The sequence below is a fragment of the Citrobacter sp. KTE30 genome (assembly GCF_000398825.1).
Lineage (GTDB): Bacteria > Pseudomonadota > Gammaproteobacteria > Enterobacterales > Enterobacteriaceae > Citrobacter > Citrobacter freundii.
In genome coordinates, this window is the sequence record NZ_KB976056.1 from 1 (window position 1) to 52,972 (window position 52,972).

General features: G+C 51.4%; 75 protein-coding genes and 2 pseudogenes (1 of these 77 cut by a window edge). 16 read left to right on the forward strand and 61 right to left on the reverse strand.

Annotation, left to right across the window (positions count from 1 at the left end; all coding sequences use genetic code 11):
* Positions 1–408 precede the first annotated feature (408 nt).
* Positions 409–963 (forward strand): gamma carbonic anhydrase family protein, encoded by a 555-nt coding sequence (locus WC1_RS03435; protein WP_016151079.1) that lies wholly within the window; start codon positions 409–411, stop codon positions 961–963.
* Here WC1_RS03435 and WC1_RS03430 read toward each other — a convergent pair.
* Genes WC1_RS03430 through dprA form a run of 6 tightly spaced genes read right to left on the reverse strand, consistent with a single transcriptional unit; the run spans position 939 to position 4,731 of the window.
* Positions 939–1,196 carry a DUF1488 family protein gene (locus tag WC1_RS03430; protein ID WP_003842161.1) on the reverse strand — a complete coding sequence of 86 codons (258 nt, stop codon included), beginning with the start codon at positions 1,194–1,196 and terminating at the stop codon, positions 939–941. The two genes, WC1_RS03435 and WC1_RS03430, sit on opposite strands and share 25 nt — an antisense overlap.
* Entirely contained in the window at positions 1,193–2,014 is an 822-nt protein-coding gene (gene aroE / locus WC1_RS03425; protein ID WP_003842160.1) for a shikimate dehydrogenase, read from the reverse strand. Before aroE ends, WC1_RS03430 begins: the two co-directional genes overlap by 4 nt.
* Position 2,015: 1 nt before the next feature.
* Positions 2,016–2,588: an L-threonylcarbamoyladenylate synthase type 1 TsaC gene (gene tsaC / locus WC1_RS03420; protein ID WP_016151080.1), complete on the reverse strand. Its 573-nt coding sequence runs from the start codon at positions 2,586–2,588 to the stop codon at positions 2,016–2,018.
* 4 nt (positions 2,589–2,592) lie between these two features.
* Complete coding sequence (locus WC1_RS03415) at positions 2,593–3,135, reverse strand: DNA topoisomerase family protein (RefSeq protein WP_016151081.1); 543 nt, start codon at positions 3,133–3,135, stop codon at positions 2,593–2,595.
* 26 nt (positions 3,136–3,161) lie between these two features.
* Positions 3,162–3,635 carry a DUF494 family protein Smg gene (gene smg / locus WC1_RS03410; protein WP_003031162.1) on the reverse strand — a complete coding sequence of 158 codons (474 nt, stop codon included), beginning with the start codon at positions 3,633–3,635 and terminating at the stop codon, positions 3,162–3,164.
* Positions 3,607–4,731 carry a DNA-protecting protein DprA gene (dprA, locus tag WC1_RS03405; RefSeq protein ID WP_016151082.1) on the reverse strand — a complete coding sequence of 375 codons (1,125 nt, stop codon included), beginning with the start codon at positions 4,729–4,731 and terminating at the stop codon, positions 3,607–3,609. Before dprA ends, smg begins: the two co-directional genes overlap by 29 nt.
* Positions 4,732–4,860: 129 nt before the next feature.
* Here dprA and def point away from each other — a divergent pair, with 129 nt between their 5' ends.
* The 5 genes from def (at position 4,861) to mscL (ending at position 9,626) form a co-directional block, all read left to right on the forward strand.
* Complete coding sequence (def, locus tag WC1_RS03400; RefSeq protein ID WP_003031159.1) at positions 4,861–5,370, forward strand: peptide deformylase; 510 nt, start codon at positions 4,861–4,863, stop codon at positions 5,368–5,370.
* A 14-nt stretch (positions 5,371–5,384) separates the two neighbouring features.
* Positions 5,385–6,332, forward strand: coding sequence for a methionyl-tRNA formyltransferase (gene fmt / locus WC1_RS03395; protein ID WP_003845229.1), 948 nt, complete (start codon positions 5,385–5,387; stop codon positions 6,330–6,332).
* 51 nt (positions 6,333–6,383) lie between these two features.
* Positions 6,384–7,673 (forward strand): 16S rRNA (cytosine(967)-C(5))-methyltransferase RsmB, encoded by a 1,290-nt coding sequence (gene rsmB, locus WC1_RS03390; protein ID WP_016151083.1) that lies wholly within the window; start codon positions 6,384–6,386, stop codon positions 7,671–7,673.
* Between the two features lie 21 nt (positions 7,674–7,694).
* On the forward strand, positions 7,695–9,071 hold the full coding sequence (trkA, locus tag WC1_RS03385) for a Trk system potassium transporter TrkA (RefSeq protein ID WP_003031153.1): 1,377 nt from the start codon (positions 7,695–7,697) through the stop codon (positions 9,069–9,071).
* A 141-nt stretch (positions 9,072–9,212) separates the two neighbouring features.
* Positions 9,213–9,626, forward strand: coding sequence for a large-conductance mechanosensitive channel protein MscL (gene mscL, locus WC1_RS03380; RefSeq protein ID WP_003842149.1), 414 nt, complete (start codon positions 9,213–9,215; stop codon positions 9,624–9,626).
* Here the strand turns inward: mscL and arfA are convergent.
* The 31 genes from arfA to rpsJ form a co-directional block, all read right to left on the reverse strand.
* Positions 9,623–9,841 carry an alternative ribosome-rescue factor ArfA gene (gene arfA, locus WC1_RS03375; RefSeq protein WP_003828276.1) on the reverse strand — a complete coding sequence of 73 codons (219 nt, stop codon included), beginning with the start codon at positions 9,839–9,841 and terminating at the stop codon, positions 9,623–9,625. The two genes, mscL and arfA, sit on opposite strands and share 4 nt — an antisense overlap.
* Before the next feature lie 57 nt (positions 9,842–9,898).
* Positions 9,899–10,324, reverse strand: coding sequence for a Zn(2+)-responsive transcriptional regulator (gene zntR, locus WC1_RS03370; RefSeq protein WP_003845234.1), 426 nt, complete (start codon positions 10,322–10,324; stop codon positions 9,899–9,901).
* 10 nt (positions 10,325–10,334) lie between these two features.
* Positions 10,335–10,703 (reverse strand): DnaJ family domain-containing protein, encoded by a 369-nt coding sequence (locus WC1_RS03365; RefSeq protein WP_016151084.1) that lies wholly within the window; start codon positions 10,701–10,703, stop codon positions 10,335–10,337.
* A 107-nt stretch (positions 10,704–10,810) separates the two neighbouring features.
* Positions 10,811–11,194 carry a 50S ribosomal protein L17 gene (gene rplQ / locus WC1_RS03360; RefSeq protein WP_001216370.1) on the reverse strand — a complete coding sequence of 128 codons (384 nt, stop codon included), beginning with the start codon at positions 11,192–11,194 and terminating at the stop codon, positions 10,811–10,813.
* 40 nt (positions 11,195–11,234) lie between these two features.
* Positions 11,235–12,224 (reverse strand): DNA-directed RNA polymerase subunit alpha, encoded by a 990-nt coding sequence (gene rpoA, locus WC1_RS03355; protein WP_003031139.1) that lies wholly within the window; start codon positions 12,222–12,224, stop codon positions 11,235–11,237.
* A gap of 25 nt (positions 12,225–12,249) precedes the next feature.
* Positions 12,250–12,870 carry a 30S ribosomal protein S4 gene (gene rpsD / locus WC1_RS03350; protein ID WP_003031138.1) on the reverse strand — a complete coding sequence of 207 codons (621 nt, stop codon included), beginning with the start codon at positions 12,868–12,870 and terminating at the stop codon, positions 12,250–12,252.
* Positions 12,871–12,903: 33 nt separating this feature from the next.
* Positions 12,904–13,293 (reverse strand): 30S ribosomal protein S11, encoded by a 390-nt coding sequence (gene rpsK / locus WC1_RS03345; RefSeq protein WP_003031137.1) that lies wholly within the window; start codon positions 13,291–13,293, stop codon positions 12,904–12,906.
* 16 nt (positions 13,294–13,309) lie between these two features.
* On the reverse strand, positions 13,310–13,666 hold the full coding sequence (gene rpsM / locus WC1_RS03340; protein ID WP_003031135.1) for a 30S ribosomal protein S13: 357 nt from the start codon (positions 13,664–13,666) through the stop codon (positions 13,310–13,312).
* A gap of 146 nt (positions 13,667–13,812) precedes the next feature.
* Positions 13,813–13,929 (reverse strand): 50S ribosomal protein L36, encoded by a 117-nt coding sequence (gene rpmJ, locus WC1_RS03335; protein WP_000868187.1) that lies wholly within the window; start codon positions 13,927–13,929, stop codon positions 13,813–13,815.
* A 30-nt stretch (positions 13,930–13,959) separates the two neighbouring features.
* Positions 13,960–15,291, reverse strand: a complete 1,332-nt coding sequence (gene secY / locus WC1_RS03330; protein ID WP_001118864.1) for a preprotein translocase subunit SecY — start codon at positions 15,289–15,291, stop codon at positions 13,960–13,962.
* Between the two features lie 7 nt (positions 15,292–15,298).
* The gene (rplO, locus tag WC1_RS03325; protein ID WP_003031132.1) at positions 15,299–15,733 is read right to left on the reverse strand and encodes a 50S ribosomal protein L15; all 435 of its coding nucleotides are present in this window, start codon (positions 15,731–15,733) and stop codon (positions 15,299–15,301) included.
* Positions 15,734–15,736: 3 nt separating this feature from the next.
* A complete protein-coding gene (gene rpmD / locus WC1_RS03320) occupies positions 15,737–15,916 on the reverse strand; it encodes a 50S ribosomal protein L30 (protein WP_001140434.1) in 180 nt (59 codons plus the stop codon).
* Between the two features lie 3 nt (positions 15,917–15,919).
* The gene (gene rpsE / locus WC1_RS03315; RefSeq protein WP_003031131.1) at positions 15,920–16,423 is read right to left on the reverse strand and encodes a 30S ribosomal protein S5; all 504 of its coding nucleotides are present in this window, start codon (positions 16,421–16,423) and stop codon (positions 15,920–15,922) included.
* A gap of 14 nt (positions 16,424–16,437) precedes the next feature.
* Positions 16,438–16,791 carry a 50S ribosomal protein L18 gene (gene rplR / locus WC1_RS03310; RefSeq protein WP_000358960.1) on the reverse strand — a complete coding sequence of 118 codons (354 nt, stop codon included), beginning with the start codon at positions 16,789–16,791 and terminating at the stop codon, positions 16,438–16,440.
* A 9-nt stretch (positions 16,792–16,800) separates the two neighbouring features.
* On the reverse strand, positions 16,801–17,334 hold the full coding sequence (rplF, locus tag WC1_RS03305) for a 50S ribosomal protein L6 (protein WP_003031129.1): 534 nt from the start codon (positions 17,332–17,334) through the stop codon (positions 16,801–16,803).
* Between the two features lie 12 nt (positions 17,335–17,346).
* Entirely contained in the window at positions 17,347–17,739 is a 393-nt protein-coding gene (rpsH, locus tag WC1_RS03300; protein WP_003031127.1) for a 30S ribosomal protein S8, read from the reverse strand.
* Between the two features lie 30 nt (positions 17,740–17,769).
* The gene (gene rpsN / locus WC1_RS03295; RefSeq protein WP_003031125.1) at positions 17,770–18,075 is read right to left on the reverse strand and encodes a 30S ribosomal protein S14; all 306 of its coding nucleotides are present in this window, start codon (positions 18,073–18,075) and stop codon (positions 17,770–17,772) included.
* Positions 18,076–18,089: 14 nt separating this feature from the next.
* Entirely contained in the window at positions 18,090–18,629 is a 540-nt protein-coding gene (gene rplE, locus WC1_RS03290) for a 50S ribosomal protein L5 (RefSeq protein WP_003031123.1), read from the reverse strand.
* 14 nt (positions 18,630–18,643) lie between these two features.
* Entirely contained in the window at positions 18,644–18,958 is a 315-nt protein-coding gene (gene rplX, locus WC1_RS03285; RefSeq protein WP_003031122.1) for a 50S ribosomal protein L24, read from the reverse strand.
* A gap of 10 nt (positions 18,959–18,968) precedes the next feature.
* A complete protein-coding gene (gene rplN, locus WC1_RS03280) occupies positions 18,969–19,340 on the reverse strand; it encodes a 50S ribosomal protein L14 (protein WP_000613954.1) in 372 nt (123 codons plus the stop codon).
* Positions 19,341–19,503: 163 nt separating this feature from the next.
* Positions 19,504–19,758, reverse strand: coding sequence for a 30S ribosomal protein S17 (gene rpsQ / locus WC1_RS03275; protein WP_003031120.1), 255 nt, complete (start codon positions 19,756–19,758; stop codon positions 19,504–19,506).
* Positions 19,758–19,949 carry a 50S ribosomal protein L29 gene (gene rpmC, locus WC1_RS03270; RefSeq protein WP_000644742.1) on the reverse strand — a complete coding sequence of 64 codons (192 nt, stop codon included), beginning with the start codon at positions 19,947–19,949 and terminating at the stop codon, positions 19,758–19,760. Before rpmC ends, rpsQ begins: the two co-directional genes overlap by 1 nt.
* A complete protein-coding gene (gene rplP, locus WC1_RS03265) occupies positions 19,949–20,359 on the reverse strand; it encodes a 50S ribosomal protein L16 (RefSeq protein ID WP_000941208.1) in 411 nt (136 codons plus the stop codon). The genes rpmC and rplP overlap by 1 nt, the downstream gene beginning before the upstream one ends.
* Positions 20,360–20,371: 12 nt before the next feature.
* The gene (rpsC, locus tag WC1_RS03260) at positions 20,372–21,073 is read right to left on the reverse strand and encodes a 30S ribosomal protein S3 (RefSeq protein ID WP_000529945.1); all 702 of its coding nucleotides are present in this window, start codon (positions 21,071–21,073) and stop codon (positions 20,372–20,374) included.
* Positions 21,074–21,090: 17 nt separating this feature from the next.
* Positions 21,091–21,423 carry a 50S ribosomal protein L22 gene (gene rplV / locus WC1_RS03255; protein WP_000448832.1) on the reverse strand — a complete coding sequence of 111 codons (333 nt, stop codon included), beginning with the start codon at positions 21,421–21,423 and terminating at the stop codon, positions 21,091–21,093.
* Positions 21,424–21,437: 14 nt separating this feature from the next.
* Complete coding sequence (gene rpsS, locus WC1_RS03250) at positions 21,438–21,716, reverse strand: 30S ribosomal protein S19 (protein ID WP_001138115.1); 279 nt, start codon at positions 21,714–21,716, stop codon at positions 21,438–21,440.
* 16 nt (positions 21,717–21,732) lie between these two features.
* A complete protein-coding gene (gene rplB, locus WC1_RS03245; protein ID WP_000301869.1) occupies positions 21,733–22,554 on the reverse strand; it encodes a 50S ribosomal protein L2 in 822 nt (273 codons plus the stop codon).
* Between the two features lie 17 nt (positions 22,555–22,571).
* A complete protein-coding gene (rplW, locus tag WC1_RS03240; protein ID WP_000617546.1) occupies positions 22,572–22,874 on the reverse strand; it encodes a 50S ribosomal protein L23 in 303 nt (100 codons plus the stop codon).
* Positions 22,871–23,476: a 50S ribosomal protein L4 gene (gene rplD / locus WC1_RS03235; protein ID WP_003031119.1), complete on the reverse strand. Its 606-nt coding sequence runs from the start codon at positions 23,474–23,476 to the stop codon at positions 22,871–22,873. Before rplD ends, rplW begins: the two co-directional genes overlap by 4 nt.
* 10 nt (positions 23,477–23,486) lie before the next feature.
* Positions 23,487–24,116 carry a 50S ribosomal protein L3 gene (rplC, locus tag WC1_RS03230; protein WP_003031117.1) on the reverse strand — a complete coding sequence of 210 codons (630 nt, stop codon included), beginning with the start codon at positions 24,114–24,116 and terminating at the stop codon, positions 23,487–23,489.
* 32 nt (positions 24,117–24,148) lie between these two features.
* Positions 24,149–24,460 (reverse strand): 30S ribosomal protein S10, encoded by a 312-nt coding sequence (gene rpsJ, locus WC1_RS03225; RefSeq protein WP_001181005.1) that lies wholly within the window; start codon positions 24,458–24,460, stop codon positions 24,149–24,151.
* A gap of 379 nt (positions 24,461–24,839) precedes the next feature.
* Between rpsJ and WC1_RS03220 the strand changes: the two genes are divergently transcribed.
* Complete coding sequence (locus WC1_RS03220; RefSeq protein ID WP_003845247.1) at positions 24,840–25,307, forward strand: prepilin peptidase; 468 nt, start codon at positions 24,840–24,842, stop codon at positions 25,305–25,307.
* Here WC1_RS03220 and bfr read toward each other — a convergent pair.
* The 11 genes from bfr to fkpA all read right to left on the reverse strand — a co-directional run bounded on the left by bfr (position 25,304) and on the right by fkpA (position 33,511).
* Positions 25,304–25,780, reverse strand: coding sequence for a bacterioferritin (gene bfr / locus WC1_RS03215; protein WP_003031113.1), 477 nt, complete (start codon positions 25,778–25,780; stop codon positions 25,304–25,306). The genes WC1_RS03220 and bfr overlap by 4 nt on opposite strands.
* Positions 25,781–25,851: 71 nt before the next feature.
* A complete protein-coding gene (gene bfd, locus WC1_RS03210) occupies positions 25,852–26,046 on the reverse strand; it encodes a bacterioferritin-associated ferredoxin (RefSeq protein ID WP_003031111.1) in 195 nt (64 codons plus the stop codon).
* 185 nt (positions 26,047–26,231) lie between these two features.
* Complete coding sequence (gene tuf / locus WC1_RS03205) at positions 26,232–27,416, reverse strand: elongation factor Tu (RefSeq protein WP_003031109.1); 1,185 nt, start codon at positions 27,414–27,416, stop codon at positions 26,232–26,234.
* A 69-nt stretch (positions 27,417–27,485) separates the two neighbouring features.
* The gene (fusA, locus tag WC1_RS03200; protein WP_003023659.1) at positions 27,486–29,600 is read right to left on the reverse strand and encodes an elongation factor G; all 2,115 of its coding nucleotides are present in this window, start codon (positions 29,598–29,600) and stop codon (positions 27,486–27,488) included.
* Positions 29,601–29,696: 96 nt separating this feature from the next.
* The gene (gene rpsG / locus WC1_RS03195) at positions 29,697–30,167 is read right to left on the reverse strand and encodes a 30S ribosomal protein S7 (protein WP_003023657.1); all 471 of its coding nucleotides are present in this window, start codon (positions 30,165–30,167) and stop codon (positions 29,697–29,699) included.
* Between the two features lie 95 nt (positions 30,168–30,262).
* Entirely contained in the window at positions 30,263–30,637 is a 375-nt protein-coding gene (rpsL, locus tag WC1_RS03190; protein WP_003023654.1) for a 30S ribosomal protein S12, read from the reverse strand.
* Positions 30,638–30,762: 125 nt separating this feature from the next.
* Positions 30,763–31,050 (reverse strand): sulfurtransferase complex subunit TusB, encoded by a 288-nt coding sequence (gene tusB / locus WC1_RS03185; protein WP_003023651.1) that lies wholly within the window; start codon positions 31,048–31,050, stop codon positions 30,763–30,765.
* Positions 31,051–31,057: 7 nt separating this feature from the next.
* Positions 31,058–31,417, reverse strand: coding sequence for a sulfurtransferase complex subunit TusC (tusC, locus tag WC1_RS03180; RefSeq protein WP_003837966.1), 360 nt, complete (start codon positions 31,415–31,417; stop codon positions 31,058–31,060).
* Positions 31,417–31,803 (reverse strand): sulfurtransferase complex subunit TusD, encoded by a 387-nt coding sequence (gene tusD, locus WC1_RS03175; protein WP_003023646.1) that lies wholly within the window; start codon positions 31,801–31,803, stop codon positions 31,417–31,419. The genes tusC and tusD overlap by 1 nt, the downstream gene beginning before the upstream one ends.
* The gene (locus WC1_RS03170) at positions 31,803–32,525 is read right to left on the reverse strand and encodes a helix-turn-helix transcriptional regulator (protein WP_003023643.1); all 723 of its coding nucleotides are present in this window, start codon (positions 32,523–32,525) and stop codon (positions 31,803–31,805) included. Before WC1_RS03170 ends, tusD begins: the two co-directional genes overlap by 1 nt.
* Positions 32,526–32,692: 167 nt before the next feature.
* Positions 32,693–33,511 (reverse strand): FKBP-type peptidyl-prolyl cis-trans isomerase, encoded by an 819-nt coding sequence (gene fkpA / locus WC1_RS03165; protein WP_003023641.1) that lies wholly within the window; start codon positions 33,509–33,511, stop codon positions 32,693–32,695.
* Positions 33,512–33,743: 232 nt separating this feature from the next.
* Between fkpA and WC1_RS03160 the strand changes: the two genes are divergently transcribed.
* The gene (locus tag WC1_RS03160; RefSeq protein ID WP_003023639.1) at positions 33,744–33,962 is read left to right on the forward strand and encodes a protein SlyX; all 219 of its coding nucleotides are present in this window, start codon (positions 33,744–33,746) and stop codon (positions 33,960–33,962) included.
* Positions 33,963–34,160: 198 nt separating this feature from the next.
* Here the strand turns inward: WC1_RS03160 and slyD are convergent, their stop codons facing one another.
* From slyD to kefG, 4 genes are all read right to left on the reverse strand, one after another.
* Positions 34,161–34,766, reverse strand: a complete 606-nt coding sequence (slyD, locus tag WC1_RS03155; RefSeq protein WP_003023634.1) for a peptidylprolyl isomerase — start codon at positions 34,764–34,766, stop codon at positions 34,161–34,163.
* 94 nt (positions 34,767–34,860) lie between these two features.
* Positions 34,861–35,061, reverse strand: a complete 201-nt coding sequence (locus WC1_RS03150; protein ID WP_003023632.1) for a YheV family putative zinc ribbon protein — start codon at positions 35,059–35,061, stop codon at positions 34,861–34,863.
* Between the two features lie 9 nt (positions 35,062–35,070).
* A complete protein-coding gene (kefB, locus tag WC1_RS03145; protein WP_003023630.1) occupies positions 35,071–36,876 on the reverse strand; it encodes a glutathione-regulated potassium-efflux system protein KefB in 1,806 nt (601 codons plus the stop codon).
* Positions 36,876–37,427: a glutathione-regulated potassium-efflux system ancillary protein KefG gene (gene kefG / locus WC1_RS03140; protein WP_003023629.1), complete on the reverse strand. Its 552-nt coding sequence runs from the start codon at positions 37,425–37,427 to the stop codon at positions 36,876–36,878. Before kefG ends, kefB begins: the two co-directional genes overlap by 1 nt.
* A 132-nt stretch (positions 37,428–37,559) precedes the next feature.
* On the opposite strand from kefG, the gene WC1_RS03135 reads away from it, so the two are divergent.
* Positions 37,560–39,461: an ABC transporter ATP-binding protein gene (locus tag WC1_RS03135; protein WP_003847948.1), complete on the forward strand. Its 1,902-nt coding sequence runs from the start codon at positions 37,560–37,562 to the stop codon at positions 39,459–39,461.
* Between the two features lie 109 nt (positions 39,462–39,570).
* On the opposite strand, the gene WC1_RS03130 is transcribed toward WC1_RS03135, so the two are convergent.
* Both WC1_RS03130 and prs read right to left on the reverse strand, forming a co-directional pair.
* Complete coding sequence (locus WC1_RS03130; protein ID WP_016151085.1) at positions 39,571–41,061, reverse strand: nicotinate phosphoribosyltransferase; 1,491 nt, start codon at positions 41,059–41,061, stop codon at positions 39,571–39,573.
* 14 nt (positions 41,062–41,075) lie between these two features.
* Positions 41,076–41,936, reverse strand: a complete 861-nt coding sequence (gene prs, locus WC1_RS03125) for a ribose-phosphate diphosphokinase (RefSeq protein ID WP_016151086.1) — start codon at positions 41,934–41,936, stop codon at positions 41,076–41,078.
* Positions 41,937–42,127: 191 nt separating this feature from the next.
* Between prs and WC1_RS03120 the strand changes: the two genes are divergently transcribed.
* From WC1_RS03120 to WC1_RS03105, 4 genes and pseudogenes are all read left to right on the forward strand, one after another.
* The gene (locus WC1_RS03120; RefSeq protein WP_003847950.1) at positions 42,128–42,847 is read left to right on the forward strand and encodes an NUDIX hydrolase; all 720 of its coding nucleotides are present in this window, start codon (positions 42,128–42,130) and stop codon (positions 42,845–42,847) included.
* Positions 42,848–42,882: 35 nt separating this feature from the next.
* Positions 42,883–43,951: pseudogene (locus tag WC1_RS03115) on the forward strand (hydrolase).
* Positions 43,948–44,166, forward strand: coding sequence for a YheU family protein (locus tag WC1_RS03110; protein ID WP_003023615.1), 219 nt, complete (start codon positions 43,948–43,950; stop codon positions 44,164–44,166). Before WC1_RS03115 ends, WC1_RS03110 begins: the two are co-directional and overlap by 4 nt.
* 53 nt (positions 44,167–44,219) lie before the next feature.
* Complete coding sequence (locus WC1_RS03105; RefSeq protein WP_016151088.1) at positions 44,220–45,089, forward strand: phosphoribulokinase; 870 nt, start codon at positions 44,220–44,222, stop codon at positions 45,087–45,089.
* Between the two features lie 98 nt (positions 45,090–45,187).
* On the opposite strand, the gene WC1_RS03100 is transcribed toward WC1_RS03105, so the two are convergent.
* Complete coding sequence (locus WC1_RS03100) at positions 45,188–45,592, reverse strand: OsmC family protein (RefSeq protein WP_003023611.1); 405 nt, start codon at positions 45,590–45,592, stop codon at positions 45,188–45,190.
* A gap of 306 nt (positions 45,593–45,898) precedes the next feature.
* Here WC1_RS03100 and crp point away from each other — a divergent pair, with 306 nt between their 5' ends.
* Both crp and WC1_RS03090 read left to right on the forward strand, forming a co-directional pair.
* Positions 45,899–46,531, forward strand: coding sequence for a cAMP-activated global transcriptional regulator CRP (gene crp / locus WC1_RS03095; protein ID WP_000242758.1), 633 nt, complete (start codon positions 45,899–45,901; stop codon positions 46,529–46,531).
* A 51-nt stretch (positions 46,532–46,582) separates the two neighbouring features.
* A complete protein-coding gene (locus WC1_RS03090) occupies positions 46,583–48,670 on the forward strand; it encodes a YccS/YhfK family putative transporter (RefSeq protein ID WP_016151089.1) in 2,088 nt (695 codons plus the stop codon).
* Here the strand turns inward: WC1_RS03090 and WC1_RS25140 are convergent.
* The 6 genes and pseudogenes from WC1_RS25140 to ppiA form a co-directional block, all read right to left on the reverse strand.
* Positions 48,663–48,761, reverse strand: a pseudogene (locus WC1_RS25140) (hypothetical protein); the annotation flags it as partial. The gene WC1_RS03090 and the pseudogene WC1_RS25140 sit on opposite strands and share 8 nt — an antisense overlap.
* A 4-nt stretch (positions 48,762–48,765) precedes the next feature.
* Positions 48,766–49,983: a bifunctional acetylornithine/succinyldiaminopimelate transaminase gene (locus tag WC1_RS03085; RefSeq protein ID WP_003847953.1), complete on the reverse strand. Its 1,218-nt coding sequence runs from the start codon at positions 49,981–49,983 to the stop codon at positions 48,766–48,768.
* A gap of 85 nt (positions 49,984–50,068) precedes the next feature.
* Positions 50,069–50,632: an aminodeoxychorismate synthase component 2 gene (gene pabA, locus WC1_RS03080; RefSeq protein ID WP_003837945.1), complete on the reverse strand. Its 564-nt coding sequence runs from the start codon at positions 50,630–50,632 to the stop codon at positions 50,069–50,071.
* Between the two features lie 31 nt (positions 50,633–50,663).
* Positions 50,664–51,266 (reverse strand): putative adenosine monophosphate-protein transferase Fic, encoded by a 603-nt coding sequence (locus tag WC1_RS03075; RefSeq protein WP_003023599.1) that lies wholly within the window; start codon positions 51,264–51,266, stop codon positions 50,664–50,666.
* A complete protein-coding gene (locus WC1_RS24155) occupies positions 51,256–51,423 on the reverse strand; it encodes a YhfG family protein (RefSeq protein ID WP_003023597.1) in 168 nt (55 codons plus the stop codon). Before WC1_RS24155 ends, WC1_RS03075 begins: the two co-directional genes overlap by 11 nt.
* A gap of 106 nt (positions 51,424–51,529) precedes the next feature.
* On the reverse strand, positions 51,530–52,102 hold the full coding sequence (gene ppiA / locus WC1_RS03070; protein WP_003023595.1) for a peptidylprolyl isomerase A: 573 nt from the start codon (positions 52,100–52,102) through the stop codon (positions 51,530–51,532).
* A 264-nt stretch (positions 52,103–52,366) separates the two neighbouring features.
* Here ppiA and tsgA point away from each other — a divergent pair, with 264 nt between their 5' ends.
* On the forward strand, positions 52,367–52,972 hold the 5' portion of the coding sequence (gene tsgA, locus WC1_RS03065; protein WP_003023593.1) for an MFS transporter TsgA. It continues 576 nt past the right edge of the window; 606 of the gene's 1,182 nt are visible here — the first part of the coding sequence; the start codon lies at positions 52,367–52,369; its stop codon lies off the right edge, out of view.

Below are 52,972 nucleotides of genomic sequence, written 5' to 3' on the forward strand. Positions count from 1 at the left end.
TTCATTTTTCGTCTTGCGACGTTAAGAATCCGTATCTTCGAGTGCCCACACAGATTGTCTGATAAATTGTTAAAGAGCAGTTGCGACGCGCTTTAGCGCTCTGTCGCGAGGTGGCGTATATTACGCTTTCCTCTTTCAGAGTCAACCCTCATTTTCAGGTTTTTCTCTTCAACCGAACCGGCTGTTTGCGTGAAGTGATTCACATCCGCCGTGTCGATGGAGGCGCATTATAGGGATCCCATTTTTTAGCACAAGTATTTTTTGGATCTTTTTTTCTGAATGCTTGTTTTTCACTCCTTTCGCTACATTCCTGCGCAATTTGACTGATTTTTGATAGCTAAACCACTTGCACAGTCTCAATAATCCAACCAAAGTCTTCATTACTGCTCTATTTTCGTTGAGGTAAACATGTCTGATGTATTGCGTCCTTATAAGGATCTTTTCCCACAGATCGGAAATCGCGTGATGATCGACGCCAGTAGTGTCGTCATTGGTGATGCTCGTTTAGCTGATGATGTCGGAATTTGGCCACTGGTTGCCATTCGTGGCGACGTTAACTATGTACAAATTGGTGCCCGTACAAACATCCAGGACGGCAGCGTTCTCCATGTCACGCATAAATCCACGTCTAATCCGCAGGGTAATCCACTGATCGTGGGTGAGGACGTTACGGTTGGTCATAAAGTCATGCTACACGGCTGTATCATTGGCAACCGTGTATTAGTCGGCATGGGATCGATTCTGCTGGATGGCGTAGTCGTAGAAGACGACGTTATGATTGGGGCTGGTAGCCTGGTTCCACAAAACAAGCGCCTGGAAAGCGGATATCTGTACCTGGGAAGCCCGGTTAAGCAAATCCGTCCATTAAGCGATGAAGAGAAAGCAGGCTTACAATATTCAGCTAACAACTATGTTAAGTGGAAAGACGAGTATTTAAGTCAGAGTAACCACACCCAACCTTGAGCATCTTCCTGCTGGGCCTGGATCAATGCTTCAGCTTCTTCTTCCAGATCCCAGCGATGCTGTTGAAATATTTCCAACCACTGCTCAGGCGTGTCGCCGCCAAAGCGGGACGCCATAATCTCTCCAGATATGGCACATGTTAACTGCATACCATGAACCATCGCTGGAAACACAACGGCGTTAACATCCGTGCACCATTCTTCCCGTTCGGGAAACTGGATCGCCTGATTCATGCCGACAATTCCTGTTGCATGCTTTTTATGACAGGCTCCACCTGTGGCAAAACGCCATGCCAAAGTAAAACTGCATGCGCAGCCTGCCCCACCAGCATCCCCAGGCCATCGGCATAATGTTTCGCCCCATGCGAAACACACCAGGAAAGAAACGGTGTGTTCCCTTTCTGATAAAACATGTCATAACAATAGACCGAAGGGTGGATAAGAGATGCTGGAATAGCTGGTATCTCACCGCTCATTCCGCTGGATGTGGCATTGATGATCAAATCAAAACTGCAATTTTCAAGATCGTCCATTCCCACCGCCTGCACGCTGCCGGTGTGGGAGAAGATTTGTGCCAGTTCTTCAGCGCGCGAAGCGGTACGGTTAACAATAGTCACCGCACAATCCATAGAAAGAAGAGGTAATAAAACTCCACGGGATGCACCACCCGCACCAATCAGCAGAACTCGCGATCCGGGATGAATGAAAGATAAACGCTCAAGATCGCTTAATAAGCCGATACCATCCGTGTTGTCTCCCAGTAAACGCCCATCCTCCAGCCGTTTAAGGGTGTTGACCGCTCCAGCAAGCGATGCCCGCTCCGTTAGTTCATCAGCACGTGCAAACGCCTCTTCTTTAAAAGGCACAGTGACATTTGCCCCCTTCCCGCCCTCAGCAAAAAAAGCGTTCAGCGTATTCACAAAATCATTGATGGGCGCCAGTACACGCCCATAGGAATGATCAATCTTCAACTGCTCTGCAAATTGCTGATGAATAAAGGGCGATTTACTGTGCGCTATCGGATTACCAAAAACAGCATAGGCTTCTTTCATATTACCCCTGTCGAAACTGTTCACCCGTCAGAGCATCACGGATCTCCGAAGGATTCAAACGGCCTCCGGTCTCCCCCTCAACCACAGGAAAGTCTGTACCAAACTGCGCAAGGACTTCCTCAACCGTTCTGCAAGGCGGTAAGCCACTCAGATTAGCACTGGTAGAGACTAATGGTTTGCCATAAGCCTGGCACAATGCAACCACCAGCGGATGATCGGTGACACGCACGGCCAGCGAGTCAAAACGACCGGTCAACCAACGAGGCGTAGTCGCGGGCGCCGGGAAAACGAAAGTAACAGGCCCAGGCCAGCGGGCGAACACAGCCTCACGTTGGGCCTCGGTGAGCATGCTATCGTCGATATAGGGTTTAAGCTGGTCAAAGCTTGCCGCAATCAAAATTAAACCTTTATCGACTGGGCGTTGTTTTAACTCTAACAGACGGGTAACAGCCGTTTCGCTGTCGGGATCGCAACCGACACCGAAAACAGCTTCAGTTGGATAGGCGATGACTTTTTCTTGTTTCAGAACCGCTATCGCCGCAGCGATAGCGTCTGTGGGCAGGTTATTATTCACTTTTTTATTCCGCCGAAATCGGCTTTCCACATTGTTTACTGGCACAGAAATGCTTCACACCCTGTGCGGTTTTCTTTTCGATGAGAAGCGGATAATGACACTCAGGACATTCTCCGGATAACGGTTTGAAGTTAATGACAAACTGGCACTCCGGATAGCGATCGCAGGAGTAGAAGGTTTTGCCATAACGGGAACGCCGCTGGACAAGATGACCAGTCTGGCATTGAGGACAGACTATTGCTGTTTCATCAGGCTTGTCGATGAGCTCGGTGTGCTCGCACGCAGGATAGTCACTGCATCCAATGAACATACCGAATCGTCCCTGTCTCAGCACCAGCTCAGCGCCACATGCAGGACAAAGCTTACCCTCCAGAACTTTGACAATATGTCCGTCCGCGGAAGATTTCAGCGGACGGATGTAATCGCATTCTGGATAGTGTGAACAACCGAGAAACGGACCGTGTTTCCCGGAACGAATAACCAATTCAGCCCCGCATTGTAGGCAGGGCTCATTTTTACGCACCGTGAACAGTGCTGATTTAGCCATAACAACTCATACTGAATGAAGATTGATTAATGCAGCATACCTTCATTCACTTCAAAGAGTAATTCTTCCATTTGCTGATAGGCATTTTCACAACCTGGAATGTTGAATAGCACCATCAGGATTACCCACTTCAGGTCTTCCAGATCGAACTCTGCCGTATCCAGCGCGAGTACACGCTCAATGACCATTTCTCGCGTTTCGAGGTTTAGCACCTGAATCTGCTCCAGGAATAGCAGGAATCCTCTACAGCTTGCATCCAGTCGATCGCACTCTTCCGCAGTATAAATACGTATAGAAAGAGGGTCAGATGCCAGTTGCATAGGTTCAGCAAGGCCATCCTGATAGTCAGCAAGCTTTTCCAGCCAAAGTAACGCGTTGTAAATGTCTTCACGATCAAAACCAGCGTCGGTAAGATCCCGTTCCAGTTTGTCCTGATCCACACGCAGCTCAGCTTCGTTATGGATATATGTCTCAAACAAATACATTAGTACGTCGAACATGGCATGCCCTCCTCAATCGGACATAGCCGCCGGGTACAGCTGCGATCCACCCTGCTAACTCCAGTTCGAGCAGTTGAGCCACTACCTCTGGCACAGGTTGGCCGGCACGTTCAGCGACGACGTCAACAGGTGTTACCTCATCTCCTACGTTAGCCAGGAGCTCCGGAAATGGCAATGCCACCTCTTCGTGATCTGGCGAATAAATTGATTTTTCAGGTTCATCTGGCAACCATTGCAGCCCATATTGCAAATTTTCAATAATTTCCTCTGGTGTCGTCACAAGCATGGCTCCCTGCTGAATTAGCCAATGCGGGCCTTCACTTCCCGGGCTCCCAATCGGCCCTGGTAAAGCAAACACCTCCCGCCCTTGTTCCAGTGCACAGCGAGCAGTAACCAGTGACCCGCTACGCTGTGCAGCTTCGACGACCAGTACACCTTTACTTAGACCACTGATAATGCGATTTCGTCGGGGAAAATTGCGTGGCAAAGGGAGCGTATCTAATGGGAACTCAGACACCAGTGCACCACCTGCCTCAATCAGTCGCTGAGCAAGACGGATATGCTGTCGTGGGTGAATGGTCTCAAGTCCATTTCCCAGCACCGCAATACTTGTGCCTTGTCGGTTTATCGCAGCACTGTGTGCCACGCCATCAATTCCTCGGGCCAGACCGCTGGTGATCGTCACACCACATGCTGCAAGCTTTTCACAAAACAATCGCCCCCAGCGTTCGCCATACCAGGAGTGCTGTCTGCTGCCGACAACGGCCACCTGGAACGAGCGAAGACATGCGGGATTTCCTGCGACAAAAAGCACCCCAGGATAATCCTCAATCGCACGGAGCTGTGGCGGGTAATGCTCGCTGTCGGCAACCACAAAATGGTGGTTAGGCTGTTCAAGCCAACGCAACGTTTTTTCCAGCGTCAGATCCGAAAAGGTTAAAAAGCGCCTTGCCTGGCGGGGAGAGAATCCTGCCTGCAGGAGTACCGCGTTGCTAATCGACGGTTGAGTATTGAGCCAGTGGGCAATGCGCACCATCTCATCACCATACAGTTCATTCACTTGCGCTAAACGTAGCCAAATTTCGATTTGGGTCATCCTTGTCCCCCTGCCACAAGCAGTCCTGGCAATCTTTGCGATTGGTCACTGATGCTGTCAATCAGAGGGGGTTTTGTCTAGAATAGAGGTAATAATCTTTTCAACTCCTGAACACAACTCTGGATAACTATGTCAGTTTTGCAAGTGTTACATATTCCGGACGAGCGCCTTCGCAAAGTCGCAAAACCGGTCGAAGAAGTGAATGCAGAAATTCAGCGCATCGTTGATGATATGTTCGAAACGATGTATGCCGAAGAAGGTATCGGCCTGGCAGCAACACAGGTCGATATTCATCAGCGCATCATCGTTATTGATGTCTCTGAAAACCGCGACGAGCAGTTGGTACTCATTAACCCAGAGCTGCTGGAAAAAGACGGCGAAACCGGCATTGAAGAAGGCTGTCTGTCGATTCCTGAACAGCGTGCGTTAGTACCACGCGCAGAGAAAGTAAAAATTCGTGCGCTCGATCGCAACGGCAAATCTTTTGAACTGGAAGCCGATGGCCTACTGGCTATCTGCATTCAACATGAAATGGATCACCTGGTCGGTAAACTGTTTATCGATTATCTGTCTCCGTTGAAGCAACAACGTATTCGTCAGAAAGTTGAAAAACTCGACCGCCTGAACGCCCGAGCTTAAGGACAAGAATCAACGTGTCAGACTCACTACGTATTATTTTTGCGGGTACACCTGACTTTGCAGCGCGTCATCTCGACGCGCTGTTGTCTTCTGGACACAACGTCGTTGGCGTGTTTACCCAACCGGACCGCCCGGCGGGACGCGGTAAAAAGCTGATGCCCAGCCCGGTCAAAGTGCTGGCGGAAGAAAAAGGGATTCCGGTTTTCCAACCTGTCTCTCTTCGCCCTCAGGAAAACCAGCAGCTGGTTGCTGATTTACGCGCAGACGTGATGGTGGTGGTGGCATATGGCCTGATTCTGCCAAAAGCCGTACTGGAAATGCCGCGTCTGGGTTGTATCAACGTTCACGGCTCCCTGCTTCCACGCTGGCGTGGTGCAGCACCGATCCAGCGCTCACTGTGGGCAGGTGACACCGAAACAGGTGTAACCATCATGCAGATGGATGTTGGCCTCGACACCGGAGATATGCTGCTTAAGCTGTCTTGCCCGATTACGGCAGAAGATACCAGCGGTTCGTTATACGATAAGCTGGCAGATTTGGGGCCGCAGGGGCTGATTGAAACGCTAAAACAGCTGGCTGCCGGCACAATAAACCCGGTGGTACAAGATGAATCACTGGTTACGCATGCAGAAAAACTCAGCAAAGAAGAGGCCCGTATCGACTGGTCGCTTTCAGCTGTTCAATTGGAACGCTGCATCCGCGCCTTTAACCCATGGCCAATGAGCTGGCTTGAAATCGACGGTCAACCAGTGAAAGTCTGGCAAGCTTCGGTTATTGCGGAAAACACCCAGGCTGCGCCAGGCACCATTCTGGAGGCAACAAAGCAGGGTATTCAGGTCGCAACGGGCGACGGCATCCTGAATCTCGTCTCTTTGCAGCCTGCCGGTAAAAAAGCCATGAGCGCGCAGGATCTGCTTAATTCACGCCGGGAATGGTTTGTACCCGGTAACCGTCTGGTCTGACGGTTCATCTCTTTAAGCCCGGTGTTTCCGGGCATTTTTATTTTTGCGCTTATGAAAAAACATCTTAATTTACGCAGTATGGCGGCCCAAGCCGTCGAACAGGTTGTCGAAAAAGGACAGTCATTAAGCAACGTGCTGCCCGCCATGCAGCAAAAAGTTGCTGATAAAGACAAAGCGCTGTTGCAGGAACTTTGCTTCGGCGTATTGCGTACACTCTCTCAACTGGAATGGATGATCCAGCAACTCATGGAACGTCCAATGACGGGCAAACAACGCACCGTTCACTACCTGATCATGGTGGGCTTCTACCAACTTCTGCATACCCGTATTCCAGCACACGCCGCGCTGGCTGAGACAGTAGAAGGTGCGGTTGCCATTAAGCGTCCGCAACTGAAAGGGCTGATCAACGGCGTGTTGCGCCAGTTTCAACGCCGTCAGGATGAACTGCTGGCCGAGTTTGCGCAAAGCGATTTGCGCTTCTTACACCCCTCCTGGCTGGTGAAACGTATTAAGAGTGCGTATCCGCAGCAGTGGGAAGCTATTCTTGAAGCCAATAACCAGCGGCCGCCGATGTGGCTACGCGTCAATCGTAATCACCATACTCGCGACGCCTGGATAGACCTGCTTACCGCAGCGGGATTAACCGGTTTCCCGCATCCAGACTACCCGGATGCAGTGCGTCTGGAAACACCGGCTCCAGTTCACGCCCTCCCTGGTTTTGACGAAGGTTGGGTCACCGTTCAGGATGCTTCTGCTCAGGGGTGCGTTAAATATCTACTGCCGAAAGATGGCGAGCAGATTCTCGACCTATGCTGCGCGCCGGGGGGTAAAACGACGCACATTCTGGAAGTTGCTCCGCAAGCTAACGTCATGGCCGTCGATGTGGATGAAAAACGCTTATCGCGCGTTTACGACAATCTGAAACGTCTGGGCATGAAGGCAACCGTAAAACAGGGTGATGGTCGATATCCACAACAATGGTGTGGCGAACAACAGTTTGACCGTATTTTGCTGGATGCTCCGTGTTCTGCCACCGGCGTTATTCGTCGCCATCCAGACATCAAATGGCTGCGTCGCGACCGGGATATTGCCGAACTTGCGCAGCTGCAGGCCGAGATCCTGAATGCAACCTGGTTACATCTTAAACCTGGCGGCACGCTGGTTTATGCAACGTGCTCTATCCTGCCAGAAGAAAACCAGCAGCAAATTACCGCCTTCCTGGCACGCACGCCGGATGCGGTATTAAGCGAAACCGGTACGCCGGAAAAACCCGGACGTCAGAATTTACCGGGTGCGGAAGATGGCGATGGCTTCTTTTACGCTAAGCTAATCAAAAAGTGATGGGATAACGGGTCGCGACTGATGAAAATTATCATTCTGGGCGCAGGGCAAGTTGGCGGTACGCTGGCTGAAAACCTGGTCGGAGAGAACAACGATATCACGGTAGTCGATACCAATGGTGAACGCCTGCGCAGCCTGCAGGACAAGTTTGATCTCCGCGTCGTGCAAGGGCACGGTTCACATCCTCGCGTACTGCGTGAAGCTGGGGCCGACGATGCCGATATGCTGGTTGCCGTAACCAGCTCAGATGAAACAAATATGGTTGCCTGCCAGGTAGCTTATTCACTGTTTAATACGCCTAATCGCATCGCCCGTATTCGTTCACCGGATTATGTTCGTGATGCGGACAAGCTATTCCAATCCGATGCGGTACCTATCGATCACCTGATTGCACCGGAGCAACTGGTTATCGATAGCATTTATCGACTGATTGAATATCCGGGTGCATTGCAGGTGGTGAATTTTGCCGAAGGTAAAGTCAGTCTGGCAGTAGTAAAAGCCTATTACGGCGGGCCGCTTATCGGTAATGCGCTGTCAACAATGCGTGAACATATGCCGCACATCGATACCCGTGTTGCGGCGATTTTCCGTCATGATCGACCAATCCGTCCACAAGGTTCTACGATCGTTGAAGCGGGTGATGAAGTCTTCTTTATTGCGGCATCACAGCATATTCGCGCCGTAATGAGTGAACTGCAACGTCTGGAAAAACCGTACAAACGCATTATGTTAGTAGGCGGCGGTAATATCGGAGCGGGTCTAGCTCGTCGACTGGAAAAAGATTACAGCGTCAAACTGATCGAACGTAATCAACAGCGAGCATCCGAACTTGCAGAGAAACTGCAAAATACGATCGTCTTTTTTGGTGATGCTTCGGATCAAGAGTTACTGGCCGAAGAACATATCGATCAGGTAGATCTGTTCATCGCAGTGACCAACGATGATGAAGCGAATATCATGTCGGCGATGCTTGCCAAACGGATGGGTGCCAAGAAAGTGATGGTGTTAATCCAACGCAGAGCATACGTCGATCTGGTGCAAGGTAGCGTGATCGATATTGCTATTTCACCGCAGCAGGCGACCATCTCCGCGTTGCTCAGTCACGTACGTAAAGCTGACATTGTCGGCGTTTCTTCACTACGCCGTGGCGTCGCGGAAGCCATTGAAGCCGTCGCACACGGGGATGAAACAACATCTCGGGTGGTGGGACGTTCAATTGATGAAATTAAGCTTCCCCCTGGAACCATTATTGGCGCCGTTGTGCGTGGTAACGATGTGATGATTGCCAACGATAACCTGCGCATTGAGCAGGGCGATCACGTAATTATGTTCCTGACAGATAAAAAGTTTATTACCGACGTCGAGCGACTATTCCAGCCAAGTCCTTTCTTCCTGTAATAAAAAGGGTGCTAATACAGCGCCCTTTTTATTTCCCTTTATATTTCATGGTCTAATAAATTTTCCTTTCGGCAATACATAAATGGAAATTGCCTAAACATTTGTTAAACTTATAAACGTCAGCTGCATAGGGAGAATAAAATGAGCATTATTAAAGAGTTTCGCGAATTCGCGATGCGCGGGAATGTTGTCGATTTGGCAGTGGGTGTCATTATTGGTGCGGCATTCGGTAAGATTGTTTCATCACTGGTTGCCGATATCATCATGCCGCCACTGGGGTTGTTAATTGGTGGAATTGATTTTAAACAGTTTGCTTTAACACTACGTGATGCACAGGGAGACATCCCTGCCGTGGTCATGCATTACGGTGTATTTATTCAGAATGTCTTCGATTTCGTTATTGTTGCGTTTGCTATCTTTATGGCAATCAAACTGATCAACAAACTGAACCGTAAAAAAGCGGAGGAGCCGGCAGCACCGCCAGCGCCATCGAAAGAAGAAGTATTACTGAGTGAAATTCGTGACCTGCTGAAAGAACAGAATAACCGCTCTTAAGCACTCACTGAAACAAGAAGGCCAGTGGTAAAAAAGTTAATTACTTTCTTGCCACTGGCCTCCCAGTTACCCCGATTGCCATGTTTGCCTTTACGTAGATAACTTCCTTTCCCTTTCTTATTTTTCTCAACGCGCTGTCTGAACAGTGGGTCATGCAGGAGCGCCTCAATGGCGTTGTCCTTTATCTGCCCTTTGGTGTGCTGATAACGACTCATAATATCTCCAGTTTGTAGTAACTTACGCCGCGAGTGTAGACCCGGCAGTTCAAGAAATCAACAGCCTGATGTTGTTCCACTGGCGCCTTGCTCAAGAGCTTCAAGAATAGAGCAGTACACGCTGCTGTGTGACTTGCCGCAGCATGCATCATTCAATCGCTGCAGAGACCGCTGCATCGTCTGAAGTTCGGCAATACGTGCTTCGACTTCTTGCAGTCTTTCCTGGACGATCCCTTTTGATTCCTGACAGGTATGGTGTTCGGGATCAACACGGATCGAAAGCAATTCGCGGATCGACTCCAGAGTGAAACCAAGCTGGCGGGCATAACGAATAAACTTCAGGCGCTGAAGATCGCTTTCTGTATAGAGGCGAAATCCGCCTTCAGTACGCACTTCATGCTCCATCATCTGCTGCTTTTCATAGTAGCGGATAGTATCTGGCGTCACGTCAGCCAGTTTCGCTATTTCACCAATTCGGTACATGCTCTCTCCGCTATTCATCGTTGATCTTTTTTAGCAGCTTATCTGCGTAGTCACCGCGCAAAAACTCGGTACTGAGTCCAGCCTGCCGAAGTTTAAGTTCCAGCAGCGACAGTCTTCGGCTCACCTCCGGATAACTTGGATCATCTTTGCGGATCCCCGCGAGTATTTCAAGCAGCTGTATTGCTTCTCTGCGTTGCTCGAGCTCAGGAGGAAGGCAACCTGCATTTTTTAATAAACGGTATCCAGCTCGGAGTTCAGTCGGGACATGGGAGTCATCGTCAAGAGTCAGCGGTTCACCCGTTCCCGGTAAATCATCAAACTCACCTTTAGATTGTGCATCAATAATATGGCGCTCTGCCCACTGGTCCAGTAACCACATACAACACTCCAGGGGATGAACAAAAAGAGTACAGATATTGTAGATAAGTGGGGATATGACGGATATAAAAAAACCCGCCGAGGCGGGTTTTTTTACGTTACTACAGATTACTCTGCAGCAGCTTCTGTTTTCTCTGAACGATCAACCAGCTCGATGTATGCCATCGGCGCGTTGTCGCCTGCACGGAAACCACACTTCAGAATGCGAGTGTAACCACCGGCGCGGCTCGCGAAACGCGGGCCCAGTTCGTTAAACAGTTTTGCCACGATCTCGTTATCACGAGTACGGGCGAATGCCAGACGACGATTAGCTACGCTATCAGTCTTGGCAAGAGTAATCAGCGGCTCAACTACGCGACGCAGCTCTTTCGCTTTCGGCAGAGTCGTCTTGATGATTTCATGACGAACCAGTGAACCTGCCATATTGCGGAACATAGCCTGGCGATGGCTGCTGTTGCGGTTCAGTTGACGACCACTCTTACGATGGCGCATGACCTTATCCTTCTCAGTAAAACCTTAACCTGTGATCCGGTTACTCGTCAGCGATGCTTGCCGGTGGCCAGTTTTCCAGGCGCATGCCCAGAGACAGTCCACGGGAAGCCAGCACGTCTTTAATCTCGGTAAGAGATTTTTTACCAAGGTTAGGCGTCTTAAGAAGCTCAACCTCAGTACGCTGTACCAGATCACCGATATAGTGGATAGCTTCTGCTTTGAGGCAGTTAGCAGAGCGGACAGTCAATTCCAGATCGTCAACAGGGCGCAGCAGGATCGGATCGAATTCTGGTTTCTCTTCTTTAACTTCCGGCTGACGTACATCACGTAAATCAACGAAAGCTTCCAGTTGTTCAGCCAGAATGGTAGCCGCACGACGAATCGCCTCTTCAGGATCGATTGTGCCGTTGGTTTCCATTTCGATGACCAGCTTGTCCAGGTCGGTACGCTGTTCTACACGCGCTGCTTCAACATTGTAGGCAATACGCTCTACAGGGCTGTAGCATGCGTCGACCAGCAGACGGCCGATTGGGCGCTCATCTTCTTCCGAATGAATTCGGGTAGAAGCCGGCACATAACCACGACCGCGCTGAACTTTGATACGCATGCTAATAGATGCATTCTCATCGGTCAGGTGGCAGATCACGTGCTGTGGCTTGACGATTTCGACATCACCATCATGGGTAATGTCGGCTGCAGTCACAGGGCCAATGCCAGATTTATTCAAGGTAAGAATAACATCATCTTTACCCTGAACTCTCACCGCCAGCCCTTTCAGGTTGAGCAGGATTTCCAGGATATCTTCCTGAACGCCTTCTTTGGTGCTGTACTCATGTAGTACACCATCAATCTCAACCTCGGTCACCGCGCAACCCGGCATCGATGAGAGCAGAATACGGCGCAGTGCGTTACCCAAAGTATGGCCAAAGCCACGCTCTAAAGGCTCAAGGGTCACCTTGGCGTGCGTCGAACTCACTTGCTCGATATCTACCAGGCGCGGTTTTAGAAACTCTGTCACAGAACCCTGCATTGTGTCCTCTCTTTGGTACTAAGCTTTACTTGGAGTAAAGCTCGACGATCAGGTGTTCGTTAATGTCCGCAGACAGATCAGAACGCTCCGGCTTACGCTTGAACGTACCTTCCATCTTGCCAGCATCAACTTCCAGCCAGGTTGGCTTTTCACGCTGCTCAGCCAGCTCCAGAGCGGCTTTCACGCGAGACTGCTTCTTCGCTTTCTCACGAATGCTAACAACGTCATTCGGACTAACCTGATAAGAAGCGATGTTAACAACACGACCGTTTACCATAATTGCTTTATGGCTGACCAGCTGACGTGCTTCTGCACGAGTGGCACCGAAGCCCATACGGTATACAACGTTGTCCAGACGACCTTCCAGCAGACCCAACAGGTTTTCACCGGTGTTGCCTTTCAGACGTGCTGCTTCTTTGTAGTAGTTACGGAACTGACGCTCCAGCACACCGTAGATACGGCGAACTTTTTGCTTTTCACGCAACTGCACACCATAGTCAGACAGACGCGGTTTACGCGCACCGTGCTGGCCAGGAGCTTGTTCAATTTTACACTTGGTATCGATCGCGCGAACGCCAGACTTAAGGAATAAGTCAGTGCCCTCACGACGGCTCAGCTTGAGCTTAGGACCCAAATATCTTGCCATTTTCTTTCTCCAACAATCCTAGAAACGACAGCGTTATACGCGACGTTTTTTCGGCGGACGACAACCGTTATGAGGGATCGGAGTCACATCAGTAATATTAGTGATGCGGAAACCAGCGGCGTTCAGAGCACGAACAGTAGATTCGCGACCTGGACCCGGTCCTTTGACCATAACTTCCAGATTCTTGATACCGTATTCTTTTACGGCTTCAGCGCAACGCTCTGCTGCAACCTGAGCTGCAAACGGAGTGGATTTGCGAGAACCACGGAAACCGGAACCACCGGCTGTTGCCCAACCCAGTGCGTTACCCTGACGATCAGTAATGGTAACGATGGTGTTGTTAAAAGAAGCATGGATATGAGCCACGCCGTCAGAGACTTGTTTTCTTACACGTTTACGTGCACGAATTGGTGCCTTTGCCATTATTCAATCACCCCGATTATTTCTTGATCGGTTTGCGCGGACCCTTACGGGTACGTGCGTTGGTCTTGGTACGCTGACCGCGAACCGGGAGACCACGACGATGACGCAAACCGCGATAGCAACCAAGGTCCATAAGGCGCTTGATGCTCATGCTAACTTCACGGCGCAGATCACCTTCAACGACAAATTTGGCAACTTCGTCACGCAGCGTGTCGATTTGTTCTTCAGACAGCTCACTGATCTTAACATCTTCAGCGATACCCGCGGCAGCCAGAATGGCTTTAGAACGGGTCTTGCCGACGCCGTAGATCGAAGTTAATGCGATCACAGCATGTTTCTGATCAGGAATGTTAATGCCTGCTATACGGGCCACTATGCACTCCTACTATTTAATATGTACGCACCATGCTGAAAAGCCCGTTTTCAGGATACTCAAATGGAAACGCACAGACATACAAAAGATTGGCTGGCTAATCTAGCCAGCTCAACCCAACTTTGCAAGAAAAATATGCGAATAAATCAGCCTTGGCGCTGTTTATGCTTCGGCTCGGCACTGCAAATCACACGGATGACACCATCACGCTTAACGATTTTGCAGTTACGGCATAATTTCTTGACGGAAGCACGAACTTTCATTTTTACTCTCCGTAACTTCTCGGGCGACTGTTAACGGCCGTAGCCTTTCAGATTCGCCTTCTTCAATGCAGACTCGTACTGACTTGACATCATCAGAGTTTGCACTTGAGCCATAAAGTCCATAATCACGACAACAACGATAAGCAGTGAGGTCCCACCGAAGTAGAACGGTACTTTCATTGCATCACGCATGAACTCCGGGATCAGGCAGATAAAGGTAATGTAGAGCGCACCAACCAAAGTCAGGCGGGTCATTACTTTATCGATATACTTCGCCGTTTGCTCTCCCGGACGAATTCCTGGTACAAATGCACCGGACTTCTTCAGGTTATCTGCTGTTTCACGCGGGTTGAAAACCAACGCCGTGTAGAAGAAACAGAAGAATATGATTGCAGACGCATAGAGTAACACATAAAGCGGTTGCCCAGGCTGCAAATACAGCGAAATTGTTGTCAGCCAGTTCCAACCAGTCCCGCCCCCGAACCATGACGCGATGGTCGCCGGGAACAGAATAATACTGGAAGCGAAGATTGCCGGGATTACCCCCGCCATATTCACTTTCAGCGGTAAATGTGTGCTCTGTGCAGCATAGACACGACGACCTTGCTGACGTTTCGCGTAGTTTACCACAATGCGGCGTTGACCACGCTCAACAAATACAACAAAGAACGTCACTGCGAATACTAATACTGCAACCAACAGCAACACGAGGAAGTGCAGGTCGCCTTGACGCGCTTGCTCGATAGTATGGGCAATGGCTGGCGGGAGTCCCGCTACAATACCGGCGAAGATAATGATTGAGATACCGTTGCCGATACCACGTTCAGTAATCTGTTCACCCAACCACATCAGGAACATCGTCCCTGTAACCAGACTTACAACAGCGGTGAAATAGAATGCAAAGCCTGGGTTCATCACCAGGCCCTGCATACCAGGCATATTCGGCAGACCGGTAGCAATACCGATCGACTGGAATATTGCCAGCACCAGAGTACCGTAGCGGGTGTACTGGCTGATCTTACGACGACCAGACTCCCCTTCTTTCTTAATTTCTGCCAGCGTTGGATGAACCACCGTCAGCAGCTGGATAATGATCGACGCCGAAATATACGGCATGATCCCCAGAGCAAAGATAGAAGCACGGCTGAGAGCACCACCAGAGAACATGTTAAACATTTCAATGATGGTGCCTCGCTGTTGCTCAAGCAGTTTGGCAAGTACAGCGGCATCAATACCAGGGATCGGAATGAAAGAGCCAATACGGAACACAATCAGCGCGCCGATTACAAACAGCAGTCTGCGTTTCAGCTCGCCTAAGCCACCTTTGGCACTTTGAAAATCTAATCCCGGTTGTTTAGCCATCTGCTACTTATTCCTCGATTTTACCGCCAGCAGCTTCGATAGCAGCACGAGCGCCTTTAGTAACACGCAGGCCACGAACAGTTACCGGAGTAGTGACTTCACCAGCCAGGATCACTTTCGCGAACTCGATCTGGATACCGATAATGTTAGCTGCTTTCAGCGTGTTCAGGTCTACAACACCGCCTTCAACTTTAGCCAGGTCAGACAGACGAACTTCGGCTGTAATCGCTGCTTTACGTGAAGTGAAGCCGAATTTCGGCAGACGACGGTACAGAGGCATCTGACCACCCTCGAAACCGCGACGTACGCCACCGCCAGAACGAGACTTCTGACCTTTGTGACCACGACCACCGGTTTTACCGAGGCCAGAACCGATACCACGACCCAGGCGGCGAGCCGCTTTTTTAGAGCCTTCGGCCGGAGACAGAGTATTTAAACGCATCTCTTACTCCTCAACTTTAACCATGAAGGAAACCGCGTTGACCATACCACGAACAGCAGGAGTATCCTCGCGCTCTACGGTGTGACCAATACGACGCAGACCCAGGCCAAGCAGCGTTGCCTTGTGTTTCGGCAGACGACCGATTGCACTGCGGGTTTGAGTAATTTTAATAGTCTTTGCCATGGTTTATTTCCCCAGAATTTCTTCAACGGATTTACCACGCTTGGCAGCGACCATTTCCGGAGATTTCATATTTTCCAGGCCATCGATAGTTGCACGAACCACGTTAATCGGGTTAGTAGAACCATACGCTTTAGCCAGAACGTTACGAACTCCAGCGACTTCCAGAACGGCGCGCATTGCACCACCGGCGATGATACCGGTACCTTCGGAAGCCGGCTGCATGAATACACGAGAACCCGTGTGAGTACCCTTAACCGGGTGCTGCAGGGTGCCGTGGTTCAGCGCGACGTTAATCATATTGCGACGGGCTTTTTCCATCGCTTTCTGGATCGCTGCTGGAACTTCACGCGCTTTACCGTAACCAAAACCAACGCGACCGTTACCATCACCAACTACAGTCAGAGCTGTGAAGGAGAAAATACGACCACCTTTAACGGTTTTAGATACGCGGTTAACCGCGATCAGCTTTTCCTGCAGTTCGCCAGCTTGTTTTTCGATGTGAGCCATCTTACACCTCTACCTTAGAACTGAAGGCCAGCTTCACGGGCAGCATCTGCCAGTGCCTGGACACGACCATGATATTGGAACCCGGAACGGTCAAAAGAAACATCTTTGATGCCTTTTTCCAGAGCGCGTTCAGCAACAGCTTTACCTACAGCTGCAGCAGCGTCTTTGTTACCGGTGTACTTCAATTGTTCAGCGATAGCTTTTTCTACAGTAGAAGCAGCTACCAGAACTTCAGAACCGTTCGGTGCAATTACCTGTGCGTAAATATGACGCGGGGTACGATGTACCACCAGGCGAGTTGCACCCAGCTCCTGGAGCTTGCGGCGTGCGCGGGTCGCACGACGGATACGAGCAGATTTCTTATCCATAGTGTTACCTTACTTCTTCTTAGCCTCTTTGGTACGCACGACTTCGTCGGCGTAACGAACACCCTTGCCTTTATAAGGCTCAGGACGACGGTAGGCGCGCAGATCTGCTGCAACCTGACCGATCAGCTGTTTATCAGCGCCTTTCAGCACGATTTCAGTCTGAGACGGACATTCTGCAGTGATTCCCGCAGGCAGCTGATGGTCAACTGGGTGAGAGAAACCTAAAGCCAGGTTTACTACATTCCCTTTAACCGCTGCACGATAACCTACACCAACCAGCTGAAGCTTCTTAGTGAAGCCTTCGGTAACACCGACAACCATTGCATTCAGCAGGGCACGCGCGGTACCAGCCTGAGCCCATCCATCTGCGTAACCATCACGCGGACCGAAGGTCAGTGCATTATCTGCATGATTTACTGCAACAGCATCGTTGAGAGTACGAGTCAGCTCGCCGTTTTTACCTTTGATCGTAATAACCTGACCGTTGATTTTTACATCAACGCCGGCAGGAATAACGACCGGTGCTTTAGCAACACGAGACATTTTTTCCTCCGATTAGGCTACGTAGCAGATAATTTCGCCACCAAGACCAGCCTGGCGCGCTGCACGATCAGTCATAACACCTTTAGAGGTAGAAACAACTGCGATACCCATGCCAGCCATAACTTTCGGCAGCTCGTCTTTACGCTTATAAATGCGCAGACCTGGGCGACTGACACGCTGAATGCTTTCTACAACAGCTTTACCCTGGAAATACTTGAGAGTAAGTTCCAGTTCCGGCTTGGTGTCGCCTTCAACTTTAAAATCTTCAATAAAACCTTCTTCCTTCAGCACGTTGGCAATTGCCACTTTCAGCTTGGAGGAAGGCATGGTGACCGCAGCTTTATTCGCGGCCTGACCGTTACGGATACGGGTCAGCATATCCGCGATCGGATCTTGCATGCTCATCTGTCTTTACTCCCGTGATTCAATTGGTAATTACCAGCTAGCCTTTTTCAAGCCTGGTACTTCACCGCGCATGGCGGCTTCACGCAGTTTGATACGGCTCAACCCGAACTTGCCCACATAGCCATGCGGACGACCTGTTTGACGGCAGCGGTTACGCTGACGGGACGGGCTGGAATCACGCGGCAGAGACTGCAGCTTGAGAACTGCGTTCCAACGATCTTCGTCGGTCGCGTTCACATCAGAGATAATAGCTTTCAGTTCAGCGCGTTTTGCGAAGTACTTATCAGCTAAAGCTACGCGCTTTACTTCGCGTGCTTTCATTGATTGCTTAGCCATTCAGTAACCCTACCTTACTTGCGGAACGGGAAGTCAAAGGCAGCCAGCAGAGCACGGCCTTCTTCGTCAGATTTCGCAGTAGTGGTAATGGTAATATCCAAACCACGCACGCGGTCGACTTTATCGTAGTCGATTTCTGGGAAGATGATCTGCTCACGGACACCCATGCTGTAGTTACCACGACCGTCGAAAGACTTAGCGGACAAGCCACGGAAGTCACGGATACGTGGAACAGCAATAGTGATCAGGCGCTCAAAGAACTCCCACATGCGTTCGCCACGCAGAGTTACTTTACAGCCGATCGGATAGCCCTGACGGATTTTGAAGCCTGCAACTGATTTGCGTGCTTTGGTGATCAGCGGTTTTTGACCGGAGATTGCTGTCAGGTCAGCTGCTGCGTTATCCAGCAGTTTCTTGTCAGCGATCGCTTCACCAACACCCATGTTCAGGGTGATCTTCTCGACCCGAGGGACTTGCATGACAGAATTGTAGTTAAACTCAGTCATGAGTTTAGCGACTACTTCGTCTTTGTAGTAATCATGCAGTTTCGCCATCGTACTACTCCAAATTACTTGATAGTTTCGCTGTTAGATTTGAAGAAACGGACTTTTTTGCCGTCTTCGAATCTAAAGCCTACACGGTCAGCCTTGCCGGTTGCCGCGTTGAAGATAGCAAGGTTAGAGATCTGAATAGCTGCTTCTTTCTCTACGATGCCGCCTGGTTGGTTCAGGGCCGGAACCGGCTTCTGATGTTTCTTAACCAGGTTGATACCTTCAACAATGACCTTGCCGGAAGACAGGACATTCTTAACTTTACCGCGTTTACCTTTATCTTTACCGGTTAACACGATAACTTCGTCATCACGACGGATCTTCGCTGCCATGATTCGCTCCTTAGAGTACTTCTGGTGCCAGAGAGATAATTTTCATGAACTTCTCGTTACGAAGTTCACGAGTTACCGGCCCAAAAATACGCGTACCGATAGGTTGCTCGCTGTTATTGTTTAAAATAACGCATGCATTACCATCGAAGCGAATGACAGAACCGTCCGGGCGACGAACACCCTTCTTGGTGCGCACCACTACCGCCTTCAGCACATCACCTTTTTTGACCTTACCACGCGGAATTGCTTCCTTGATGGTGATCTTGATGATATCGCCGACGCCTGCGTAGCGACGGTGCGAGCCACCCAGAACCTTGATACACATTACGCGACGTGCACCGGAGTTGTCGGCGACGTTCAGCATAGTCTGTTCTTGGATCATTTTAGTGCTCCGCTAATGTCAACTACTACTGAGACCCGAAAATCAGGTCGTTAAAAAAGCCCCATATCGGGGGCGCGGCATTATAACACCGCTTCAACGATATGGGTAGAAAAAATAAACGGCTCATCGCTGAGCCGTTTATTCGTTGAGAATGCCTACTGTATTACAGAACGGCTTTCTCTACAACGCGAACCAGCGTCCAGGACTTAGTCTTGGACAGCGGACGGCATTCGCGGATTTCAACCACGTCACCAGTACCGCATTCGTTGTTCTCGTCATGTACGTGCAGTTTGGTCGTACGCTTAATGAATTTACCGTAGATCGGGTGTTTCACAAAACGTTCGATAGCAACAACGATGGATTTCTCCATTTTATCGCTAACAACGCGACCTTGCAGAGTACGGATTTTATCGGTCATTACGCACCCGCCTTCTCAGTCAGTAAAGTCTTAACGCGTGCGACGTCACGACGCACTTGCTTCAACAGGTGAGACTGTTGCAGCTGGCCACTTGCAGCCTGCATACGCAGGTTGAACTGCTCACGCAGCAGATTCAGCAGCTCGGTGTTCAGCTCTTCAACACTCTTCTCACGCAGCTCTTTTGCTTTCATTACATCACCGTCTTAGTTACAAAGGTGGTTTTAATCGGCAGTTTCGCTGCTGCCAGCTTGAATGCTTCACGGGCCAGCTCTTCCGGTACGCCGTCCATTTCATACAGGACTTTACCCGGCTGAATCAAGGCAACCCAATACTCCACGTTACCTTTACCTTTACCCATACGCACTGCCAGCGGCTTTTCAGTGATCGGTTTGTCCGGGAATACACGGATCCAGATCTTACCTTGACGCTTAACTGCACGGGTCATAGCACGACGTGCTGCTTCGATCTGACGGGCAGTCAGACGACCACGGCCAACAGCTTTCAGACCGAAGCTGCCGAAGCTAACATCCGCGCCAGCAGCCAGACCGCGGTTACGGCCTTTGTGCATTTTACGGAATTTTGTACGCTTTGGTTGTAACATCAGCGACGCTCCTTATTTACGGCCTTTACGCTGCTGCTTTTTAGGTTGAGCAGCCGGTTTTTCCGGTTGTTCAACAGCAGCCATACCACCCAGGATCTCGCCTTTGAAGATCCACACTTTAACGCCGATTACACCGTAAGTGGTGTGCGCTTCAGAGGTGTTGTAGTCGATGTCAGCACGCAGAGTGTGCAGAGGTACGCGACCTTCGCGGTACCATTCGGTACGTGCGATTTCCGCGCCGCCCAGACGGCCGCTAACTTCAACTTTGATACCTTTAGCGCCCAGACGCATTGCGTTCTGTACAGCACGCTTCATAGCACGACGGAACATAACACGACGTTCCAGCTGAGAAGTGATGCTGTCAGCAACCAATTTTGCGTCCAGTTCAGGCTTACGCACTTCGGCGATATTGATCTGAGCAGGAACGCCAGCAATATCCGCTACGACTTTGCGCAGTTTTTCTACGTCTTCGCCTTTCTTACCGATAACGATACCCGGGCGAGCGGTGTGAATGGTCACACGGATGCTCTTAGCCGGACGCTCGATAACGATACGAGATACAGACGCTTTAGCCAGTTCCTTAGTCAGGTACTGACGTACTTTAAAATCGCTGTCCAGGTTGTCAGCGAATTCTTTGGTGTTCGCAAACCAGGTTGAGTTCCATGGTTTTACAATACCCAGGCGAATACCATTAGGATGTACTTTCTGACCCATTGCTAGTCTCCAGAGTCTCAGCGATCGGACACAACCACAGTAATGTGGCTGGTGCGCTTCAGGATGCGATCTGCACGACCTTTTGCACGCGGCATAATGCGCTTCATGCTCGGGCCTTCGTCTACGAAAATTTTCGTAACTTTCAGATCGTCAATGTCAGCGCCATCGTTGTGTTCAGCGTTAGCAATGGCAGATTCCAGGACTTTCTTAACCAGTACAGCCGCTTTCTTATTGGTGTAGGTCAGAATATCCAGAGCCTGCGACACTTTCTTACCGCGAATCAGGTCTGCAACAAGGCGAACCTTCTGAGCAGAAGAACGAGCATGGCGATGTTGAGCTAAAGTTTCCATCTCTTCCTCCTACCTTATTTCTTCTTCGCTTTTTTATCAGCAGCGTGGCCGCGATAAGTACGAGTCGGTGCGAATTCACCCAGTTTGTGACCGACCATTTCGTCGGAAACAAATACCGGAACGTGCTGACGACCATTATGGACAGCGATGGTCAAACCGATCATGTTAGGAAAGATCGTTGAACGACGGGACCAAGTGCGCAGGGGCTTCTTGTCTCCGCTTTCCACCGCTTTCTCTACCTTCTTCAGCAAGTGCAGGTCAATAAAAGGACCTTTCTTGAGAGAACGTGGCATGGCTTATCCTCTAAAATTATTTGCTACGGCGACGTACGATGAATTTATCAGTACGCTTGTTGCTGCGGGTCTTCTTACCTTTGGTCTGAACGCCCCACGGAGTTACCGGGTGCTTACCAAAGTTACGACCTTCACCACCACCATGTGGGTGGTCGACTGGGTTCATCGCAGTACCGCGAACGGTAGGACGAACACCACGCCAGCGTGCAGCACCTGCTTTACCCAGAACGCGCAGCATATGCTCAGCATTGCCAACTTCGCCCAGAGTTGCACGGCAGTCTGCTTCGACTTTACGCATTTCACCAGAACGCAGACGCAGGGTGACATAAGCACCATCACGAGCAACGATCTGAACGTAAGTACCAGCGGAACGTGCCAGCTGACCGCCTTTACCTGGTTTCATTTCTACGTTATGAACGGTAGAACCAACCGGGATATTGCGCATCGGCAGGGTGTTACCTGCTTTGATTGCAGCATCAACGCCAGACTGAATCTGGTCGCCAGCTTTCAGGCCTTTAGGGGCCAGGATGTAACGGCGTTCACCGTCTTTGTACAGAACCAGCGCGATGTTCGCGGAGCGGTTCGGATCGTACTCAAGACGTTCAACAACTGCCGGGATACCGTCTTTGTTGCGTTTGAAGTCAACAATACGATAAGCCTGCTTGTGACCACCACCGATGTGACGAGTGGTGATACGGCCATTGTTGTTACGACCACCGGATTTGCTGTTTTTTTCAACCAGCGGAGCAAAAGGTTTGCCCTTGTGCAGCTCTGGGTTGACCACTTTAACAACGTGGCGACGACCCGGAGATGTCGGTTTACATTTAACAACTGCCATTGTATTACTCCTCCGACTTACTCAGCGCCGCCGACGAAGTCCAGATTCTGGCCTTCCTTCAGGGTGACGTAAGCTTTTTTCCAGTCGCTACGACGACCGATACGCTGTCCGTGACGTTTAACTTTCCCTTTAACTACCAGGGTGTTAACGACTTCGACTTCGACTTCAAACAGTTTCTGCACAGCAGCTTTGATTTCTGCTTTGGTCGCGTCTTTAGCAACTTTGAGAACGATGGTGTTAGTTTTTTCCATCGCAGTAGACGCTTTTTCAGAAACGTGCGGTGCGCGCAGCACTTTCAGCAGACGTTCTTCACGAATCATGCCAGCATCTCCTCAACTTGCTTAACAGCATCAGCAGTCATTACGACTTTGTCGAAGGCGATCAGGCTAACCGGGTCGATACCAGTTGCATCGCGTACGTCAACCTTGTGCAGGTTGCGCGCAGCCAGGAACAGGTTTTCGTCCAGCTCACCGGTGATGATCAGCACATCTTCCAGAGCCATGTCTTTCAGTTTCTGTGCCAGCAGCTTAGTTTTAGGCGCTTCTACAGAGAATGATTCGACAACGATCAGACGATCCTGACGTACCAGTTCGGACAGAATGCTTTTCAGCGCGCCGCGGTACATCTTTTTGTTAACTTTTTGACTGTGGTCCTGTGGACGAGCAGCGAAGGTCACGCCACCTGAACGCCAGATCGGGCTCTTGATAGAACCTGAACGCGCACGGCCGGTACCTTTCTGGCGCCACGGCTTTTTGCCTGAACCAGTTACTTCAGCACGAGTCTTCTGAGCACGAGTACCCTGACGAGCACCAGCTGCATAAGCAACAACAACCTGGTGAACCAGCGCTTCGTTGAAATCACGACCGAAGGTAGTTTCGGAAACAGTCAGCGCGCTCTGCGCGTCTTTCAATACTAATTCCATTGCTATCCCCTTACGCCTTCACAGCTGGTTTAACGATCAGGTCGCAACCGGTCGCACCCGGAACACCACCTTTAACCAGCAGCAGGTTGCGCTCAGCGTCAACACGTACTACGTCCAGGCTCTGAACGGTTACACGTTCGTTGCCCAGCTGACCTGCCATTTTCTTGCCTTTGAACACTTTGCCCGGAGTCTGGTTCTGACCGATAGAACCCGGAACGCGGTGAGACAAGGAGTTACCGTGAGTAGCGTCCTGGGTACGGAAGTTCCAGCGCTTAACGGTACCAGCGAAACCTTTACCTTTAGAGGTACCGGTTACGTCAACTTTTTTAACGTCAGCAAACAGTTCAACGCTAATGTTCTGACCAACGGTGTATTCTTCACCATCTGCCAGACGGAACTCCCACAGGCCGCGGCCAGCTTCTACGCCAGCTTTAGCAAAGTGGCCAGCTTCCGGCTTAGTTACGCGGTTAGCTTTTTTAGCACCGGTGGTAACCTGAACAGCGCGATAGCCATCGTTAGCCAGATCTTTAACCTGAGTAACGCGGTTTGCTTCAACTTCGATAACGGTTACTGGGATAGATACGCCATCTTCAGTGAAGATGCGGGTCATACCCACTTTTTTACCGACTAAACCAATCATTGTATCAACCTCTCAATCGCTCGATGACCTGATTAACCCAGGCTGATCTGCACGTCTACACCGGCAGCCAGGTCCAGACGCATCAGAGCATCAACGGTTTTTTCAGTTGGCTCAACGATGTCAACCAGACGCTTGTGAGTACGGATCTCGTACTGATCACGCGCGTCTTTGTTGACGTGCGGGGAGATCAGAACGGTGAAACGCTCTTTGCGGGTCGGCAGCGGGATCGGACCACGAACCTGCGCACCAGTGCGCTTGGCAGTCTCGACGATTTCCGCGGTTGATTGATCGATCAGACGATGATCAAACGCTTTCAAACGGATACGGATTCTTTGGTTCTGCATGAGACCAGAGCTCCAATTATTTTATAGACGAAATAGTTACTCCTCAAACCCATTACGATTGATGGGAGAGTGTAACCGTTCTTACAGAGTTCCCCGATTGGGAACATTGTCTGGTATTGCTTTCGCAGTACCGGTGGCTCATATCGAACCGCTGTCAATATTAGACAAGCCCGCGCATTATACGTAAATCTCAGTCTTAAGCAAGTGCCGCGTAGAAATTAATCACTCGTTCATAAATGCGGGCCTCCTTCCACTCTGATTGTATGTCCTGTGATGCAACGCGTTTTCCTTGGAAGAGAGCATCCATAACTCACATCCCGGACTTGTAGGGCCGGCGTGCTTACCCGAAGGTAAACTCTTTACCAAATGAGATTTGCCCATGTACATCGACCTCCCCTTTCTGCTGATTTATGTTTCGCTATCAGGGTTGCTCTTAGTCCATGACCTGCGTACCGGGTTGCTGCCCGACAAATTTACCTGCCCTCTTTTGTGGGGCGGTCTTATTTATCATCAGTGCTGCAGACCTGCACAGTTATCCGACGCACTTTGGGGTGCCATAGCGGGCTATGGGGTATTTGCTTTGTTCTACTGGGGGTATCGTTTGATATGCCGACAGGAAGGATTAGGCTTTGGTGATGTCAAATTTCTTGCCGCACTGGGCGCATGGCATCGCTGGGAATCATTGCCACTGTTGGTTTTACTTGCCGCGGGCATGGCATGTTGTCTCACCGGGATTTCTTGCGTCCGTTACGGGAGACAGATGCTAAAAAACCCGCTGCCTTTTGGGCCATATCTGGCGGCTGCGGGTTTCGTTATTGGCTGGGTAAATCTGATACAGGGCGGTTAGTCACTGACTTTAATTTGCGATTGCAGATAATTTTGCAAGCCAAGTTTTGCAATCAGGTCCAGCTCAGTTTCGAGCCAGTCAATATGCCCTTCTTCTTCAGTCAGGATCTCGATCATCATGTCCCGGCTGACATAATCATGAACGCTATCGGCATAGGCAATGGCTTCACGCAGATCTTTCGCCCCATCCAACTCGAGTCGAAGATCGGATTGCAGCATCTCTTCAACGTCTTCGCCAATACCCAACTTGCCAAGATCCTGCAAGTTCGGGAGCCCTTCTAAGAATAAAATACGCTCGATATATTTATCAGCGTGTTTCATCTCATCGATAGATTCATGGTACTCAACATCATTGAGGCGAGTCAGTCCCCAGTTTTTAAACATACGAGCATGGAGAAAATACTGGTTGATCGCGACAAGCTCATTTCCCAATAGTTTATTGAGATAATTTATGATTTTAACATCACCTTTCATTTTATAGTCCCTCCGCTTCCACTCTTAGAGCGTAGATGGGGCTACAGGGATGTCAAAAAAAAGAGTGTGACTTAGGCGATCTCTTTAAATTCTGGCATTTGCGTTAATTCATCCTGCATGACTTCACGGGCAGCACGAATGCACTTACCGCATTGATTTCCTACAGGAATAAATTTACGTAATTGCTGAAAGGACTGAGGGTGAAACTGGCGAACAGCCTGACGTATTTTTTTATCACTTATCGCATTACACAAACAAACGTACATGATCGCTCCCGTTCAATTTCTGCGCAAAGTGTAAATGAGAATAGTTATGATTACAATAGCACAGCGCTATTTACGCGGTGGGAGAATGAATAAAAAATGCGAATAAATATGACAGCTACTAAATTGCAGGCAGCAAAAAGGGCGCCGAAGCGCCCTTTTTAAGCTCAAAGCTAATTAATCAATAATTAGCTCATTACTTTAGCAACAACGCCCGCACCAACAGTACGGCCGCCTTCACGGATTGCGAAACGCAGACCGTCGTCCATCGCGATCGGGTGGATCAGGGTAACAACCATTTTGATGTTGTCGCCCGGCATTACCATCTCTACGCCTTCCGGCAGTTCGATGGTACCAGTCACGTCAGTAGTACGGAAGTAGAACTGCGGACGGTAGCCTTTGAAGAACGGAGTATGACGGCCGCCTTCGTCTTTGGACAGAATGTACACTTCAGATTCGAACTTGGTGTGCGGCTTGATAGAGCCCGGCTTAGCCAGTACCTGACCACGTTCGATTTCTTCACGTTTGATACCACGCAGCAGAACACCAACGTTCTCACCAGCACGGCCTTCGTCCAGCAGTTTGCGGAACATTTCAACGCCAGTACAGGTAGACTTAGCAGTCTCTTTGATACCAACGATTTCAACTTCTTCACCAACTTTGATGATACCGCGCTCTACACGACCGGTAACAACGGTACCACGACCGGAGATGGAGAATACGTCTTCGATAGGCAGCAGGAACGGCTTGTCAATCGCACGCTCTGGTTCTGGGATGTAAGAATCCAGGAAGCCAGCCAGTTCGATGATTTTCGCTTCCCACTCTGCTTCGCCTTCCAGCGCTTTCAGAGCAGAACCACGAACGATCGGAGTGTCGTCGCCCGGGAAATCGTACTGAGACAGAAGTTCACGAACTTCCATTTCTACCAGTTCCAGCAGCTCTTCGTCATCAACCATGTCGCATTTGTTCAGGAACACGATGATGTACGGAACGCCTACCTGACGACCCAGCAGGATGTGCTCACGAGTCTGCGGCATCGGGCCGTCAGTCGCAGCAACAACCAGGATCGCGCCGTCCATCTGCGCAGCACCGGTGATCATGTTTTTAACATAGTCGGCGTGGCCCGGGCAGTCTACGTGTGCGTAGTGGCGAGTCGGGGTGTCATATTCAACGTGAGAAGTGTTGATGGTGATACCACGAGCTTTTTCTTCCGGCGCGTTATCGATCTGGTCGAATGCACGAGCAGCACCGCCGTAGGTTTTAGCCAGTACGGTAGTGATTGCAGCGGTCAGGGTAGTTTTACCGTGGTCAACGTGGCCGATGGTGCCGACGTTAACGTGCGGTTTTGTACGTTCAAATTTTTCTTTAGACACGGCTATATTCCTTACTATAGTGCTCTCCCCTATGGAGAGAGCACGGGACTTAGGTTTTAATCCTGTGGATTATTTACCACGGGCTTCAATAACGGCCTGAGCAACGTTGTTCGGCGCATCGTCGTACTTCAGGAACTCCATGGAGTAAGAAGCACGGCCTTTGGTCAGAGAACGCAGCTGGGTTGCATATCCGAACATTTCAGACAGCGGAACTTCAGCATGGATAACAACGCCAGTGACGTTGGATTCCTGACCACGAAGCATACCACGACGGCGGCTCAAGTCACCGATTACGTCACCGGTGTTCTCTTCCGGAGTCTCTACTTCAACCTTCATGATAGGCTCAAGCAGAACTGGTTTCGCTTTCTTAAAGCCATCTTTGAAGGCGATAGAAGCGGCCAGTTTAAACGCCAGCTCAGAGGAGTCAACGTCATGGTAAGAACCGAAGTGCAGACGCACGCCCAGATCAACAACCGGGTAACCAGCCAGCGGGCCAGATTTCAGCTGTTCCTGGATGCCTTTATCAACGGCCGGGATGTATTCGCCAGGAATTACACCACCTTTGATGTCGTTGATGAACTCGTAGCCTTTCGGGTTTGAACCCGGCTCCAGCGGGTACATGTCGATAACAACATGACCGTACTGACCGCGACCACCAGACTGCTTAGCGTGTTTACCTTCGATATCGGTAACTTTCGCGCGAATCGCTTCACGGTAAGCAACCTGAGGTTTACCGACGTTCGCTTCAACGTTGAATTCACGCTTCATACGGTCAACGATGATGTCGAGGTGCAGCTCACCCATACCAGCGATAATGGTCTGGTTAGATTCTTCGTCAGTCCATACGCGGAATGACGGGTCTTCTTTAGCCAGACGGCCCAGAGCCAGACCCATTTTTTCCTGGTCAGCTTTGGTTTTCGGTTCTACCGCGATGGAAATTACCGGCTCAGGGAATTCCATACGTTCCAGAATGATCGGGTGATCCGGGTCACACAGAGTGTCACCAGTGGTCACGTCTTTCAGACCGATAGCAGCAGCGATATCGCCCGCGCGAACTTCTTTGATCTCTTCACGTTTGTTAGCGTGCATCTGTACGATACGGCCGAAACGTTCACGTGCAGTTTTCACGGAGTTCAGGATGGTGTCACCGGAGTTAACCACACCAGAGTACACGCGGAAGAAGGTCAGGTTACCCACGAACGGGTCGGTAGCGATTTTGAATGCCAGAGCAGCAAACGGCTCGTCATCGCTAGCATGACGCTCAGCAGGAGTATCTTTACCGTCGTCCAGAATACCGTTGATCGCAGGTACGTCTACTGGGGATGGCAGGTAATCAATTACCGCATCCAGCATCGCCTGAACACCTTTGTTCTTGAACGCAGAACCACAGGTTACCAGGATGATTTCGTTGTTCAGAACACGCTGACGCAGAGCTTTTTTGATCTCTTCTTCAGTCAGTTCTTCACCACCCAGGTATTTCTCCATCAGCTCTTCTGAAGCTTCTGCAGCGGACTCGATCAGGTTCTGGTGCCATTCTTCAGCCAGTTCCTGCATGTCAGCCGGGATATCTTCATAAGTGAAGGTTACGCCTGCATCTTCTTCGTTCCAGTTGATGGCTTTCATTTTCACCAGGTCAACAACACCGGTGAACGCTTCTTCAGCGCCAATTGCCAGCTGCAGCGGAACAGGGTTCGCGCCCAGACGGGTTTTGATCTGACCAACAACTTTCAGGAAGTTCGCACCCATACGGTCCATTTTGTTAACGAACGCAATGCGCGGAACTTTATATTTGTTTGCCTGACGCCATACGGTTTCAGACTGAGGCTGAACACCACCAACTGCGCAGTAAACCATTACTGCACCATCAAGCACACGCATGGAACGTTCTACTTCGATAGTGAAGTCAACGTGCCCCGGGGTGTCGATGATGTTTACGCGATGCGGTTCATACTGCTTAGCCATACCAGACCAGAATGCAGTAGTCGCTGCGGAGGTGATAGTAATACCACGTTCCTGCTCCTGCTCCATCCAGTCCATGGTGGCTGCGCCGTCATGAACTTCACCGATTTTATGGTTTACACCGGTGTAGAACAGAATACGTTCGGTAGTAGTGGTTTTACCGGCGTCGATGTGCGCACTGATACCGATGTTACGGTAGCGCGCGATGGGTGTTGTACGAGCCATTTGATTCCTCGTTTATCTTTTAGGCGTTCAATTTAAGTAGCCCAAAGCGGGCTGCTTACTAGAAGCGCCCGCCTGGTGACTAAAACTCCGAAGGGATTACCAACGGTAGTGTGCGAACGCCTTGTTGGCTTCTGCCATACGGTGAACGTCTTCACGTTTCTTAACTGCAGTACCTTTGTTTTCTGCAGCATCAGAAAGTTCGTTCGCCAGGCGCAGAGCCATGGATTTATCACCGCGTTTACGAGCAGCTTCAACGATCCAACGCATTGCCAGAGCATTACGACGGACCGGACGGACTTCAACTGGTACCTGATAAGTAGAACCACCAACGCGGCGAGACTTAACTTCGACAGTCGGGCGCACGTTTTCGAGAGCTACTTCGAAAGCTTCCAGTTCGTTTTTACCAGAACGCTGAGCCAGGGTCTCCAGCGCGCTGTATACGATAGTTTCGGCAGTAGATTTTTTACCATCTACCATCAGGATATTTACAAATTTAGCCAGCAGTTCTGATCCGAACTTCGGATCCGGCAGAATTTTACGCTGACCAATGACGCGACGACGTGGCATGGAAATACTCCGTTGTTAATTCAGGATTGTCCAAAACTCTAAGAGTTTAGTTTGACATTAATATAAAACGTTTGGCCTTACTTAACGGAGAACCATTAAGCCTTAGGACGTTTCACGCCATACTTGGAGCGTGATTGCTTACGGTCTTTAACGCCGGAGCAGTCAAGCGCACCACGAACGGTGTGGTAACGAACACCCGGGAGGTCTTTTACACGACCGCCACGGATCAGGATCACGGAGTGCTCCTGCAGGTTGTGACCTTCACCACCGATGTAGGAAGTCACTTCAAAACCGTTAGTCAGACGAACACGGCATACTTTACGCAGTGCGGAGTTCGGTTTTTTAGGAGTGGTAGTATATACACGAGTACATACGCCACGTTTCTGCGGGCATGCTTCCAGTGCAGGCACGTTGCTTTTTGCAACTTTGCGTGCACGTGGTTTGCGTACCAGCTGGTTAACTGTTGCCATTAAATAGCTCCTGGTTTTAGCTTTTGCTTCGTAAACACGTAATAAAACGACCTCATACAATATGAGGACGCAGAATTTTAGGTCGGTGTCGAAAAGGTGTCAAGAAATATACAACGATCCCACAATTACCAGGACATCTGGCTGGGATGCTTCACCGTAAGTCTGACGAAGTCAGTATAGCTAACCCTGACGACACTGTCTGAAATTTGACCGCTCAACCCGCGAGCCTTAATGTCTTCTTCCAGTACATAGACCTTAATGGAGGCATTTTGCAGACTTTCAAGGAAACGGCTTCCTTCGATTGCTGCCGTCACGCCATCCTGGAGCAATAAAAGTTCATCGTCTTTATCAATCAGACGAAGAAGAGAGGAGAAATCGGTAAGCCACGCGGAGCGATGTAGTGTGTGCAGCATGAGAGTCTCAAAACCTTAAAATGACGTCATAGTTGCCTAACTCACGGCGTAAATCTTCCGGTTCAAGCGCTGTCGCATCGATCACAAAATTACTCCCCTGCTGAAGGCCCCGCTCGCGTAATGAGGCAGCGCAGAGCCAACATTGATCGATATCGTACAACCCTAACAGTTTGAAGGTCGCGATATAGTCTCGCGCCAGCACGGCATCCGGTTGCTGTCCCTGAAGGATTTGAAAGACGCCATCACCGATAAAAAACACGCCGAGGTCTTCCGTTAATGCAGAGGTCGCCAGCAATGCATCTAACCCTTCACGGCCAGATGCGCTGCCGTGCGGCACGGTAGAAAAGACAAAAGCAACACGTTTCATCAGAATTGCACCACGCGATCGCAGGTCAGGGATGCCTCAGCCAACGAACCAAGCCCGCTGAGGTTAAAACCTGATTGTAAATTAGCTCCTGCCAGCCCCAGCCGCTTTGCCTCAGTCTCATCAACCACGCCGCGTCGCAACGCCGCAGCCACGCAAATATTCAGTGTTACACCATGCTGTTGGTTCAGCTGTTGCCAGGCCCGTACCAGATCGTATTCATCACTGGCAGGCGAAGTGAGTAGGTTGGCGTTATACACACCTTCACGATAGAAAAAAACGCTGCTTAGCTCATGCCCTTCTTTGAGTAGCGCATGAGCAAATTGCAACGCGCTGCTCGCCTGCTGCGTGCCGTACGCTGGCCCCGTCACCATGATGGCAAAACGCATTACTTATCTTGCCCCTGGAAATCGCCACTTTTGAACTGACGAATATAGAGGTAGACCGTATGTTTGGAGATGTTCAGCCGATCGGCGACCTGGTTGATGGCATCTTTAATATCGAAGATGCCTTTCTCATACAAATTCAGGACGATCTGGCGGTTCTTCGCGTTGTTGGAAACATTGCGATCGGCATTCACTTCTTCGATTGTGAATTCCAGCGTCTGGGTAACCAGATCTTCCACCGAAGAAGCGAAGTTGACGGCAGAGCCCACTTCCGGGGTTTCCGGTGGGATAAAGGTATTCATTATCTGCGAGAAAGGGACATCAAGGTTCATGTTGATGCACAGCAGACCAATCACGCGATGCTCACGGTTGCGAATGGCAATCGTCACCGACTTCATCAAGACACCGCTTTTCGCACGTGTGAAGTAACACTTCGACACGCTGCTATCCGCACCCGTCATATCATGCAGCATACGCAACGCAAGGTCGGTAATCGGTGAGCCAATTTTACGGCCCGTGTGTTCACCGTTAGCAATGCGGATGGCCGAGCATTTCAAATCCTGCAAAGAGTGCAATACGATTTCACAATGGGAACCAATGAGCATCGCCAACCCGTCCACTACCGCTTCGTAGGATTTGAGGATATCGAAGTCGGTTTGATCGAAAGGACGTTGATCCAGCAAATCTAGCTCACTGGTTTCGTTGGTTAAAAGCGACCTGGACATGAAAAAAAGCACTCCTTTTCAGGAGCCTGTCGTTATGTTGTCAGGGCAGGCTCATCACTATTATAGGGGCATCTAAAGTAATACAGCGCACAAGGCGCTTTCCAGTATTAATTATATCCTGTCGATAATAAAAAACCGCCGCCCTGTGGGCGGCGGTTTCTGTTAGCTTATTTTTTGCTGCTGTCTGCAGCTTTATCTGCCGGTGCAGCATCTGGCTGCGCGTCAGCTTTCGGTGCCGGTTTGATGTCTAACAGTTCAACATCAAAGACCAGCGTAGAGTTAGCCGGAATGCCCGGAACGCCCGTTTTGCCGTAAGCCAGATCCGGTGGGATAACCAGCTGGATTTTGCCGCCTTTCTTGATGTTTTTCAGGCCTTCAGTCCAGCCCGGGATCACGCCGTCAAGACGGAAAGAGAGCGGCTCACCACGGGTATAAGAGTTATCAAACTCTTTACCATCGATCAGCGTACCTTTGTAGTTAACAACCACGGTATCGCTGTCTTTCGGTGCAGCGCCGGTACCTTCTTTCTCTACTTTGTAGACCAGGCCAGTAGCCGAGGTTTTAACGCCTTTCTCTTTAGCAAATTTCTCGCGGTAAACTTTACCTTTGGCTTCGTTGTCAGCCGCGTCTTTTTCCATTTTTGCCTGAGCGGAGCTCTTCACGCGCGCTTCAAACGCCTGCAGAGTTTGTTCGATTTCCTGGTCAGACAGTTTGCTCTTGTCTGCAAACGCATCCTGAACACCAGCGATCAGCTGATCTTTATCCAGTTTGATGCCCAGCTTTTCCTGCTCTTTCAGAGAGTTTTCCATATAACGACCCAGGGACGCGCCCAGCGCGTAAGCGGCTTTTTGGTCGTCATTCTTGAATGCTGCTTTGCTGTCAGCAGTAGCGGCTGGTTTCGCAGCATCAGCAGCGAAGGTGATCGGGGCATGCAGAGCAACAGCCATTGTGGTCGCCAGCAGCGTTACTTTAAACAGTGATTTCATCCATATCTCCAGGGCCGGGGCATCTCACCCCAGGGTTAACTAACATAAAAATGTACTATAAAGCGTTGCAGAACAAATCAACATACAGGCACGCCCTATTATCACCACTTTTCAGACTCTTTTTGTTTAAATTAGTTTCGTTACCGAAGATTGAGTGCTGTGCAAACAGGCAAAGTTAAGTAGAATTCGCCGCAGTCCGCGATCTGCCGGAGAAAAAAGAAAGAGGTGAATCATGCAGGATACAACAATGGAAACTCGCCTGGCTGAACTGGAAAGTCGCCTGGCATTTCAGGAGATAACCATTGAAGAGCTCAACGTGACGGTGACCGCGCATGAACTGGAAATGGCCAAACTGCGCGACCATCTGCGTCTGCTGACGGAAAAGCTCAAAGCAACGCAACCGTCCCACATCGCGTCGCAATCTGAAGAGACCCCTCCGCCACATTATTGAGACGTAAAAAAGCGGGGATATCCCCGCTTTTTTTGTGTCCGAAAGCGCTAACGCTTATCGGATCTACTCACATATACCCAAAGGATTTCAAATCACAGCAAGGCGGCAAGCTTGAGGAAGTCCTGGGAGCATAGATAACTATGTGACCAGGATTCGAAAGCGCAGCCAACACCGCTGTGGGTTGAAAGACGAAGGGTATTAGTGGCAACCGCAGCCGCCGCCGTTACCTTTACCGCCACCGCCGCAGCAGCCTTCGCCGCCGTGCTCGTGACCATGGTCGTGGCCGTGTCCACCGCAGCAACCGTCATGACCGTGGTCATGATCGTGGTCGTGACCGTGCGCACCGTGAACGTGGCCGTGAGCCAGTTCTTCTTCGGTCGCTTCGCGGATAGCAACAACTTCTACGTTGAATTTCAGATTCTGGCCAGCCAGCATGTGGTTACCGTCAACCACAACGTGGTCGTCTTCCACTTCGGTAATTTCTACCGGTACTGGACCCTGGTCAGTTTCAGCCAGGAAACGCATGCCAACCTGCAGTTCGTCAACGCCCATAAAGACGTCTTTAGGAACGCGCTGCACCAGGTTTTCGTCGTACTGACCGTATGCGTCGTTTGCGCCAACAGCAACATCGAATTTGTCGCCAACTTCATGACCGTCCAGCGCTGTTTCCAGGCCAGAAATCAGGGAACCGTGACCATGCAGGTAGTCCAGCGGTGCACTCACCGGAGACTCATCAACCAACACACCGTCTTCTGTACGTACCTGATAGGCCAGGCTGACCACCAGGTCCTTTGCTACTTTCATGATATCTCCTGAGCATGGAAAGAATAGTGGCGCAGATTGTAGCGGAATTCTGCACCTGTGTACCCTCTAGCTTAAAAAAAGCTGCGCCATATCGCTAGTCCGGATGAAAAATCCCGATCACTTGCTCTTCTTTGCGAACGTGCTCGCGCGCCTCTTTATCGGCTTCCCGCATCTGATGACCGCACTTAACACACTCAACAATATCGATATTATTTTCACGCCACATCGCCAGCGTATCCTGCGACTGGCAGGACGGACATTTTGCGCCTGCGATAAAACGTTTACGAATTGCCATGATTATCCTCTACTCAAATTCATCCCAGCCATCCAGCTGACGTCGCTCTTGCTGCATCTCTCGTTGGAAAATTTCCTCCAGCTCGCGCCGTGCTTCCCTTGCTCGAGAGATTTGTACCGTATCGGTATGCATGGGGATCAGTTCCCGCAGCATGCGCATATCCAGCCGACGGAAATGCAGCTGAGCACGCTGGGCCTGGTGCGGATGCATCCCCAGTGTAACCAGCGTTTTACGCCCCAACTCCAGCGCACTGGAGAACGTTTCGCGGGAAAACTGCGTCACACCGGCCTGTAATAACTCATGCGCCTCTACACGTCCGCGCGCTCGCGCAAGAATATGCAAATGCGGAAAATACTGTTGGCACAGTTCCACCAGTTTCATTGTGTCTTCAGGCTCATTACAGGTAATAACAATAGACTGTGCCGCCTCTGCCCCTGCGGAGCGCAACAGTTCCACCTGAGTGGCGTCACCGTAGTAGACCTTATAGCCATATTTGCGCATCAGATTCACCGCGCTGATATCTCGCTCCAGGACGGTAATACGCATTTTATTGGCCATCAACAGGCGACCAATAACCTGACCAAAACGCCCAAACCCCACCACAATCACCTGCGGTTTATCATCTTCCACCCAGGGTTTTTCGTCTTCCTCATCCGTGCCGTTAAACTGGCGGGAGAGCCATTTATCAATCAGCTTCATCACCAGCGGCGTGGTCATCATCGACAGCGTGACGGTCACCAGCAGCAACGCCATTTGGTCGCCCTGAAACAGCCGTTGCGAGGATGCCGTTGAAAACAGCACGAAAGCGAATTCACCGCCCTGACTTAAAACCCCGGCAAATTGCATCCGTTCAGAGCTTCTCATGCCGTTAAGACGCGCCAGTACATACAGCACCAGCATTTTAACGACCACCAGCACGATCACGCTCGCTGCCACCCACAGAATATGGGTGTAGAGCACGCCGAGATTGAGCGACATGCCAACGGAGATAAAAAACAGCCCGAGCAACAGTCCCTTGAACGGATCGATTGCCGTTTCCAGCTCATGTCGGTATTCACTTTCCGCCAGCAGCACACCCGCGATAAACGTTCCCAGCGCCATTGACAGCCCCAGCGCATCCATAAATAAAGCAGAACCCAGCACCAATAGCAGCGTGGCAGCGGTGAACACTTCCCGCACGCCAGAATCCGCAATAAAGCGGAAAACCGGACGCAGCAAATAGCGCCCGCCAATCAGCATGCCGGCAAAGGCCAGCACCTTCATTCCCACTTTAATCCAGTCAAAATGTTCGTCAGCAGACCCCGCCAGCAGCGGAACCAGCGCCAGCGCAGGGATCACCGCCAGATCCTGAAACAGCAGCACCGAAAAACCCAACTGCCCGGATTCACTGCGGTTCATGCCTTTCTCACGCATCAACTGCAGCGCCATCGCGGTCGATGACATCGCCAGACCAATGCCCCCAACCACTGCCGCCTGCCAGGAGAACGCAGTGAGCATCAATAATCCGGCCAGCACCACCGCGCTCAGCATCACCTGCGCGGCGCCGACGCCAAAAATTGAACGCCGCAGTTGCCAAAGCTTGGCCGGATTAAGTTCCAACCCAATGATGAACATCAGAAAAACCACGCCCAGCTCGGAAAAGTGCAGGATTTCATCCACATCGCTGATGAACCCTAATCCCCACGGGCCGATGGCAATACCCGCCAGCAAGTAACCCAACACCGGACCGATACCCAACCTGGACGCCAACGGTACCGCCGCCACCGCCGCGAAGAGAAACAACACTCCGGCTGTCAACAAATCTGAACCTTCCATCAGCGGCCTCCCACAGGGATCGGATTCGCCAGCCAGTCACCATACGCTTTCGCATGGCTGTCCAGCTCCTGCTTCGTTTGCCTTCTGGCCCAGTAAACGATAATAGGGCTCATCCAGTGCATGCGGCACATACCGGCCGTCAGCTCGAAAGGGCGCAGCACATCGCTCATTGGATAACGGTTTAGCGCGTCATAGCGGTAGGCACTTTCCGGTTCTCCGGTAGTGATAACGCTACGCCAGTACTTTCCCGCCAGTTGATTCCCTCCGGGACCGCTGGCAAATCCGCGGCTCAGTACGCGGTCAAGCCACTCCTTTAACAGCGCCGGACAGCTATAGGTGTAAAGCGGATGCTGAAAAACGATCACATCATGCTCACGCAGCAGCGCCTGTTCATGCGGAATATCGATAAAAAAATCAGGATAGTGCGCGTAAAGGTCGTGCACGGTAACATTGCTGAGCTGCATGGCCGGTTTAAGCAGAACACGGTTCGCGACCGAGTCCTGAGATTCCGGATGGGCATACAGCAGCAAGACTTTCGCTGGCTGGAACATCATCCCCCTCCCGGTTTTGTCTTTTGTCTATTTTCGACGTTTTGGGCTACCATTGCGCCTCGGTGCGGCAAACGGCCCGCACATTACATTATCATAATGATAAATTAACATAGTCTGAACATACGGCGCCTTATGATTGTTTTCTCATCGTTACAAATTCGTCGCGGCGTGCGCGTCTTGCTGGACAATGCCACGGCCACCATTAATCCAGGGCAGAAGGTTGGCCTGGTGGGTAAAAATGGCTGTGGTAAATCTACCCTGCTGGCATTGCTGAAAAATGAACTCAGCGCCGACGCTGGAGGATTTACCTATCCGGGAAACTGGCAGCTCGCGTGGGTGAATCAGGAAACGCCTGCGTTGCCACAGCCCGCGCTGGAGTACGTCATTGACGGCGACCGCGAATATCGTCAACTGGAAGCGCAGTTGAACGACGCCAACGAACGTAACGATGGACATGCCATTGCCACTGTCCATGGCAAGCTGGATGCCATCGATGCCTGGACCGTGCGTTCACGCGCCGCCAGCCTGCTGCATGGCCTCGGTTTCTCCAACGAACAGCTTGAACGGCCGGTCAGCGACTTCTCCGGTGGCTGGCGTATGCGCCTCAACCTGGCCCAGGCACTGATTTGCCGTTCAGACCTGCTACTGCTCGATGAACCTACCAACCACCTCGATCTCGACGCGGTGATCTGGCTGGAAAGATGGCTGAAAAGCTATCAGGGCACGCTGATCTTGATCTCCCACGACCGCGACTTCCTCGATCCGGTGGTGGATAAAATTATTCATATCGAACAGCAAACCATGTTCGAGTACACCGGCAACTACAGCGCGTTTGAAATACAGCGTGCGACCCGCCTCGCGCAGCAACAGGCAATGTACGAAAGCCAGCAGGAGCGCGTGGCACATCTGCAAAGCTATATCGATCGTTTCCGCGCTAAAGCAACGAAAGCAAAACAGGCGCAGAGTCGTATCAAAATGCTGGAACGCATGGAGCTGATTGCCCCAGCGCACGTGGACAACCCGTTCCACTTCAGCTTCCGTGAACCGGAAAGCCTGCCAAACCCGCTGCTGAAGATGGAAAAGGTCAGCGCTGGCTACGGCGATCGCGTCATTCTCGATTCGATCAAACTGAACCTGGTGCCGGGTTCCCGCATCGGTCTGCTCGGTCGCAACGGCGCGGGTAAATCGACGCTGATTAAGCTGCTGGCCGGCGAACTGGCCCCCATCAGCGGCGAGATTGGCCTGGCGAAAGGCATCAAGCTGGGCTACTTCGCGCAGCACCAGCTGGAGTTTTTACGCGCCGATGAATCACCAATTCAGCATCTGGCACGCATGGCGCCGCAGGAGCTGGAGCAGAAACTACGAGACTACCTGGGTGGATTCGGCTTCCAGGGCGATAAAGTCAGCGAAGAGACTCGCCGCTTCTCCGGTGGTGAAAAGGCGCGTCTGGTGCTGGCATTGATCGTCTGGCAGCGCCCGAACCTGCTGCTGCTCGATGAACCGACCAACCACCTGGACTTAGATATGCGTCAGGCGCTGACCGAAGCGCTGATCGATTTTGAAGGCGCGCTGGTTGTCGTCTCGCACGACCGTCACCTGATCCGCTCCACCACCGACGACCTCTATCTGGTACACGACAAGAAAGTCGAGCCGTTTGATGGCGATCTGGAGGATTATCAGCAGTGGCTGAGCGATGTCCAGAAACAGGAAAATCAGAGCGACGAACCGGCGAAAGAGAGCGTTAACAGCGCCCAGGCTCGTAAAGACCAGAAGCGTCGTGAAGCGGAACTGCGCACTCTGACGCAACCGCTGCGCAAAGAGATCACCCGTCTGGAAAAAGAGATGGAGAAACTGCACGCACAGTTAGCTCAGGCGGAAGAGAAACTCGGCGACAGCGAACTGTACGACCAAAGCCGCAAAGCCGAACTCACCGCTTGTCTGCAGCAGCAGGCCAGTGCGAAATCCGGGCTGGAAGAGTGTGAAATGGCCTGGCTGGACGCTCAGGAACAACTTGAGCAGATGTTGGGTGAGTAAGGTTTTGCCGGATGGCGACGCTGGCGCGTCTGATCCGGCCTACATAAAGCGTGCGGCCTGCTGCCCGTAGGCCGGATAAGGCAAAGCCGCCATCCGGCAAAAGCCCAGCTTAGCGTTGCATCGCCAGACGCTGGCGGATTTCTTCGAAATGCTCGCAGTTAAACAGCTTGCCGTTGAGAAAACGGGTTTTCAGCTCCCCTTCCTGCTCTTGCTCCCAAGTCTGTTCATCATGCAGACGCAGTTCCCCTTGCTCATCACGTGTGACGCGAAGCAGACCACGGGCTGAACGCTTCAGGCCATTATCGGTTTTCGGCTCTTTGAAAATCGTCCGGCCTTTGCCGTCGACTTCTCCCCACGTCGCTTTCATCGCAAAACCGAAGGTGTCACGCGTGTTGTACTGGTAGGTAAAGGAACCGACGCCAAACACGACGTTTGAACTGGCAAATCCTTTCGCTTCCAGACGACGCAGGATCTCATTCGCCCGCTCAAGGGTGATGGAGTCGCCATAAATCAGTCCAACATGCGGGTCGAGCACCTTGTAACCTTTAGCGTTAATCGTGCCGCCAAAAATCTCCCACAGCACTTCCACGGACCCTTTCTCCTGAGCGGTACGATCGCTGCTTGTATCGTTATCTTCGCCAGTACCGCACAGAATCTCTACCGGGTTGCCGCTATCCGGACGGAATACCACACGACCTTCACGCGCCAGAATGATGCTCTTCAGTTCGCGGGTATATTCCGTCAGCACCTGCCAGTAGTCCCAGGTATCAGATACTATCGATACAAATCCTTGCGGGTAGAGATCGGCAATCAGGCGGCGGAAGGTTTCAATCTCATGCTCGCGCTCGCCCATACACATCACGCTGTGTTCAGTAGCTGGAATACTGGCGCCGATAAAATAGGGCTCGCCGTCGGTGTAGTAATCGCGGGCGTACAACAGAGATGGAATACTGTCGGTCCCTTTAAAGCTCAACAAATGCCCACTGCCCGCCTGCATGGTGTCCTGTAATCCGGACATACCGCGAAATGAAAAGTCATGGCACTGGAAGTCAAGATGCGTCAGGTCGCTACAGGTTTTCTGTGCCCAGCGTGCGCAGATTTTACGGTAATGGTGAGCAATCGTGGCGTTTGTCGACGCTTTCCACAATTCCGCCGACAGGATTGTCTCCAGGTAATTCACCAGCCAGAAAAACTCGGGTTTGGTGTTGATAATGGTTAAGACCGGTACCGCCATCGGAACTTTGCTGCCTTCATCCAGCGCTTTGATGTGCAACGGCAGATAGCCCAACTGATGCAGGGCGCGGATATGATCCACCGCCACCGCATCTTTGCCGAGATAGCTGTCCATGACCTGTTTATATTCGCTGACAACCTCGTCTTCCGGACGGGCAAAAAACGCCTCATTAAACAGGTCGACTAAAAACCACTGCAAAAAACCCTGCAGGCCAAAAAATACCAGTTTGCCATCCGCCAACGGCGAGGAGAAAAAGCGATCGCTGCGTGGGGTAAAGTTGGAATATACGCGACGGGTGCCCTGCGGATACTGAACGCGGTGAGACACTTTGTAGCCGTCGATAGCTAAAATTGGATTCATTTTCATAATCAGTCTCTCCCTCAGGCGCGGTAAATCGCGTCAATATCGATAAGTTCAAGCTGCGGATGTTCCAGCATCGGGGCAGCTAAAGAAGTGGTGGTGTAGATGGCGTCAATACCGTTAGCAAACAGGTGTTCAACGCCCTTAGAAAAGATCCCGTGGGTGACGTACAGGCTAACGCTGCGGGCACCGGCATCACGTAGCACCTGCGCAGAACCTATGAAGGTGCCGCCAGCATCACACAGGTCGTCGACAATCAGCAGATCCCTCCCCCTGACGTCTCCGGCCAATAACGCAAATCCCGTCAGGCTGCCGCTTGCCACATCACGTTTTTTGCTCAGGATGGCGTACTGCTCCACACCGGCCGCTCTGGCTACGGCATCAATCTTCTTCAGCGATCCTGCATCGGGAGCAACCAACATCAGCGCGTTTTGCTGAAACAGCCGCGATAATGACGCGCTTTGCATCAGGCAAACCTCCTGGGGGATCGCCACAAAGTTGTCGATTGCAGCCGCCGCCGCGTCACTGTGCGGGTCGAGCACGTTGACCTTGTCAAATTTCAACGTATTGAGCTGACTGGCGAAGACTTTCAGCGCAAAGCTGTCACCCGATACCATATGTCTGTCCTGACGCGCCCACGGCAGCCAGGGAAGGTCGAGATGGCTGACCAGTACATCGGTCTGATGACGGACTGCCTCAACCAGTTGCGCCAGCAGCATAAAATCGTTCATATCGCGCATAGCCGTGGCACGGATGCGCATCAGGCGAGCAAAGGTTGGCAACGCATCGGTGACTTTTAACCAGACAGCACCATCAGGAAAAACACCGCTGGCAACGGCATAGACCTGGTCGTCCAAAGTTAGTGTCAATTTTATGTTCATCGCGCTCACCCCTTAATTGTGTCCCTTCGACACAATTAATAATGTCTCTAAGACACATATTAGGCAAGCAGAAAATGAATTATTTTTAAGCTGTTAGTTAATCAACTGATAAATAATGAGAAAAAACGAACCTTGCCCCCCGGTGCCGGGCTGGTACACTTATCAGCGTTACAAATCATCGTGAGTACCTTATGACCACCGAAGCCGACTACCTGAATCAGTACGACGCCAGCCGCTTCCCTTCACCTCTGGTGACGGTAGATAGTGCGTTATTTACCCTGCATCAGCAGGCGCTGTGCGTATTACTGGTCGAGCGGGCAATGCAGCCGCAAAAAGGACGTTGGGGATTACCCGGCGGCTTTATTGATATCGAAAACGATGATTCAACCCGTGCCACCGCGCTGCGCAAGCTCACTGAAAAAACGGGTGTTTCGCCTTCGTGGCTGGAACAAATGGATACCTTTTCCGGGCCTGATCGTGACCCGCGCGGCTGGAGCCTGACGGTCACCTGGTTTGCACTAATCGCCTGGGTAGACTGCGCGCCCCATATCGCCAGCGTCAGCAATGCCCGTTGGGTGCCGGTTGATGAGTTGAAAAACTATTCACTCGCGTTTGATCACGAGAAAATCATTACAGCGGCGCTGCATCGCTTGCGGCAAAAAACGATGTACTCGCTCCTGCCAGTGTACTGCTTGCCGGAAACATTTACCCATGGGCAACTACTCGAAGCCACTGAGGTGATCCTCGGTCAGTCGATCCAGCGTAAAAGTCTGATTCGTCGCTTTGAAGCGTCAGGAATGTTTGAAGATACTGGAGAAAGCGTGGCGACAGGGACGCGTAAAGCCCGTCTGTGGCGACGTAAACCTAACGTCGATTTTCATTTTTTCTCGCGTAACCTGCTGACTGACTAGCGACAAAATCACATATTGGCTAACCCGCACTCGCTGTGCGCGGTATAGTTATTCTTTCCGATTATTAATTGCTCCGGTGTTATGGTTGAAATCACGTCCACAGAAATGACCCCATCTACCGACGATTCGCGAGAATTCCGCCCGATGCGCGGTATCAGTAACCGCCATCTGCAGACGATGCTGCCGCGATTAATTCGCCGTAAGGTGAAGTTCGACGCCCACTGGCAGCGTCTGGAATTGCCCGACGGTGATTTCGTCGATCTGGCGTGGAGTGAAGATCCACAACAGGCGAAACACAAACCGCGCCTGGTGGTTTTTCACGGTCTGGAAGGTAGTCTGAACAGCCCCTACGCACATGGCCTGATTGAAGCAGCACAAAAGCGCGGCTGGCTGGGCGTGGTAATGCATTTTCGCGGTTGCAGTGGTGAGCCCAATCGTTTGAACCGTATTTATCACTCCGGTGAAACAGAAGATGGCACCTGGTTTTTACACTGGCTGGAACGTGAGTTCGGTCGCGCACCGACCGCCGCGGTAGGTTATTCACTCGGTGGAAACATGCTGGCTTGTCTGCTGGCAAAAGAAGGCAACAATATTCCGATAGATGCAGCGGTTATCGTTTCTGCGCCTTTCGTGCTCGAAGCCTGTAGCTACCATATGGACAAGGGCTTTTCCCGTGTCTATCAGCGCTACCTGCTCAATTTATTGAAAGCCAACGCCTCGCGTAAGCTTGAGGCGTATCCCGGTTCGCTGCCGGTAAGCCTGGCCCAGTTGAAATCTTTGCGCCGCATTCGCGATTTTGACGATCTGATCACCGCCAAAATCCACGGTTTCGCCGATGCTATAGACTATTACCGCCAATGCAGCGCCATGCCGTTGCTCAATCGGATCGCCAAACCAACGCTGATTATCCATGCTAAAGACGATCCGTTTATGGATCATCACGTGATCCCGAAACCGGAAAATCTGCCTTCGCAGGTGGAATATCAGCTGACTGAACATGGCGGCCACGTCGGATTTATTGGTGGCACAGTGCGCCGTCCTGAGATGTGGCTGGAATCAAGAATCCCGGACTGGCTGACAACGTATCTGGAGGCGTCATCATGATTATCCCATGGCAAGATATCTCTCCGGACGCGCTGGACAATCTGATTGAAAGCTTTGTCTTGCGTGAAGGCACCGATTACGGTGAACATGAACGCTCGCTCGAACAAAAAGTCGCCGACGTCAAACGCCAACTACAATCAGGTGAAGCCGTGCTGGTGTGGTCCGAACTGCATGAAACGGTCAACATTATGCCGAGGAAGCAGATTCACGAGTAATCCGTAGCCGCCGGCCGACTTTACTATAATTACAACCATTTCATGGAGTTGTTATGTCTGCCAAACATCCGGTGATTGCGGTAACAGGATCCAGCGGCGCGGGGACCACCACCACCAGCCTCGCGTTTCGTAAAATTTTCGCGCAGTTAAACCTGCGCGCCGCCGAGGTGGAAGGTGACAGTTTTCACCGCTATACCCGTCCGGAAATGGACATGGCGATTCGCAAAGCACGCGATGCCGGGCGGCATATCAGCTATTTCGGCCCCGAAGCTAACGACTTCGGTCTGCTGGAGCAAACCTTCATTGAATACGGCCTGACGGGCAAAGGTCAGTCGCGTAAATACCTGCACACCTACGATGAGGCCGTACCGTGGAATCAGGTTCCGGGGACATTTACGCCCTGGCAGCCGCTGCCTGAACCGACGGATGTCCTGTTCTATGAGGGACTGCACGGCGGCGTTGTCACCCCTCAGCAAAATGTGGCCCGGCATGTCGATCTGCTGGTTGGCGTGGTGCCGATCGTGAACCTGGAGTGGATCCAGAAGCTGACCCGCGATACCAGCGAGCGTGGACACTCGCGTGAAGCGGTGATGGACTCGGTGGTGCGCTCAATGGACGATTACATCAATTACATCACACCACAGTTTTCCCGTACGCATATCAACTTCCAACGCGTACCAACCGTCGATACCTCTAATCCCTTTGCCGCCAAGAGCATTCCGTCACTCGATGAAAGCTTTGTCGTGATTCATTTTCGTAATCTGGAAGGGATCGACTTCCCGTGGCTATTGGCCATGCTGCAGGGCTCATTCATTTCTCATATCAATACGTTGGTCGTACCGGGCGGAAAAATGGGTCTGGCGATGGAATTGATTATGCTGCCGCTGGTGCAGCGACTGATGGAAGGCAAAAAGATAGAGTGATATGTGGAAAGCGCCCGATGGCGCTTCGCTTATCGGGCCTACGATTCAACATCACCTTGTAGGCCGGATAAGGCAACGCCGCCATCCGGCATCAGCAATTACGCGGCAACCACTTCATAGGAGTGGGTAATGTTCACCGCCTTTTCCAGCATCAGCGCCACGGAGCAATATTTTTCCGCCGAAAGATCGACCGCACGTGCGACGGACGCATCTTTCAGATCGTTACCCGTTACGATGAAATGCAGGTTGATATGGGTAAACAGGCGCGGCGCTTCATCACGACGCTCGGAGGTCAGCTTCACTTCGCAGTTGGTCACATCCTGACGACCCTTTTGCAGGATCGACACCACATCAATTGCGCTGCAACCACCCGCAGCCATTAAGACCATTTCCATCGGGCTCGGCGCTTTATCACCGGAGTTACCGTCCATCAAAATCTGGTGGCCAGAAGCGGACTCACCGAGGAAGGTCAGCCCTTCAACCCACTTAACACGTGCTTGCATATTTTATTACTCCGATGCATCAATTTTCCTGACAGATTACGCGCACACAACAAATCTCGCAACGGAAGGCGACCTGCGTCATGCTGAAGCGAGACACCAGGAGACACACGGCGAAAGCTATGCTAAAACAGTCGGGATGCTACAGTAATACATTGACGTACTGCATGTATGCAGAGGACATCACATTACAGGCCGTCGCACGTATTGACAGCCCCCTTCCCAGGTAGCGGGAAGCACATTTTTGCAAACCCAGAGACAGGATGTTTTTTGGCTCTGGAGACAGCTTATAACAGAGGATAACCGCGCATGGTGCTTGGCAAACCGCAAACAGACCCGACTCTCGAATGGTTCTTGTCTCATTGCCATATTCATAAGTACCCATCGAAGAGCACGCTGATTCACCAGGGTGAAAAAGCGGAAACGTTGTACTACATCGTTAAAGGCTCAGTGGCAGTGCTGATCAAAGATGAAGAAGGGAAAGAAATGATCCTTTCTTATCTGAATCAGGGCGATTTTATTGGTGAATTAGGCCTCTTCGAAGAAGGTCAGGAACGCAGCGCCTGGGTCCGTGCTAAAACTGCATGTGAAGTCGCTGAAATTTCCTACAAAAAATTTCGCCAATTAATCCAGGTCAATCCAGATATTCTGATGCGCCTGTCCTCTCAGATGGCTCGCCGTCTGCAGGTCACGTCTGAAAAAGTGGGCAACCTTGCCTTCCTCGACGTTACCGGTCGTATCGCGCAGACTCTGCTGAATCTGGCGAAACAGCCTGATGCGATGACCCACCCGGACGGCATGCAGATTAAAATCACCCGTCAGGAAATCGGCCAGATCGTTGGCTGCTCCCGTGAGACCGTCGGTCGTATTCTGAAGATGCTGGAAGATCAGAACCTGATCTCCGCACACGGTAAGACCATCGTCGTCTACGGCACACGTTAACCCCATCGAAGTGGCGCGTTACCCCGTAATGCGCCACTTTTGTTTGCTCCGATGTGGCGAAGACTGATATACCACCCAGAGATCAACTACGCACTACGACAAACGCTGGTGCTATGTTTACCTGTGGCCGTCGGTCTGATCATCGGTCAGCTTCATCTGGGACTCCTCTTTTCCCTCGTCCCTGCCTGCTGCAATATTGCCGGTCTTGATACTCCGCATAAGCGCTTTTTCAAACGCTTAGTGATTGGCGCGTCTTTGTTTGCCGGATGCAGTCTGATCATGCAATTACTGCTGGCACAGACTATACCGCTACCGCTGATCCTCACCGGCCTGACGCTGATTCTTGGTGTAACCGCAGAATTAGGCCCTCTGCATGCGCGACTACTACCTGCCTCGCTTATTGCGGCAATTTTCACACTCAGTCTGGCAGGTAACATGCCCGTCTGGGAGCCGCTGCTAATCTACGCGCTGGGCACATTGTGGTACGGTCTGTTCAACTGGTTCTGGTTCTGGATGTGGCGCGAGCAGCCGCTGCGTGAGTCGCTTAGCTTGTTGTACCGCGAATTAGCCGATTACTGTGAGGCCAAGTACAGCATGCTGACCCAGCATGCCGACCCAGAAAAAGCGCTGCCTCCCCTGCTGGTGCGCCAGCAAAAAGCGGTGGATTTAATTACCCAGTGCTATCAGCAAATGCATATGCTGTCGGCGCATCGCAACAACGATTATAAGCGCCTGCTACGTGCCTTTCAGGAGGCGCTCGATTTACAGGAACATATTTCCGTTAGCCTCCACCAGCCGGAAGAGGTGCAAAAGCTGGTCGAACGTAGCCACGCCGAACAAGTGATTCGCTGGAATGCGCGCACCGTCGCCGAACGCCTTCGCGTACTGGCCGATGATATTTTGTATCACCGCTTACCGACCCGTTTCTCAATGGAAAAGCAGATTGGCACGCTGGAGAAAATCGCCAACCAGCATCCGGACAATCCGGTGGGTCAATTTTGCTACTGGCACTTCAGCCGTATTGCCCGTGTGCTACGCACCCAGCGACCACTGTATGCCCGTGATTTAATGGCTGACAAGCAGCGTCGGCTGCCGCTGATCCCTGCCCTGAAAAGCTATTTGTCGTTGAAATCCCCGGCGCTGCGTAATGCCGGACGCATCAGCGTCATGTTGAGCATTGCCAGCCTGATGGGCAGCGCCTTACACCTGCCAAAACCCTATTGGATTTTGATGACAATCCTGTTCGTCACGCAAAATGGCTACGGGGCAACCCGGGTACGTATCTTACACCGTTCAGTAGGGACGCTCGTCGGCCTGGTGATCGCCGGCGTCACGCTGCACTTTCATATTCAGGAAGGTTACACGCTGGCAGGCATGCTGCTGATAACCCTGGTGAGTTATCTGACCATCCGCAAAAACTACGGCTGGGCTACCGTCGGCTTTACGGTCACCGCGGTATATACCCTGCAACTGCTGACGCTGAACGGGGAACAGTTTATCGTGCCGCGGTTTATCGATACGATCACTGGCTGCCTGATCGCTTTTGGCGGGATGCTCTGGCTGTGGCCGCAGTGGCAGAGCGGTTTACTGCGTAAAAACGCCCACGATGCGTTAGAAGCCGATCAGGAGGCCATTCGCCTGATTCTTAGCCACGATCCCCAGGCCACACCGCTGGCGTATCAACGCATGCGGGTCAACCAGGCGCATAACACGCTGTTCAACTCGCTGAACCAGGCGATGCAGGAGCCAGGGTTCAACTCGCACTACCTGGCGGACATGAAACTGTGGGTTACGCATAGCCAGTTCATCGTCGAACACATCAACGCAATGACTACGCTGGCAAGGGAACATACGATGCTGACGCCGGATTTGGCGCAGCGGTATCTGGAGTCCTGTGAAATTGCGATCCAGCGCTGTCAGCAGCGGCTAGAATATGACGGTCCCGGAAGCTCCGGCGATGTGAATATTCTCGAAGCGCCAGAGATGCTGTCCCATGGGCCTTTAAGCACCCTTGAGCAGCATCTGCAGCGGGTTTTAGGGCATCTGAACACCATGCATACCATTTCGTCGGTAGCATGGCGTCAGCGACCGCACCATGGGATCTGGCTGAGCCGCCGGTTGCGGGACATGAAAGGTTAAGAGAGTTGCCGGATGGCGGCGTAAACGCCTTATCCGGCCTACAGAGTAAGGTGTGATCCGTAGGCCGGATAAGCGTAGCGCCATCCGGCAATCCGTCAACCCATCACTTTCGCCACGGCCTGCGCGAAGCGCTGCATCCCTTCATCGATATCAGTCTGCTCCACCACCAGCGACGGCGCGAAACGCATCACGTCCGGTCCGGCATTCAATACCATCACGCCTTCATTCGCCGCGGCGTACAAGAAATCACGCGCCCGGCCTTTAAACTGCGGCTTCAGTTCAGCGCCAATCAGCAGTCCCATACCGCGAATGTCGCTGAAAATGTCAAACTGCTGGTCAATTTTCTGCAAATGCTGAACAAACGCCTGGCGTTTGGCCTGAATACCTTCCAGCACTTCCGGCGTGTTGATGATATCAAACGCAGCTCCCGCAACCGCGCAGGCCAGCGGGTTACCGCCGTATGTGGAGCCGTGTGAACCCACGTGGAACGCGGAGGCAATCTCCTGGGTGGTCAGCACCGCGCTCACCGGGAAACCGCCACCGAGCGCCTTGGCGCTGGTGAGGATATCCGGCGTCACGCCGTAGTGCATATAGGCAAACAGTGAGCCAGTACGCCCCATCCCGCTCTGTACTTCATCAAATACCAACAGCGCCTGGTGCTGATCACAGAGCTCACGCAAGCCTTGCAGGAATGCCGGCGTTGCCGCAGTAACACCACCCTCGCCCTGAATAGGCTCGATCACCACCGCGCAGGTGTGATCGTCCATCACCGCTTTGACCGCATGCAGATCGTTAAACGGGACATGGATGATATCTGCCGGCTTTGGTCCAAAGCCGTCGGAATATTTCGGCTGCCCGCCGACGGATACGGTAAACAGCGAGCGGCCGTGAAACGCGTTATGGAAGGCAATGATTTTGGTTTTGAACGGGCTATGACGCACGCAGGCATAGTGGCGCGCCAGCTTAAAGGCGGTTTCGTTAGCTTCGGTACCGGAGTTCATGAACAGTACGCGTTCGGCGAAAGTCGCATCAATGAGTTTACGACCTAAGCGTAACGCAGGTTCGTTGGTGAAAACATTGCTGGTATGCCACAGGGTTTCACCCTGGGTTTTTAACGCCTCAACCAGCGCAGGATGACAATGCCCTAACGCGGTAACTGCAATGCCGCCCGCGAAATCAACATACTCTTTACCCTGTTGATCCCATACTCGACTCCCTTTCCCTTTTACCGGGATAAACTCAGCCGGTGCATAAATCGGCAGAATCACTTCATCGAATGTCGCGCGTGTAATTGCAGTTTGTTCAGTTGCCATGTCATTACCACCCCGTTAAGCAGAAATGCTAGTGAAATTATAATCACAAAATATGAATAAAAAATCACTGAATAGCAACCACAAATCACCGGTTGAGGAAATTAGCCAGCAGCTGATGCCCCTGTTCGCTGAGAATGCTCTCCGGGTGAAACTGCACCCCTTCCATATCCCACTCCCGGTGGCGAATACCCATGATCTCCTGCGTTTCACTCCAGGCGGTCACCTCAAAGCAGTCAGGAAGGGTTTCGGGAGCGACCACCAGAGAATGATAGCGCGTTACCGTTAATGGATTGGCGAGCCCCTGAAAAACGCCCTGCCCGTTATGCGTAATCGGCGACGTTTTACCATGCATCACTTTCGCCGCCCGAACCACGGTCGCGCCAAAGGCCTGCGCCATCGCCTGGTGCCCCAGACAAACGCCCAGCAGTGGGATCTTCCCTGAGAAATAGCGAATAACCTCCAGCGAAATACCGGCGTCATCCGGCGTACAGGGTCCCGGGGAAATGACGATTTTTTGCGGGCTCAGCGCGTCAATTTGCGCCAGCGTCAACTCGTCGTTGCGCCTGACAAGGACATCTGCCCCCAGTTCGCAGAAGTATTGGTACAGGTTCCAGGTGAAAGAATCATAGTTATCGATAAGCAGGATCATGGCGGCTCCGGTACATAAGAACCGCGCTATTCTACTCAGTTTCCGGTGCTTCGCTTACCACTTTACGAAATATCGCCCGCAGTGCAGACAGGTCACCCATCGCCCCGCTCTGATTAGCCTGATTCCACTCCTCAACCGGAATGCCATCCCAGCTCAGCACATACCCTGCATGAATCGCTAACTGTTCGAAGAAAATACGCTGCGCCAGACCGCTACCAATGCGAAACGGATGCAGCACATTGATTTCGCAATAATAGTGCGCAAGACGATCGACAAACTTGTCTTCCGGTAATCCCACCAGCCAGGACTCATCTTCCAGGTCCTGCATCAGTGCATTGCCCTCTTTCTCGATATAGGCGAAATGGCAAAAGCGAGTATCGCCCTGGTAAATATCGACTTCGCGCAGGTGTCCCGCCCAGTCAAAAATATCCCGATACAGCTGGCGATGAATGGCGCACAGGTGCGGTAAGCCCCGTTTAAGCGGCCCCAATTCGATAGTCGCCGCACGCAGCGCCGTCAGTTCATAAGCCGCCTGCGCCAAACGCTGCGCCTGATGAATCCCCAGACGGTTACGCATGACATTCAGGCCCGGATATAAATACGGGTCGCGACCATCACCGAATTTATCGCTCATAGTGCCTCCTCAGCTCTTCAAGACGCGCCAGAGCGTCTTCAGCACTCAGAGTAACCCGTAGAATATCTACGCCTTCCAGCCGTCGGCTGGCCTGGAAATTGGCGTTTCGCCGCTGTTCCCACAGCCTGGACTTTTGTTTATCGGTGAGTTTTTTCACGTGACCTCCCTGAATGAGCCGACACTTGCCACAAGTATAAGCAGCAATTTCGGGTTACGCAGAGAGAGGGGGGAACGCGGGCAAGAACTACCCGCGCGAGATACGATTACGGCAGAACTTTAGCAGAAAGGATAACAATCGGTTTTGACGGAACATTCTGGTATGGACCGACATCATGGGTCTGTACCTGAGAGATCTTATCCGCGACATCCATACCTTTCACAACTTTTCCGAAGACAGCATAGCCAAAGTCGCGCTGGCCGTGATCGAGGAAAGCGTTGTCTGCAATGTTGATAAAGAACTGGCTGGTCGCGCTGTCTTTATCCGCAGTGCGCGCCATAGCAATCGTGCCGCGGGTATTACGCAGTCCGTTATCGGCTTCATTCTTGATTGGCGGGTTAGGTTTCTTCTGCTGCATCTGCTCGGTAAAACCGCCACCCTGCACCATGAAGCCAGGGATCACACGGTGGAACGTAGTGTTGTTATAGAAACCGCTGTTGACATAATCGACAAAGTTTTGCACTGAAACCGGGGCTTTCTGACTGTTCAGCTCCAGCTCAATGTTACCAGCAGAGGTTGTCAGCAGAACATGAGGGTCACCTTTTGCTGCCAGTGCTGCGGGAGAGAGAGCAGAAAGAGCGAGAACAGCTGCAACAGCCGCCAGAGTCGATTTGAGCATGAGAATTCCTTAACAAGAGCAGAAATGAAGCAAGTGAATTGATTCTAAAGAGCCTTCAAGGACAAGGCCATCCCTTTACCTAATTTTACGTACTTGAAACAAATGTAACCTTACTGCCGCATGAATCAATGTGATTTAGATCACATACAAAAATGTAATAAACAAAGTCATTACCAATAAATATTTAAATACATCACAAAAGCGCCTAAAATCTGCCCGCTCACGGCGCAGTCAATGCGCCTTACACTTCTATACAGGCCAGTCATGACTAACAGCAATCGCATCAAGCTCACATGGATTAGCTTTCTCTCCTACGCCCTGACAGGTGCGTTGGTAATTGTCACCGGGATGGTGATGGGAAACATCGCAGATTACTTCCATTTGCCCGTTTCCAGTATGAGTAACACCTTCACCTTCCTGAATGCCGGCATTCTGATCTCTATCTTTCTGAATGCATGGCTAATGGAAATCGTGCCCCTGAAAACCCAGTTGCGCTTCGGCTTTATCCTGATGGTACTGGCAGTCGCCGGACTGATGCTCAGCCATAGCCTGGCCTTGTTCTCTGCCGCCATGTTTGTATTGGGTCTTGTGAGCGGTATAACCATGTCGATTGGTACGTTCCTGGTAACTCAAATGTACGAAGGTCGCCAGCGCGGTTCCCGCTTGCTGTTTACTGACTCCTTCTTCAGCATGGCCGGGATGATTTTCCCGATGGTTGCCGCGTTCCTGTTAGCGCGCAGCATCGAATGGTATTGGGTCTATGCCTGCATCGGCCTGGTATACGTCGCTATTTTCCTGCTGACCTTCGGTTGTGAATTTCCGGCACTGGGTAAACACGCTCAGCAGTCAGACGCGCCGGTAGTAAAAGAA

Excerpts from the sequence above, each read along its gene's own strand:
- WC1_RS03435 (WP_016151079.1), top strand. The coding sequence starts at position 409 with ATGTCTGATGTATTGCGTCCTTATAAGGATCTTTTCCCACAGATCGGA.
- WC1_RS03430 (WP_003842161.1), bottom strand. The coding sequence starts at position 1,196 with ATGAATCAGGCGATCCAGTTTCCCGAACGGGAAGAATGGTGCACGGAT.
- aroE (WP_003842160.1), bottom strand. The coding sequence starts at position 2,014 with ATGAAAGAAGCCTATGCTGTTTTTGGTAATCCGATAGCGCACAGTAAA.
- WC1_RS03415 (WP_016151081.1), bottom strand. The coding sequence starts at position 3,135 with ATGGCTAAATCAGCACTGTTCACGGTGCGTAAAAATGAGCCCTGCCTA.
- smg (WP_003031162.1), bottom strand. The coding sequence starts at position 3,635 with ATGTTCGACGTACTAATGTATTTGTTTGAGACATATATCCATAACGAA.
- dprA (WP_016151082.1), bottom strand. The coding sequence starts at position 4,731 with ATGACCCAAATCGAAATTTGGCTACGTTTAGCGCAAGTGAATGAACTG.
- def (WP_003031159.1), top strand. The coding sequence starts at position 4,861 with ATGTCAGTTTTGCAAGTGTTACATATTCCGGACGAGCGCCTTCGCAAA.
- rsmB (WP_016151083.1), top strand. The coding sequence starts at position 6,384 with ATGAAAAAACATCTTAATTTACGCAGTATGGCGGCCCAAGCCGTCGAA.
- trkA (WP_003031153.1), top strand. The coding sequence starts at position 7,695 with ATGAAAATTATCATTCTGGGCGCAGGGCAAGTTGGCGGTACGCTGGCT.
- mscL (WP_003842149.1), top strand. The coding sequence starts at position 9,213 with ATGAGCATTATTAAAGAGTTTCGCGAATTCGCGATGCGCGGGAATGTT.
- arfA (WP_003828276.1), bottom strand. The coding sequence starts at position 9,841 with ATGAGTCGTTATCAGCACACCAAAGGGCAGATAAAGGACAACGCCATT.
- zntR (WP_003845234.1), bottom strand. The coding sequence starts at position 10,324 with ATGTACCGAATTGGTGAAATAGCGAAACTGGCTGACGTGACGCCAGAT.
- WC1_RS03365 (WP_016151084.1), bottom strand. The coding sequence starts at position 10,703 with ATGTGGTTACTGGACCAGTGGGCAGAGCGCCATATTATTGATGCACAA.
- rplQ (WP_001216370.1), bottom strand. The coding sequence starts at position 11,194 with ATGCGCCATCGTAAGAGTGGTCGTCAACTGAACCGCAACAGCAGCCAT.
- rpoA (WP_003031139.1), bottom strand. The coding sequence starts at position 12,224 with ATGCAGGGTTCTGTGACAGAGTTTCTAAAACCGCGCCTGGTAGATATC.
- rpsD (WP_003031138.1), bottom strand. The coding sequence starts at position 12,870 with ATGGCAAGATATTTGGGTCCTAAGCTCAAGCTGAGCCGTCGTGAGGGC.
- rpsK (WP_003031137.1), bottom strand. The coding sequence starts at position 13,293 with ATGGCAAAGGCACCAATTCGTGCACGTAAACGTGTAAGAAAACAAGTC.
- rpmJ (WP_000868187.1), bottom strand. The coding sequence starts at position 13,929 with ATGAAAGTTCGTGCTTCCGTCAAGAAATTATGCCGTAACTGCAAAATC.
- secY (WP_001118864.1), bottom strand. The coding sequence starts at position 15,291 with ATGGCTAAACAACCGGGATTAGATTTTCAAAGTGCCAAAGGTGGCTTA.
- rplO (WP_003031132.1), bottom strand. The coding sequence starts at position 15,733 with ATGCGTTTAAATACTCTGTCTCCGGCCGAAGGCTCTAAAAAAGCGGCT.
- rpmD (WP_001140434.1), bottom strand. The coding sequence starts at position 15,916 with ATGGCAAAGACTATTAAAATTACTCAAACCCGCAGTGCAATCGGTCGT.
- rpsE (WP_003031131.1), bottom strand. The coding sequence starts at position 16,423 with ATGGCTCACATCGAAAAACAAGCTGGCGAACTGCAGGAAAAGCTGATC.
- rplR (WP_000358960.1), bottom strand. The coding sequence starts at position 16,791 with ATGGATAAGAAATCTGCTCGTATCCGTCGTGCGACCCGCGCACGCCGC.
- rplF (WP_003031129.1), bottom strand. The coding sequence starts at position 17,334 with ATGTCTCGTGTTGCTAAAGCACCGGTCGTTATTCCTGCCGGCGTTGAT.
- rpsH (WP_003031127.1), bottom strand. The coding sequence starts at position 17,739 with ATGAGCATGCAAGATCCGATCGCGGATATGCTGACCCGTATCCGTAAC.
- rpsN (WP_003031125.1), bottom strand. The coding sequence starts at position 18,075 with ATGGCTAAGCAATCAATGAAAGCACGCGAAGTAAAGCGCGTAGCTTTA.
- rplE (WP_003031123.1), bottom strand. The coding sequence starts at position 18,629 with ATGGCGAAACTGCATGATTACTACAAAGACGAAGTAGTCGCTAAACTC.
- rplX (WP_003031122.1), bottom strand. The coding sequence starts at position 18,958 with ATGGCAGCGAAGATCCGTCGTGATGACGAAGTTATCGTGTTAACCGGT.
- rplN (WP_000613954.1), bottom strand. The coding sequence starts at position 19,340 with ATGATCCAAGAACAGACTATGCTGAACGTCGCCGACAACTCCGGTGCA.
- rpsQ (WP_003031120.1), bottom strand. The coding sequence starts at position 19,758 with ATGACCGATAAAATCCGTACTCTGCAAGGTCGCGTTGTTAGCGATAAA.
- rpmC (WP_000644742.1), bottom strand. The coding sequence starts at position 19,949 with ATGAAAGCAAAAGAGCTGCGTGAGAAGAGTGTTGAAGAGCTGAACACC.
- rplP (WP_000941208.1), bottom strand. The coding sequence starts at position 20,359 with ATGTTACAACCAAAGCGTACAAAATTCCGTAAAATGCACAAAGGCCGT.
- rpsC (WP_000529945.1), bottom strand. The coding sequence starts at position 21,073 with ATGGGTCAGAAAGTACATCCTAATGGTATTCGCCTGGGTATTGTAAAA.
- rplV (WP_000448832.1), bottom strand. The coding sequence starts at position 21,423 with ATGGAAACTTTAGCTCAACATCGCCATGCTCGTTCTTCTGCTCAGAAG.
- rpsS (WP_001138115.1), bottom strand. The coding sequence starts at position 21,716 with ATGCCACGTTCTCTCAAGAAAGGTCCTTTTATTGACCTGCACTTGCTG.
- rplB (WP_000301869.1), bottom strand. The coding sequence starts at position 22,554 with ATGGCAGTTGTTAAATGTAAACCGACATCTCCGGGTCGTCGCCACGTT.
- rplW (WP_000617546.1), bottom strand. The coding sequence starts at position 22,874 with ATGATTCGTGAAGAACGTCTGCTGAAAGTGCTGCGCGCACCGCACGTT.
- rplD (WP_003031119.1), bottom strand. The coding sequence starts at position 23,476 with ATGGAATTAGTATTGAAAGACGCGCAGAGCGCGCTGACTGTTTCCGAA.
- rplC (WP_003031117.1), bottom strand. The coding sequence starts at position 24,116 with ATGATTGGTTTAGTCGGTAAAAAAGTGGGTATGACCCGCATCTTCACT.
- rpsJ (WP_001181005.1), bottom strand. The coding sequence starts at position 24,460 with ATGCAGAACCAAAGAATCCGTATCCGTTTGAAAGCGTTTGATCATCGT.
- WC1_RS03220 (WP_003845247.1), top strand. The coding sequence starts at position 24,840 with ATGTACATCGACCTCCCCTTTCTGCTGATTTATGTTTCGCTATCAGGG.
- bfr (WP_003031113.1), bottom strand. The coding sequence starts at position 25,780 with ATGAAAGGTGATGTTAAAATCATAAATTATCTCAATAAACTATTGGGA.
- bfd (WP_003031111.1), bottom strand. The coding sequence starts at position 26,046 with ATGTACGTTTGTTTGTGTAATGCGATAAGTGATAAAAAAATACGTCAG.
- fusA (WP_003023659.1), bottom strand. The coding sequence starts at position 29,600 with ATGGCTCGTACAACACCCATCGCGCGCTACCGTAACATCGGTATCAGT.
- rpsG (WP_003023657.1), bottom strand. The coding sequence starts at position 30,167 with ATGCCACGTCGTCGCGTCATTGGTCAGCGTAAAATTCTGCCGGATCCG.
- rpsL (WP_003023654.1), bottom strand. The coding sequence starts at position 30,637 with ATGGCAACAGTTAACCAGCTGGTACGCAAACCACGTGCACGCAAAGTT.
- tusB (WP_003023651.1), bottom strand. The coding sequence starts at position 31,050 with ATGCTGCACACACTACATCGCTCCGCGTGGCTTACCGATTTCTCCTCT.
- tusC (WP_003837966.1), bottom strand. The coding sequence starts at position 31,417 with ATGAAACGTGTTGCTTTTGTCTTTTCTACCGTGCCGCACGGCAGCGCA.
- tusD (WP_003023646.1), bottom strand. The coding sequence starts at position 31,803 with ATGCGTTTTGCCATCATGGTGACGGGGCCAGCGTACGGCACGCAGCAG.
- WC1_RS03170 (WP_003023643.1), bottom strand. The coding sequence starts at position 32,525 with ATGTCCAGGTCGCTTTTAACCAACGAAACCAGTGAGCTAGATTTGCTG.
- fkpA (WP_003023641.1), bottom strand. The coding sequence starts at position 33,511 with ATGAAATCACTGTTTAAAGTAACGCTGCTGGCGACCACAATGGCTGTT.
- WC1_RS03160 (WP_003023639.1), top strand. The coding sequence starts at position 33,744 with ATGCAGGATACAACAATGGAAACTCGCCTGGCTGAACTGGAAAGTCGC.
- slyD (WP_003023634.1), bottom strand. The coding sequence starts at position 34,766 with ATGAAAGTAGCAAAGGACCTGGTGGTCAGCCTGGCCTATCAGGTACGT.
- WC1_RS03150 (WP_003023632.1), bottom strand. The coding sequence starts at position 35,061 with ATGGCAATTCGTAAACGTTTTATCGCAGGCGCAAAATGTCCGTCCTGC.
- kefB (WP_003023630.1), bottom strand. The coding sequence starts at position 36,876 with ATGGAAGGTTCAGATTTGTTGACAGCCGGAGTGTTGTTTCTCTTCGCG.
- kefG (WP_003023629.1), bottom strand. The coding sequence starts at position 37,427 with ATGTTCCAGCCAGCGAAAGTCTTGCTGCTGTATGCCCATCCGGAATCT.
- WC1_RS03135 (WP_003847948.1), top strand. The coding sequence starts at position 37,560 with ATGATTGTTTTCTCATCGTTACAAATTCGTCGCGGCGTGCGCGTCTTG.
- WC1_RS03130 (WP_016151085.1), bottom strand. The coding sequence starts at position 41,061 with ATGAAAATGAATCCAATTTTAGCTATCGACGGCTACAAAGTGTCTCAC.
- prs (WP_016151086.1), bottom strand. The coding sequence starts at position 41,936 with ATGAACATAAAATTGACACTAACTTTGGACGACCAGGTCTATGCCGTT.
- WC1_RS03120 (WP_003847950.1), top strand. The coding sequence starts at position 42,128 with ATGACCACCGAAGCCGACTACCTGAATCAGTACGACGCCAGCCGCTTC.
- WC1_RS03110 (WP_003023615.1), top strand. The coding sequence starts at position 43,948 with ATGATTATCCCATGGCAAGATATCTCTCCGGACGCGCTGGACAATCTG.
- WC1_RS03105 (WP_016151088.1), top strand. The coding sequence starts at position 44,220 with ATGTCTGCCAAACATCCGGTGATTGCGGTAACAGGATCCAGCGGCGCG.
- WC1_RS03100 (WP_003023611.1), bottom strand. The coding sequence starts at position 45,592 with ATGCAAGCACGTGTTAAGTGGGTTGAAGGGCTGACCTTCCTCGGTGAG.
- crp (WP_000242758.1), top strand. The coding sequence starts at position 45,899 with ATGGTGCTTGGCAAACCGCAAACAGACCCGACTCTCGAATGGTTCTTG.
- WC1_RS03090 (WP_016151089.1), top strand. The coding sequence starts at position 46,583 with ATGTGGCGAAGACTGATATACCACCCAGAGATCAACTACGCACTACGA.
- WC1_RS03085 (WP_003847953.1), bottom strand. The coding sequence starts at position 49,983 with ATGGCAACTGAACAAACTGCAATTACACGCGCGACATTCGATGAAGTG.
- pabA (WP_003837945.1), bottom strand. The coding sequence starts at position 50,632 with ATGATCCTGCTTATCGATAACTATGATTCTTTCACCTGGAACCTGTAC.
- WC1_RS03075 (WP_003023599.1), bottom strand. The coding sequence starts at position 51,266 with ATGAGCGATAAATTCGGTGATGGTCGCGACCCGTATTTATATCCGGGC.
- ppiA (WP_003023595.1), bottom strand. The coding sequence starts at position 52,102 with ATGCTCAAATCGACTCTGGCGGCTGTTGCAGCTGTTCTCGCTCTTTCT.